The sequence below is a fragment of the Candidatus Poriferisodalis sp. genome (genome assembly GCF_965208555.1).
Taxonomy (GTDB): Bacteria; Actinomycetota; Acidimicrobiia; order Acidimicrobiales; family Poriferisodalaceae; genus Poriferisodalis.
Genome location: NZ_OZ242342.1, coordinates 515,477 through 572,550, shown reverse-complemented (window position 1 = coordinate 572,550; position 57,074 = coordinate 515,477). Strand labels below are relative to the sequence as shown.

The following is a 57,074-nucleotide window of genomic DNA, read 5'->3' as shown; positions in this document are numbered from 1 at the left end:
AGGGTGACACCCGCCGTGCTGCATCCCGCCGCCGGACGGACGCCATCCGCCAAGATGTCCCGGTGAGCACGGAAGCAAGTTCTGACGCCGTCCTGGACCATCTCGCTGCGCTGGGTGTGGCATACGAGGTGGTGGAGTGCGATCCCGACTTCGCCGACACGGCGCAGTTCTGCGAGCGCTACGGCTATTCGATGGATGCGTCGGCCAACGCCATCTGTGTCGTGGGCAAGTCGGCCGAGCGGCCCATGGCGTGCTGCGTCGTGCTGGCGTCGACGCGGCTCGACGTGAACGGCGTCGTGCGGCGACGGCTCGGCACCCGCAAGGCGTCGTTCGCCGATGCCGACGAGACCGTGGCGCGCACCGGCATGATGATCGGCGGCGTCACGCCCTTCGGGCTGCCCGCGGACATCCCCATCTGGATCGACGGCCGCGTGATGGACTGCGACGAGGTCATCGTGGGCGGCGGCTCCCGCGACTGCAAGATCCTCTGCCCGCCTGCCTCGCTGGCCGAGCTGCCCACGGCCGAGGTCGTCACCGATCTGGCCAAGACGGTCTCCGCCGCCTAGGCGGAGTCGCTGAACGCGACGGTTCAGCCGGATCGGGTCGCCGTGATGAGCTGGGCGATGCCGCCGCTCAGCGCTGCCCGGTCCACGTCGCCGAAACCCGCCGCGGCGAGCTGGGCCAGCAGCACCGGCACTTCGGGCAGGTAGGACACGGACTCGGGCAGGTACCGGTAGGCAGACCGGCTCGAGAGCAGGCTGCCGACCGCCGGCACCACCTTGCCGAAGTACAGCTTGTGGCCGGCGCGCAGCAGCGGATTGGCCGGCTCGGCGACCTCGAGCAGCGCGATACGCGCGCCGGGCCGCAGCACTCTGGCGAGTTCGGCGAAGAACGGCTCGAGGCTGGCGAAGTTCCGCAAGGCGAAACCGCACGTCGCGCCGTCGAGCGAGGCGTCGCGCACCCCGAGGCAGAGCGCATCCGAGCGCGCCAGGGGGGCGTGCGTGGTGGCGGCAGCCAGCATGCCCGCGGAGAAATCCATGCCCACGGCGCGCAGACCTGCCGCTTCGAGCTCGTTGCACAGGTCGCCGGTGCCGCAGGCCACGTCGATGACCGTCTCGCCAGGCTGCAAGCCCAGAGCGCGGACGGCCTGGCGGCGCCAGCGCGTATCGAGTCGGAACGTCAGCAGCCGGTTCAGCAGGTCGTAGCGACCTGCGATCTCGTCGAACATCTCTTCGACGGCCGCGGCCTTCTCATGCTGTCGGGGCAGCTCGGAGGTGGGCCGCCGGCGAGATCTCACGTGAACCAGACGCGTCGATAGCTGCGGCTGATCGGGTGAAACAGCAGCACCAGCAACAGCGCGTCGAACAGCAGACGCAGGATGATGTTCAGCCCGAAGCCTCTGTCGACGCCCCACCACATGGTCGCCAAGGCAGCGTAGATCGCTGCAGCAGAGCACAGCCAATGGCCCCACCTGCGCTCATTCGCCGTGCCAGCACCCCCCGCCACGTACGCGCCGCCGAGCAGCACGGTGACCGCCACCGGCACGATGGTGTTGCTCAGGTCTTGCGCAGAGCGGTCGTCGACGAACAGGGCGCCGATGCCTTCGACTACGTCATAGGCCAGTTCTGCGTCGATGCCGTAGCCGAACAGCAGCAGCAGCGCCGCCGAGAAGTAGCTCAGCAGCACAGCGCTGTAGAGCGTCTGAGGCTGGCTGCGATTGAGCCACTTGATCTGGTTCACAGCGCAAGTGTGGCACTCACCGCACACCTGCTCAGCGTTAGCCTCGCCGCGGTGAGTGACGCAGCGAGTGCTCGAGCCGGTGCCGATCCCGTCATCTCGATCGGCGCCGACCCGCACGGTGCCGTGGTGGAGGCCAATGCCGCACACTGGCCGCCCGGATCGCTCGCTGCCGCCTTGCGCCGCCAGCTCGACGATCTCTCGGGGCCGGTGTCGGTCTGGATCGATCATCCCGACCATGGCGAGCAGGACCGGGAAGGCGGCGATCGGGCACCGAACGAGACCGAGCTCGGGCGGGGAATGGCCGAGCTCGGCCTGACGTTCGAGCGCGACCTGTACCGCATGGAGCGATCGCTGCCCATGGATCAGCCCAGCGGCATCGAGACGCGCTCGTTCGTGGTCGGCCAGGACGAACCGGCGTGGGTGGAGGTCAACAACCGTGCGTTCTCGTGGCACCGCGAGCAGGGCGGGTGGACGCTCGATCAGGTCGCCGAGCGCCAAGCCGAGCCGTGGTTCGACGCCGACGGCTTTCGCGTCTACGACATCGACGGCCACATCGCCGCCTACTGCTGGACGAAGGTGCACGCCGATGAGGACCCGCCGGTCGGAGAGGTGTACGTCATCGCGGTGGACCCCACCTACCACGGCCGCGGACTGGGCCGGGCCCTCACGCTGGCCGGCTACGAGCATCTCGCCGCTGCCGGCCTGACGAGGGCGATGCTCTACGTCGACGCCGACAACACGCCGGCGGTCACGCTGTACCTCGACCTCGGCCTCGAGGTGGCCGTCGTGCGGCGACTGTTCACCGGCACCGCCCCGCCGAGCTCCTAGAGAGCTGAGCCGCCGTGACCGCGCCCGGCGCCGATCCGTCGCTCGGCGACCTGAGCCGCACCGAGCTCGGCGAGCTGCTCGACGGCGAGCCCGCATACCGGCTGGACCAGGTGTGGGACGGCCTGTACCGCCAGCGCCGCCCGCTGGCTGAGATCACCAATGTTCCCAAGAGCCTGCGCCACGCCATCGGCGAGCTGCTGCCGCCGGCACTGGCGCTCGTCCGCACGCAGTCGGCCGATCGCGGTGCCACCACGAAGCACCTGTGGTCGCTGCGCGACGGTCACCTGGTGGAGTCGGTGCTGATGCGCTACCGGAACCGGACGACGCTGTGCATCAGCAGCCAGGCCGGTTGCGCGATGGGGTGCAGCTTCTGCGCAACCGGGCAGGTGGGGTTCGACCGGAACCTGAGCGTCGGCGAGATCGTCGAGCAAGTGCTGGGAACGCTGCAACACGCCGGATCAGGCAGTGCCGCCCCTGGCAGAGCTATCAACATCGTGTTCATGGGCATGGGCGAGCCGCTCGCCAACTATGACCCGGTGTGGGCAGCGGTCGAGCGATTTCACGACGACATGGGCATCGGGGCCCGGCACATCACGGTGTCCACCGTCGGCGTGATTCCGGGCATCGGGCGCCTCGCCGCCGCTGCGCTGCCGGTCAACCTGGCGGTGTCGTTGCATGCGGCCAACGACCGCCTGCGCGACCGCATCGCGCCCATCAACCGCACGTACCCGCTGCGGGACTTGGCACGCTCGCTGACGGAGTACCGCCGTGCCAAGCGACGGCGCATCAGCTTCGAGTGGGCGATGATCGACGGCGTCAACGACAGCGACCGCGATGCGGCCGAGCTGGCTGCCTATGCACGGCCGCTGGCCGCCCATGTCAACCTCATCCCGCTGAATCCGACGCCGGGCTACGGCCTCGATCCCTCGCCGGCGCAGCGCATCGAGCACTTCGCCGCCGAGCTGTCGTCCCACGGGGTGAACGCCACCGTGCGCCAGAACCGTGGCACGTCCATCGACGCCGCATGCGGCCAACTGCGTGCCGACAAGCTGGTTTCGATTCGCCAAGGCGGCCGCGCTCCTCGCAGCGCACGCGCTCGCGCGGAGCGCTAGACACTCGCCATGGCCAGGCCCCGATCGCCCAAGGGACGCGCCCAGCGCACCCACGAACGTCTCAAGGACGAGTACGAAGCGGTCTGCGAGCTGGAGCACCGCAACCCGTTCGAGTTGCTGGTGGCGACGATCCTGTCAGCGCAGTGCACTGACGCCCGCGTCAATGCCACCGTCCCGGGGGTGTTCGCGAAGTACCCCGACGCCGAGGCGCTGGCATCGGCCGATCTCGGCGACCTCGAGGAGCTGGTGCATCCCACCGGCTTCTTCCGCAGCAAGGCGCGCAACCTGCAGGGAATGGCCCGCCGGCTGCTGGCCGACCATGGCGGCGAGGTGCCGACCGCTCTGAAGGACCTGGTGAAGCTGCCGGGCGTCGGCCGCAAGACCGCCAATGTCATTCGTTCGGTCGCGTTCGACCTGCCCGGTCTGCCCGTCGACACCCACGTCGGCCGCTTGGTGCGACGTCTCGGCATCACCGACGAGGAAGATCCGGTCAAGGTGGAGCTGGCGCTGAATCCGATGATCCCGCAGTACGAGCGGGGCGACTTCAGCCTGCGGCTGATCCTGCACGGCAGACGCGTCTGCTCGTCTCGCAAGCCGGCCTGCGACGACTGTGTGCTCAACGACTTCTGCCCGAGCGCGTTTGCGGCCTGACCGAGCACGGCAGCGGCCGCGAAGCGAGCCTGCGACCCAGGAGGACTGATCGAATGACTGAATCCGCGAGCATCGGCACCGGGACCGTGCGGAGGTCGTCGCACTTCGTGCCCGGTGCGAACGAACGCATGCTGGAGAAATCGATCGCCACCGACGCTGACAGCTTGGTGCTCGACCTTGAGGATGCGGTGACGCCTGACAACAAGGACAGCGCCCGCACAACCGTTGCGGGCTGGCTGGCCGATGTCGACTTCGGTGCCAAGGAGCGGGTGGTGCGCATCAACCCGCTCGACAGCCCGTGGTGCGCTGCTGACATCGCTGAGACGATGGTCTCGCCGCCCGATGCCTACTTGGTGCCGAAGGTGAACAACGCGGCCGAGGTGGCCCAGCTTGACAGCATGATCGCCCGCTGGGAGGCCGAGCACGGCCATCCGTCCGGCGGTGTGGTGCTGCTGGTGCTGGGCACCGAGACGCCCCAGGGACTGCTGAACATCGGCGAGCTCGCCCGTCACGACCGGGTGGATGCGCTGAGCTGGGGTGCCGAGGATCTCTCCGCGGCCATGGGCTCGAAGGCCAACCGGGATGCGACAGGGGCGTACCTGCCGGTGTTCGAGTACGCCCGGGTGATGTGCCTGGTGGGCGCCACGGCGTGGGGCAAGCAGCCGCTCGACACGGTGTTCGTGGACTTCCGCGACGATGACGGACTGGCCGCCGAGTGCGCCACATCAGCCGCCATGGGCTTCACCGGCAAGATCACCATCCACCCCGCCCAGATCGACATCGTCAACGCCGCGTTCACGCCGAGCGACGCCGAGATGGCCGATGCGCGGGAGCTGCTCGAGGCATTCGCCGAGGCTGAAGCGGCGGGCCTGATGGCGTTTGCCCACAAAGGCCAGATGGTGGATGTGCCGCACCTGACCCGCGCCCGCAAGATCGTGGCGACCGCCGAGGCGATTGCTGCGCGTTCCTGAACACTGGCGCTGCGGCGAAATGCCCGACGGCGCCGCGCTCCGTCAGCGCAGCGCGTCTGTGGCCTGCGCCAATCGGCGGCGTGCCATGCGCAGCGAGCGCTCCACCTCGTAGAGCTCCACACCGACATCCTCGTGCGGCGTTCCCATCAGCTCATCGGCAGCTTGTGACACCCGGTTGCCCAGTTCGCCCACTGCCGTCTCGATCGACGACAGCTCCGCAGCACTGATCACCCGCGGCACGCTAGCCATGCCTTACCGCACGCGGCGGAATTCCATCTGCCACTTCCACTCGCCGCCTACGCGGCCGATGTCGACCGATGTCGGGCCGGCTTCGCAGCCGCTGGACGGGTCATGCGCCGGGTTGACACGGAACGTGTCACTTAGGGCGGAGTTGTTTGCTGCGTGAGCCCAGTCCGGCCGCGTCGAATTGAAGCTGTCTTCGAAGAACATGCACCGGTCATCAATGCCCTGAAACAGCGACACCTCTGCATCGCGCCAGCTGTTGGGCACGGGGTCCCCTGCGGCGTCTCGCAGAGTAAGGCTGATCTCCCAGGTGCCCGGCGTGAGGACGACGTCCAAGCCTCGTGTCGGTCCAATTCCCGACAGGAGCAACTCCTCAGGACTGCGGTTGCGGTCGATAGTCGTGAGCTTTGCGTGCTCTCCGACCTGCAGTGCGGTCTCCCAACGTGTGCCACCGGCAAGGCGCGTCATCGAGCGGCCATCCAAGGAGCGGGTCTTGTCGCTGCCTACCGCATGCTTGCCGCCCACGACATAGCCCGGCTCGGTCGTCTGGCGGAAGCGCCTCAGCTGGGCAGCGGGTATTGCTGCATCTCTGGGCCCGACGAGCACGACGCAATCGGATCCGATGACTCCGGCGAGCGTCACGGCGCTGTAGATATCTGACTGCGCCGCTGCATCAGACGCCACCACGATGGGCACTTGGCCGGAGCAGTCCGAATCGAACCAACGCGAGGCGCCTTCGAGATAGGCGTCCGGTTCGTGTGCGCCTGCCGGCAATGTGGGCGTGAGAGCGCCGATGCCCAATATCAGTGCCATGGCCCCCAGCCAGGCGGCTTTCGAGTGACGCTTGGTTCGCAGTCTGGTCATCTTTGAGGTCTCCTCAATGCCCCGCTGTGGGGCCTCTGGTATGGACCGGGTGTGGGGCTGGAGTCATGCCGTCGGCTCGTGGCGGCGTCGTGCAGCCGACTCGGCTCGCGTCAGCATTTCAGTGGGGTGTGACGCTCTCGCCACGAAGGTGATGCCAGCGGAGGCGTCGTCACGACGTACTGTCTCGCCGGTGCTTGGCGTTAAGTCGCCCCGGGCTCGCAATGACGCTGGCATGACGACGCTGGAGTGGCTGCTGGTGACTGCGGCGATTGCAGTGCTGGTCGGGGCAGCAGTCGTCGTCGTGCAGGCGACGGTTCGCGACATCGGTATCGATGCGGGCAGGCACCAGGCGCGGTTTCGCACCGCGGAAATCGCAGCCGACGCCTTGACCCGCGAATGGCGGGCGGATGCGCCCCGGAACGAGTTTGAGGCCGAGCAGATCAACCGGCGCTATGGCGAGCGCTGTGCACGTCTGGGTATCACCTACGCAGACAGCGAAGCCCGTCCGTTTTGGACTTCCGGTGTGCTGGAGGACGGCGGCGGTTGGCGAGAAGTGCACAAGATCCCCATCTGCTTTGTGCGCGACGTGCGCGGCGAACGGGAGCGCTTCGGCACCTTCGAGCCCGACGAATGAGATTGCTGCACAACACGCGCGTAGGTGCCGACGCAATGCCGTTGGAGGCATCGAAGCCTTGACCGCCTGACATGGGCGCAGGCAGGCTGCTAGGAGACCTTTGCGCAGCTCGCTTGCGGTTTGGTAGCGGTGGCGGCCTCTGCGTTCGCCAGGTTGAGTTCCCCACTCGTCGGACTCGCGTCGTCGCCCTTGCCGATTGGTCGGTGGAACGCTGCTCTCACGTCGAGGTTGGTGTCGCTGTAGAGGATCTTGAGCCGTTCGCAGCGGGCAGTGAAGTACAGCTCCCACTTCTGCCAGGTGTTGAAGCGTGGATCGCTCGGCTGGGCAGTCTTGGCCTCCCGAATGACCGTGTCGATAGCGACGTTCGCCGCGGTCTCGCGGGCGCTGGCACCGCCGAGCTGCTCGGCGGTGTCGTCGACGACGTTCTGGACGAGTACGACGGCGAGCGCGGCCAAGCCTGCAACAGCGGCAACGATGAGCAGCCACTCGAGTGTGGTGAGACCGCTCTCGTCGTGGCGTGCTCGGCGCATGGGTCTGTTCTTGGTGAGGGCCATAGATCACTCAAAGAATAGTGACAATTCCTCCAAATCATCGAAGGCCCAATGCCTCGACCAAGTGCGCACCGCTGCGAGTGGGGTATTTCCGCCGGATGATCAGCCGAGCAACCCGACGTCGCTGACGCGCCACGCAATGACGATGGCAGTGCCGACAGAGAGCCAAGGGGCCCATCGCACCCGGCTGTCGCGACCTTGCCTGACGACGGTAACGATCGCCGCGGGCCACGCCGCAACGGCGCCTGCGAGCAGCGCCCACCAGGGCGACGCAGGTCCCCACCAAGCCACGAGCAGGCTGTTGACAATGATGAGGCGCACATCGCCGTAACCGAGCTTGTCCGGCTGCCACCGGTACACGAGCTCAAGAAGCAATGCCACCGCGCTAGCGCCCGCCAATGTCCACAGCCATCGGAGCGGTTCGTTGAGCAGAGTGGCGGCACCACCGAGCAGCGCAGCCACAACCACACCAGCTGCCCAGCACGCGCGCCGTGGGATTCTCGCTGCTCTCAGATCGGTGTAGCTGACATGCACACCGAGGCATGACCAGCTGCCTATAGCGGCCCATACCAGGACTGTCGCGGTCATGGATCCGGCGACTTCGGACAGTCATCCTCGTCGGTGATGGTGGCGATTGTCGTGAATCGCACTCCGTCTTCACCGGCCGTCGATGGCACCGTCGGGCCGCTTGCGCTCACAACGAGCACCAGTGTCTCGTCGCCCTCGCAAACGGTGTCGTCGTGAGTGCTGACGATCATCTCCGCGGTCGTTGCGCCGGTCGGCAGCGTCGCGATGAGGCTGAGTTCTTCCTCTATCGCATCGAAGTCCAGCTCGCTTGGTTCCGACGTCTCGCTCCTCGAGGTGGCCGTCCGGTCTCGTGTGAAGTACGTCAGCTCGATGTCGTCAGTGGTGGGCTCGTTGAGCGTGGCGACAAAGACGAGTTGGTCGCCCTCGACAGCGATCGCTGGTGCGACGACGAGTTGCGGCCCGTCGGCGAACACCGTGACCTCCGACGCGCGGCCGCGCATCGTGACCGTGGAGAACAGGCCCCGCAGAGGCGCCACCGCTCCGTCGGTCTCGCAATCGAAGTGCACTTCGATGACACGAGCGCCATGGGCGAAGCCTGTCGCCGTTGGTGCGCCAGCAAAATTGACCTCAGTCTCGGTGACGAACCCCCGGTCACTGTCAGGCCTTGGTCCCCACAGGCACAGGGAGTCGAGCCCTGGACGAGAAGTCAGCACTGCCTCGGCCATGTACTCGCGCCGCAGCTCTGCGACAGTGCCATCTGGGTCGGCTGCCGGGCCAGCGACGTCGCAGCACAGAGCGGCAGCCACGGCTGCCTCCTCCGCGGCGAGGTCGGCAACGAGACCGGCGCGTGCGCTGCGGCCTGCCCACAGCACGAACAGCACGAGCAGCGCCAGCAGCGGCGTCAGCGCCAAGAGTTCGAGCGAAGCCGTCGCTCCGGACTCGTCATCTGAGTTTCTGCTGCGCTGCATCGTGCCGCTCGATCAGCCCGCGAATGGGAATCGTGTCGGCACGGACTCGGCGAGTTCACGGGCAGCACGCTGATCGTCTTGGGCGGCTGGGGCGAGCCGCTGGGGCACCAAGCCGAGCTGCGAACCGCATGGTGGCAAGGTCGCGTCGGCGCCGCCGTCCCGCTCGACGAGCCCGATGGCCTCGGCACCCATAGGAACGCCGTCGGGCATGGCCTGCGCAGCGGCCCATCCCGGGCCGTTCCAGTGCGCGACCAAGCCGACGTGTGCGGCGTTGGTGACCGTGCTGCGGTTTCCGGTGCTGCACGGCAGGCCCCACCCCTCAGGCATGTCCGTGGCCGTGGAATACGAGCCGCTGTAGAAGCCTCGCAGCGTGCCGGGGTCGAAGCCGTGCCCTCCGAGATCGCGAAGCACGGTTTCACTGACAGCTTCACAGAAGCCCTGCAGCCTGCCGGCGAAGCTGTCGGGAGTCCCGGGCGGCCCATCAGACATTGACAGCTCAGCGGAGGTGCAGTCGCCGAAGAAGGCGTCGAGTGCTGTGTCATCGCGGCCTTGAGCGTCGCGCCATGCTGCTGCGAAGTCGGCCAAGGCGGCAGCCGAGTCTTCCAGTGATGATTCAGCGGCAAGGCGTTGTGGCACGGCCATCGCGACAACGGCCGCAAATGTCGATACCGGCACCATCAGAATCACGACCAAGCTGATCGCGCCGCCCGCGTGTCCGGTTGCGCGGGTCCGCCCTTGCCGGCCGCGCAAGAACCGAAGTCGGGACCTCACAGCTATGGTGCGCCTCCGTGGGCACCGCATACGTGACTTGTGTCCCGTCGCTGTGAGCATCGTGCGCGCGGGTGCGGCATGAGTGTCTGCCGGCTGGAATGCGACGACCGCGGCGAGGTGCTGCCCTTCCTGATCTTGTGGCCCGCGCTGATCGTCCTCATGCTGCTGCTGGTCGTGCAGGCATTCATTGTCACCGGGGCTCGCGCGCAGGCTGAGGCCGCCGCGTCTGCCGGGTTGCGGGCCGCATGGCACGCGGTCGGCGTCGCAGGCTTGGCGTACGCAGATGACGGCACTGAGTACGCCGGTCTCGAACCGCTGCCACGCACGCGGGAAATGGCAGCTGCGGCCCACGATGCCGTCGCACGCAGTGCTGCAGCACGCGACGGCTGGCGCTGGTGGACGCCGGGTGCGGCAACGGTGCGCAGTGACTGGTGCCACAGCGGCTCATCCGCGCACTTACGGCCCTCGCCGGGGGAGCACGGCTGGTTGCGTGTTGAGGTGACGGGGGAGGTCTTCGGGCCGTTCAGCGCGCTCTGGCCCGGGCGACTCGATCGGGTCCATGCCGCAGCGGCGGGACCCGCAGTGCTTTCGCAGGGATCCTCGTCGAGTGGTGGCGAGCCGATCCCAGTTGTGCCAGTCGAGCTTCCGGTGTGCTGATGCAACCCGTGCCGGCGCGCGTCAGCTAGGCGCCGAGAGCACGTCGGGCGCATCATGCGGGGCGCCCCGTCAGCCGGCACGTCCAAGCGGCTGTCGCATCGGCCAGAGGCACTTGCACCCACTCTGCGGTGCTGACGGCATCCCGGTAGCTCAAGGCGAGCTGCGCGCAGCGTTCGCCGATCTCCGCGAGCACGATGGCATCGGGTCCTGAGTCGCTTCCGCTGGCGACAGCAGCGGCCTGGCTCGACAGGTCTGCCGCCAGCACGTGGGCTTCCAGCAGGCGCACCGAGCGATCTGCAGTGACCTCGGTCGCATCATCCAGCAGCCGCTGCACAGCCACGACCATCATGGCTGCGAGACCGCCGACGGCAGCGATGATCAGCAGCCACTCGAGCGATGCGAGTCCGCTCTCCGGTCTGCTGAATCGCAGAGGAGCGTGCGGCCCGGAAACTTGCCGGCCGGGTTGTGGAGCGTGGCGAATCATGGCTCAAGGGGAGCCGGCGATGATGCCGCCGGTCAGGGAGACGAACGGCGGGTACACCAAGATCGCTGCGAGGGCCAAGGCGACGCCGGTGGCGGGCAGCACGATGATCTGGTTCCGCCGTTCGGCTGCTTCCCGTTCGCGTTGCAGGTTGTCCCGCCACAGCGTCTCGGCAGCCACCAACACCGCGTCGGAGATTCGGGTGCCGCGCTCGGCCGCCAATCCGAACGCCGCTACGGCCGGTGCGTGATTGTGGAGTCCATAGCGCTCGACGAGGTCGACGAGTCCTTCCCATGCGGGTCGCCGCTCGTTCTGGGCAGCCAGCAGGTGGCGGTGCAGCAAACGCCAAGTGGGTCGGGTACCGGCTTCCGCAGCCGTGAGCATGGCCGATGCCGGCTCGACTCCGGCGCTGACCTGCTGAGCTACCAGCACGATCCACAGGCGGATGACGTGATCGAGTTCGCCGCGGACTTTGCGGGCCGTATCTCGCGCTCCCTGCCGCGGAAGCTGCCAGCCAGCGAAGCCCAGCAGCGCCGTCAGCGCAAGCGTCGCCGTGAGATCGTCGACCCACACTGCAGTGATCGCTGCCCCGACGATCATTCCGGCGAGCAGCCCGATGAGTCGCTGAATCGAGTAGTGCTGCGCCACGATGCCGGCGAGCCGCAGGTCCGCAATCTCGCCTTCCTTGACGGCTGGCAGCATGATGGCGATTCGGCTTGCACGAGCGGCGCCCTGTCGGCGTCGGCGTGGCCCGACAGCAGCCGCGACCAGCAGCGCGGCCCCGCTGAAGAACAGCAACCCCGCAGCTATGGCGACGCTCACAGCGGGTCCTTCCCGCGCCGGCGCCCCGGCGGCGGTGCCAGCACGGAGGGCTGAGCGCGGACCACCGAGTGGTACACCAGGAACACCGTCGAGCCGAGCAGCACCATCGCGATCAGCGCCAGCACGAGCTGGCCGGTGGGTGTGCGGTAGGGCTCGAAGTACGCCGGGTTGTTGCGGTACATCAGCACCACCACCCCGCCAGCGAGGCCCAGCAGCGCGATCGTCTGCGTCCAGAGCTGTACTACCGCCTCGGTGCGGGCGCGGTGCAGACCGACGACATCGCCGATGCGGTTGCACAACTCCAAGAGAGGTGCGGTCAAGGGTCCGCCAGAGTTCGCGGCAATGCGCAAGCCCACGGCGACCTCGGGCTCCCACACAACGCCGGCTCTCGCCAGCTCGTCGAGCGCCGGACCGATACCGCGTAGTTCGGCCGTGGAGGCCACCCGCCTCACCGTGTGCTGCAACTGCTCGGGTGCGTGCTCGGTGCTGCTCTTGAGGGAATCCGTCAAACCGGCTCCGGATCGAGTGAGTTCGGCAAGTTGCCGGGTCCAGAGCTGCCATGCCAGCGCTTCACGCGTCTGCTGACGTCGCCGTCGCGGTGCCGCCACGAAGGGCGGCAGCAGCGCTCCCAGGCCACCCAGCAGCAGGGCAAGGCCCCACAGCCCGGTGGCAACGAAGCCCACCACGGCACCCCCGCCCGCGGCGACTGCCCGGATGAGCATCTGGGTGTCAGCGGCGAGGCTTCGTGTTATCACCGGCGGCGAAGCAGTTGGCGAACGGCGCGCACGCCGCAGCCGGCTCCCCAGCGACGCCCGCATGGAGCACGCCGCGATCAGGGCGGCACCGAGGGCGAACATCGCCGCGAACGAGACCAACCCGAGCATTGCCGCTTACGCCCCCGACGGCCAGCCGGAGACGTCCAAGCCGCCCTCGGCGAGGCGTTCGAGCACATCGGGGTTGCGAGGCCGCCCCAGCAGCGTCAATGGCTGGCCGCGCTGGCGACGGCCGAAGATGTCGTGAACCTCAAACCGGTCACCGGGCGAACCCAGCACCTCCGAGATTGTCCGCACGCCCCGGAAGCCCGTACGGGGATCGCTGTGCATGTGCACCACGAGGTGGATGACCTCTGCCGCCTCCTGGATGAGGGCGGATTGTGCGCCGGCCAGCCCCGACGCCAAGCAGTACCTCACGAGGCGGCTCAGGGCCTGGCGTGGTGACGAGGCGTGAATCGTGGCCATCGAGCCGTCCGAGCCGGTGCCGCAGGCAGACAGAAAGGTGGCGGCTTCGGACCCACGTAGCTCGCCGACGATGACGCGGTCCGCGCCCGAACGCAGCGAGCGCTTGGCCAACTCCTCCATCGTGATCTCGCCCTCGCCGTCGCTGTTGGCCTCGCGGGTCTCCACCGCGAACGTGTGCGGATGCGACTCGTCCAAGAAGAGCTCGAAGGTCTGCTCGAGCGTGCAGACAATCTCGTGCTCGCCGACTTCGGCGAGCAGCGCCCGCAGCAGCGTGGTCTTGCCAGAACCCAGTGCCCCGCACACCAGTACGTTCGCCGGAGCCGGAGGCCGCACTGCAGCGCGCAGCAAGTCACCGGCCTGCTCCGACAGCGAGCCGCTGCCGATGAGATCCTCCAGGCGGATCAAGCGGTGACGGTGACATCGCACGGTCAGGTACGGCGTGCCGCACACCGCCATCGCAGCGAAAACGCGCTCGCCGGTACGCAATCGCAGATCCAGCAACGGCGCGGAATGATCGAACCGGCGGCCGGTCTGCCCGTGCGTGGTCGCGAGATGCGACACATAGCGGATCATCTCGTCCTCGTTCGCAAACAACGGCTCGTCGATGCGCTCCTGGCGACCTCCGGACAAACCGAGCACGGCGCGATCGGGACCGAACACATAGAGGTTCTCGACGTCTGGGCGCCGCAAGTACCGCTCGATAGGGCCGGCGCCCAACAACGCGTCGAGCTGCTCGTCGATCCAGCCCAAGTCTGCGTCGGAGAGCCCCAACCCAGCCGCATCCAGCGACTCGGCCTCGCGGGTCTGGGTGATCTTGCGTGCAATCTGGCGGCACTGCTCTGCGATGACGTGGGGCTCGTCTGCGGTCTCGAGCCGGTAGTCCTGCACCTGGGGTAGCACGGCGCCCCAGATCTCGTCACGCAGCGTCATTGCCCTGCCGCCGTCGATCTTCTCATGCCGCGAACTCCTGTCCCTCGTGTACGCCCTCAGCGGCAAGGAATGCGATGCGGCCGGCCAACTCCTCGACGAGCCGGGCGCTCTTGACGCCCCGCCTCCGTCGCTGGCCCCGTAGCAGGACCTGCTCCGTCACGCCCTCAAGCTGTCCGGCCACGTGCATGCCTGATGAGGTGCGGATCTCCTCGTAGCTGCGGTGGGTTGCGCCGTCGATAACGAGGCACGGCGTGCAGCGCTTGGCTGCTCCGATCAATGAGGTCGCCAACGCCTGAAGTGTCTCGAGGTGCTCATCGGTATCGGCCGGCGCCACGAGCACCACCGCCGAAGCCGCCCCAATGAACGCCTCGTGGCTTCTCGGAATTGGGGTCGTCATTGCGACGAGGGTGTGGCGATTCGCAGCCGCGGCGAGGAGGCCGGCTGCGCAGCCGCCCAGCCATGCCGCTGCCAACGGCGCACCGGACGCGTTCGTCGGCCCGAGCAGGAGAGAAAGCTCACCTCTTCCCGGAGTGGCGAAGCGCCAGCAGTGCTCGCGCAAGAGCTCTGCGGTGATCGGTCGACGTGCAGCCATAAGCGATGGCAGACCCCGTGTTGCTGGCGAGAAGCTGGCTCGGGTCGCCTCACCGAGGCGGTGAGCGAGCGCCGACCCCGATGCATCTGCATCGACGAAGAGCACGTCACGGCCATGTAGCGCCCAGCTGCGGGCGACGGCAACGGCAACAGACCCACTGTCGTGGCCGGCATCCGGCGATGCCACAAGCACGACCAGGTGAGCCGACGGATCACGCGCATACAACTCGGCGATGGCGTCATGGTCGAGCCGAACGGCCTTCTGCGCTCGGTGATGGCGCGCCGTGCTCCGACGACGGCGTCTCGCGCGCAGCGGCACAACGGACCTATTCCGCCGAGCCGTCCGCTTGGGACTGCTGCCATTGCGACCGCCACTGTTCATTCAGCCGCTCAGCAACGTCTCTCACGTCAGTCCCCGACGCGACCCGCAGCACCATCGGCGCCGCGCCGAGGCGCACGGGCAACGCATGCCACCAGGCCCATTCCTCGGGTTCTGCCCAGATGCCCAGCACGCCCGGCTCGTAGTGTTCGAGCACCACGGACCGCAACACCGCCCGAGGCCGTCCGGCAGACCCGCCTCCGGCTGCAGCACCGGGGTCCACCAGCAGCACCAAGTCGCCCCGGGAGACTCCAGAGGGCGCCAAGCTCGTGTCGATCGGCACCAGAACCTCGAGTTCGCCCGGCGCGCCCTCGTCCAGCCAGTCCTCGCCGAAGGGGTGCAGCGCCGCGGTTGCCTCCGCGTGCTCGGCAGCCCACAGCGTGTCGAGGCGATCGGTCAGATCTGCGGCGTCGCCTCCGAGGGGCACCGGCAACGCCATCGGGGTCGCCCCCAGCGCGCTCGGCAGCGCGCGCCACCACACCCACTCCTCTGGCGGTACGAACAGGCGCACGCTCGAGCCGTCGAAGCCTCGTAGTTCCAGCGGCCGAATCACCGAACGTGGCCTGCCCGGCCCGTCGCCGGACGGCGTCACACCCGGGTCGATCAGCAGCGCGAGATCGCCCTCGAATGCACCCGAGGGCGCAAGGGCCGTATCAAGGGGGACTACTACCTCAAGCTCGTCGCCGATCGGCTCGGATGAAGCCGGCACGAGCATGTGCGGCCCGACGAGCCCGCCGGCCGGAATGTGGTCCGACACTGCGAAGCCCGAGAGGGCCGCGGCCGCGTCAGCAGTCCACTCGATATAGGGAATGTCGCCTAGGTGGGCTTCGGCAGCGGTGAGATCTCCGGGCGACAGCACCTGGCCTTGAGAGAGAGGCGCAGCAGCAACGACGACGCGTATGCGTTCGTCGAACGCGTCGGCGGTCAGGTAGAAGCCGGCGACAGAGCCAGCCAGCAGCAGCACGCCGAGGACTGCGAGGAGCACCCGTCGCACCGAGGAGGAGAGTCGGCGGCGATGACGCTTCGGCTCTGCGGCGAGTGCTCCTTCCGCCGGCGCTGTCTCGTCGGTCGCGTCCACTTGGCGGGGCTCCCTCGTGGTTCGGCACGTCGACTTATGGCCGCACAGCCGCAGCTCGGTTCGACGGCGTGCCTGAGGTTCGGTGGCCAACCAGGCCGAATCGGATGCGTAACCATATAGAAGAAGAACGACTACTCTTCGCACGCTGTGCAGCGCCGCACGCGTTTGGCGGTCTTGTTGTTGGGGAGTCGGTGGGGGTCGATGGTGGCTGGTCGGGTGGTTGTGTCCCGTTGCGCGGTGATCGCACTAGTGGTTGTCGGCGCCGTCGCCGGTGTGCTCGGGTTGCCTCAGCCCGCCGGCGCGAACGTGACGGGCATCTCGATCACGGTGTCGTCGGGTGGATCGTGCTCCGACGTCAGGACGCCGTCAGGCTTCGACGACGCGTTCGAATGCGACATGACCGAGGGCACGTCGCTGGTGATAGTGGGCAGGGCGAACAGCAACCGGAACTCGTTGACGTTGTCGTGGTCGAGCACAGGCGGTGTCTCGGATTCCGAGTCGCAGGGCCGGCTGATGACTGAGACGCTGTTCGGTGTCACCACCTACTGGCGCGAGAACACCGGCACGCTGAGCTGCACGCGGGACGGGACGGCGACGCTGACGGCCAAGGATGGGTCTGACACCGACAAGATCAAGCTGACGATCTCGTGCGAAGACCAGCCGGCAGTCTCCATCTCGGACTGGAACGGTGATTCGCGTACCGGAGCCGGCGCGATGTCGGACGACTTTGAGGTGTCGCCGTCGAACGCTTCGTGCTCGGCGCGCCGATCAGGAATCTCGGCGTCGGTGTCGATCACCGACAACAGGGGCACGGATCGCTCGGTGTCGGTGACGACGGCGGGCACGGGAACGGTGACGGTGACGCTGACGTGTTCGCGCAGCGGCTACCGGTCGGCGTCGGCATCGGCTGACTTCGTGGCCCGTAAGCCGCGGGTGTCGATCTCGGGGTTCGGCGGCGCGTCGCGTGACAATGCGGGGGCGATGACCGACTCGTTCACGGTGTCGCCGTCGTCGGCGGCGTGCACGGCTGAGCGAGATTCGGGCATTGACGCGACGGTGTCGATTTCGGGTGCGGGTACCTCGACGCGCACGGTGACGGTAACGACCACCGGTACGGGCACCGTCACCGTGGAGGTGAACTGCACTCGCAGCGGCCACACGGCGGACTCCGATACGGCCGATTTCACGGCGAACGCCGTGGTGGTGATTACCGGGTTCAGGGGCGACCGGCGCGATGGTCCCGGGGAAGTGTCTGACTCATTCACGGTGTCCCCCGACGACGCGACCTGCACCGCGGCGCGCAAGTCGGGAATCGCCGCGGATGTGGAGATCTCGGGTACCGGCAGCACGCGCACGGTGACGGTGGATACCGAGGGCAGAACGGGGTCGGTGACGGTCGAGGCACGCTGCACCAAGTCGGGCTTTCGGACCGCCACCGACACCGGCACGTTCACTGCTCGCCCCGAAGTGGTGATCTCGGGCTTGTCGGGTCGCACCCGCACTGGCGCGGGCACCATGACCGACGCGTTCACGGTGTCGCCGTCGAATGCGTCGTGCACTGCGTCGCGCTCGTCGGGCATCTCAGCGACCGTGAGTCTGACCGACAACTCGGGCTCCAGTCGCACCGTGTCGGTGACCACGACGGGCACCGGGTCGGTGGACGTGCGAGTGCGCTGCACCCGCAGCGGCCATGCCTCTGACAGTCAGACGGTGACGTTCACGGCGAATCGGCCGCGAGTATCCATCTCGGGGTTCGGCGGCGCGTCGCGCAACGGCCCGGGCGAGATGACGGACCACTTCACCGTGTCGCCCACGAGCGCCTCGTGCTCGGCACAGCATGAATCGGGCATCTCAGTGGCGCTGGAGTTCACCGACGACACGTCTGGTTCGCGAGCGCTCAAGGTCACCACGACGGGAACCGGCGAGGCCTCGGTGAAGGTCACATGCACAGCGACGGGGCACACCTCGGCGTCGGACACAGCGACGTTCACGGCGCGACCGCTGGTGACCATCAGCGGTTTCGATGGGGCGACCCGCACAGGTGCGGGAGCGATGACCGACGACTTCACGGTGTCGCCGTCGAATGCGTCATGCACTGCGTCGCGTTCGTCGGGGATCTCGGCGACCGTGACGCTGTCGGACAACTCGGGTTCGAGCCGCACGGTGTCGGTGACCACCACCGGTACCGGGACTGTGCGGGTGCGTGTCAGTTGCACCCGCACCGGCCATGTGGCAGCGGCTGACACCGAGAACTTCACCGCCGAGGAGATCACCGTGGACTCGGTGGGACTCGTGGTGACCTCGGGCGGCGAGTGCGACACCGATACCACGCCGCCGAACGGTTTCGACGGGGCATGGGACTGCGACATGGGCAAGGGCCGCGAGCTGGTTGCCGAAGTGACCGCGTCGGGCCCCGACAGCGGCCTGAGCCTGGCGTGGCCCGCGGCGACGGGCGGGGTGTCGGTGTCGGCGACCCAGGGGACGGTGCAGGTGAGCGTGCTGGGCACCGTCACCACCTACAGCCGCACCTCGACGGCGACGTTCGAGTGCTCTGCTGACGGGTCGGCCACCGTGAAGACCTCGGTGGATGGCACCGTCGCGCACACCGGCCGCGTCGGTATCGACTGCCAGCCGCCGGTGCCCCCCTTTGTGCTCGACGGCGGCGAAGGAGTCGTAGGCGACACGTTGCTCGACGATTTCACGGTGTCGCCCGCCTCGGCGACGTGCACCACCGCGGTGTCGGGCATCGCGGCAACAGCGACGTTCAGCGACAGCTCCGGCACCAGCCGCGAGCTGTCGGTGACTGCGTCGGTGCCAGGCACGGCAATGGTCGCGTTGACATGCGATGCGACCGGCTGGGCGCCCACCACGGTGACGGTCTCGTACAAGTTCAGGGCAGTCGTGGAGTCCGTCGAAGTGAAGGCAACAGCGGGCGGGGAGTGCAAGGCGGCGTCGTCGACGCCGACGGGTGTCGACGACGCGTGGGACTGCTGGATGGGCAAGGGCCGGAGCCTGAAGGTGGTGGCGACTGCGACTGATTCTTCCGGTGGGCTGTCGTTGTCGTGGCCGGCTGATGCTCGCACGAGCGGCGTGTCGCTCACTGAGGATGAGGGCGACGAGTCGTTCAACGAGATCACTGGCAAGTACCAGCGCAGCAACACGGCCACGTTCGCCTGCACTGAAGGCGGCAGCGCTCGTGTGGTGACCACTTTGGATGGCGCGCAGGCGCATGTCGGGTTGGTGACCATCGACTGCCGCGACGTGGTGACGATCAGCGGGCTGGTCGATGCGTCTGAGACCCGGTCGCGTGGCGAGTCGGGAGCGGTGGTGGTCAGCGACGAGTTCACGGTGTCGCCGTCGTGGGCGTCATGCTCGGTCGCGAAGGATTCTGGCGTGGATGCGGTGCTGTCGTTCCCCGACGACTCGGGGACGTCGCGCACCGTGGCGGCGAGCATTTCGGCTGATTCGGGCACCGTAGAGGTCAAGGTGACGTGCTCGGCGCTGAGCGCTGCGAAGAACTATGCGCCCACGACGGTGGAGGTGGACCTGACGCTGGACCCGGTGGTGAGCGTGGAGGACGTTTCGGTGCGGGCGACATCGGGAGGGAACTGCGAGACGGCTGCGGCGGCGCTGCCGGACGGTGTGGACGAAGGCTGGGACTGCTGGATGGGCATCGGCCGGAGCCTGAAGGTGGTGGCGACCGCTACCGACCCCTCAGATGGCCTGTCGCTGTCGTGGCCGGTGGACGCTCGCACCAGCGGCGTGTCGCTCACCGAGGACGAGGGCGACGAGTCGTTCAGCGACATCACCTTCAAGCACCAGCGCAGCAACACGGCCACGTTCGCGTGCACCGAAGACGGCAGCGCCCGCGTGGTGACGACGCTTGACGGCAAAGAGGCCCACGTAGGGCTGGTGAACATCGACTGCCGTCCGCTGGTGGAGATCACCGGTCTCGGCGGCGGCGCTGGGATTGTGCGGGACACGCTGGCCGACGATTTCGAGGTGACGCCCGCTTCGGCGTCGTGCACCGCCTCGCCGTCGACGGCGACGTTCAGCGACGACTCGGGCACCGAGCGCGAGCTGTCGGTTACCTCCTCGACAACGGGCGCGGTGACCGTGTCGGTGGCGTGCGAGGCGGACGACTATGCGCCGACCACGGTGGTGGCGTCGTACGCGTTCAGTGCAGACGTGAGCTCGGTGGGCGTGTCAGTGATGTCGGGTGGGGAGTGCCCGGACGCTTCTTCGGCGCCGGCTGGGTTCGATGATGCGTGGGCGTGCTGGATGGGCATCGGCCGTCAGCTGAAGGTGAAGGCGACGGCGTCGAGCAGCGACGCGGATCTGAGCTTGGCGTGGCCGACGGTGACGGGCGGCGTGACGGTGCCCAGCAGCTCCCAGGGGACGGTGCAGACCAGCTCGGAGTTCGGCATCACGACCTACATGCTCGCCTCGACAGCGACGATCGAGTGTTCTGATCACGGGTCGGCCACGGTGGAGTCCTCGGTGGACAGCATCGTGGCGCACACCGGCCGGCTCGGTGTCGACTGCCGTCCGCTGGTGGAGATCACCGGTCTCGGCGGCGGCGCCGGCATCGTCGGTGACACGCTGACCGATGACTTCGAGGTCACGCCCGCTTCGGTGTCGTGCACCAGCTCGCCGTCCACGGCGACGTTCAGCGACGACTCGGGCACCGAGCGCGAGCTGTCGGTGTCGGCATCGGCGGCGGGCACGGTGACGGTGTCGGTGACGTGCGAAGCGGACGACTATGCGCCCACCACTGTGGAGGCGTCGTACGCGTTCAGCGCGGACGTCGACTCTGTCGGTGTGACGGTGACTTCTGGCGGGGCGTGCCCGAAGGCTTCTTCGACGCCGGCTGGATTCGATGATGCGTGGGCGTGCTGGATGGGCATCGGCCGCCAACTGAAGGTCAAGGCGACGGCGACGAGCCTGGACGCGGATCTGGGCATCGAGTGGCCTGACGACGACACGACAGGCGGCGTGACGGTGCCCGACGACGACGAGGGGACAGTGCAGGCCGACGTCGTGGGCGAGACCGTGGTGTACAACCTCTCCTCGACGGCGACGATCGAGTGCTCGTCTGACGGGTCGGCGACGGTGGAGTCCTCAGTGGACAGCATCGTGGCGCACACCGGTCGCCTCGGCGTGGTCTGCCGCCCGCTGGTCGAGATCACCGACTTGGACGATGCGTCCAAGACCCGGCCGCGTGGCGAGACGGGGAAGATCGCGGTGAGCGAGGAGTTCACCGTGACGCCATCGTGGGCATCGTGCTCGGTCACGACCGATTCCGATTCGGACGCGATGCTGTCGTTCCCCGACGACTCGGGGCCGACTCGCACCGTCGCTGCGAGCTTCACGGCTCTGTCGGGCATGGTGACCGTGGAGGTGACCTGCTCGGCGGAAAGCGCGACGCGCGACTACGCGCCCACGACGGTGGAAGCGGATCTGACGCTGAATGCGGCCGTGAGCGTCGAGGACGTGTCAGCGGACGCGACCTCAGGCGGCGACTGCGCCATCGTTGACAAGTCAGACGAGTCGGTGATGCTGCCGGAGGGCGTGGACGACCGGTGGGACTGCTGGATGGGCAAGGGCCGCAGCCTCACGGTGGTGGTGACTGCCACCGACGCCTCCGACGGCATGTCGCTGTCGTGGCCGGCAGACGGCCGCACGAGCGGGTTGACGCTCACGGAGGCAACCGAGGGCGAGGAGACGTTCACCGAGAGAGACGGCAAGCACCGGCGCAGCACGACGGCGAAGTTCACTTGTACTGCGGACGGTGCCGCACGTGTGGTGACAACCCTGGATGACGAAGAGGCTCACGTCGGCCTCGTGAACATCGACTGCCGGCCGCTGGTCACCATCGCCGGGCTCCACGGCAACGCAGCCTCGACGCAGACCGTCACCGACGACTTCACGGTGTCACCAGCGTCGGCGACGTGCACGCCGGTCACTTCAGGGCTCGCAGCGAGAGCGATCGTGACGCCGTCGCCGGTGCGGGGCTCGACACATCGGGTGTGGGTGACGGTGACGGGCACTGCCACGGGCACCGTCACCGTCGAGATGGAGTGCTCTGCGACCGTCGGCACACAGAAATATGTGCCTGCGACGGCCACAGCGGAGTTTGTGCGATTCGATGACTGCACCGCGGATCTGGGCGTGTTGGGTCACGGCAGCGTCACTCGTTCGGGCACGATCGCCGTCGACGCGGACTGCCTGTCGTGGAAGCGCGGCACGTCCTCTGCCCCCAACTACGCGCGGCGTTACACCTTCCGGGTGCCCGCTGCATCGCGGGTCAGCGTGGACTCCACGTCCGCCGATGTCGACACCTATCTCTACGTGCTGCACGGCAACGGGTCGGCCGCCGAGGTGCTGGGCAGCGACAACGACAGCCATACCGCGGGCCGCACCGACTCGCGGGTCGCCGACGTGCGGGTGCTGCCGGGACTGACCTATGTGGTCGAGGTCACCTCCAAGCCGCCGCGCCAGACCGGGCCGTTCACGCTGACAGTGACCACAACGCCAGATCTGCCGGCCGTCAAGATCATCGGGCTCGACCCAGTGACCCAAGTCCGCAACGGCAGCCGAGTCCTAGCGGACTCGTTCACCGTCGAGCCCGCCACGGCACGGTGCGCTGCTACGGCGCCAGCAGCGGTCTTCGCGCAGACAGGCGGCAACCGCAGGGTGTCTCAGCGGATGACCGGACCCGAACAGGCGACCGTCGTGGTGACCTGCTCCAACGACGGCAACAGCGACGGCACAGCCCGAGCGCAGTTCTCGCTCTGGCAAGCAGTCAGCCGCGTCACTGCCACAGCGCTCAGCGGGGGGTCGTGCGCGGCATCGACCGAGTCGCTGCCGACCGGCGTCGACGCCCGCTACGCCTGCGAGGTCAGCGAGAGCGTCACCCTCCGTGTGTCGGCCGAAACCCGCGGAGCGCACGCGACACCGCTGATTGGCTGGTCCGCCACCTCGGATGTGACTGTCACCGAGGCGTCAGCGGGCACACCCACTGCGGTTGACTTCGCAACCACCCCGATCGTCTACACCCGCACCGGCACCGCCCGCGTCACCTGCACCGACGACGGCACGGTCACAGTCACGGTGACCGCTGGCGTCGACATCTACAAGGTGCAACTCGACATCACCTGCGGCCCCCATCCCGCCGCACACTGCGTGGACGACATCGGCGAGCTCGGCGAGGGCGTCACCACCCGCAGCGGCACCATCGCCGCAGATGCGGCGTGTAAGTCGCTGCGGCGCAAGCCCGGAGATCGGCGCACCTGGTACGCGCGGCGTCACACCTTCAGTCTCGATGCCCCGGCCACGGTCACGTTCGTGCTCGAGGGCGTGCCTGCGGCCCGCCCAGGTGTGAACGTCGCTCTGTTGCTGCTCTCGGGCGACGAGCCCGATGGCACCGGCACCCGGCTGCATTTCAACAACAACGACAACAGCAACTTGGCTGCGAATCGCCTCAACAGCCGGCTCGCCGACGTCGCGCTCCCCAAGGGCACCTACACCGTCGAGGCAACCACCTGGCACCCCTGGCACACCGGCAGCTACACCCTCACCATCAACGCTCCCGCAGTGCGCGACACCGTTGCGGTCACGACGCTGTCGGGCGGCAGCTGCGAGGCCTCCGAGGAGAGCCCGCCAAGTGGCATCGACGACCTGTGGGACTGCACCGTGCAGCCGGAGGGCCGCCTGCGGGTACTGGCCACCGCCCGTTCGGGAGCCACGTCGTTCAGCCATGCCTGGACCGTGGCCGACGGCGTCACGATCCCCGACGAGCCCGACAATCCCAAGATCTTGGCCCGCCAAGGACCTGACGAGCTCGACACCGGCTGGCGGCAGTCCAGCCGCATAGCCCTTGAGTGCACCACCGACGGCACCGCAGACCTCACCGCTGGATTCGGCACCGGCAGCGGGGCGCGCACCCGCAAGGTGCGCCTCGACCTCGACTGCAACACCCCGGTGCAGATCAAGGACCTCGTCGACGTCACCGAGAACGGCGTCACGGGCGAGACGTTGACGCTGTCTGCGTCGTTCACCGTCGAGCCCGTGGCTGCGGAATGCACGCCTACCTCCACAGTGGGCACCGCCACCGTGACCAAGCCCACCGGCGGCGACCCCGACGAGCGCGTCGTGTCGATGAGCCTCACGGTCGAATCCTCGGCGACCGTGACGGTCACCTGTGCCGCTACCGGTCGCCCTGATGGAGTGGCCAAAGCGACGCTGCGAGCACACCAGCCGTTCACGCTCACGGTTTGGGGCGACGCATGCGAGACGGTGCCCGCCAGCTCACCGCGCAGCTACCGCTGTGTCCTGTCCGACGAGCACCAAGTCACCCTGCAGGCATTCGCTGACGCCAAGGTCAGCGACATCAAAATGAACTGGTCGGCGTCGGGTGTGACCATCGGCTCCGAGCGTGTCGGCGCACTGACCGTCGTGCAAGGCCCGGACGGCGCCGCAGCCGGATGGCGCCGTACCGGCAGCGTGGTCGCCCGTTGCACGGCCGACGGCACGGTCACGCTGAGTGCCACCGCGGGCACGGGCGCCAACCGGATCACCCGCACTACCCCGGTGAGCATCGACTGTCAGGACCAAGGCCGCATCACCGGCCTCGACAACACCGCGGCCGCTGGCGTCGGCACTGTCCGCGTCGCCGACACGTTTACCGTGACCCCCGCTAGCGCGCCCTGCACTGTCGTCTCGACAGCGGGCGTTGCTGCAGTCGAGACGCTCCGCGGCGGCGCTGCCGGGGATCGTACGGTGAGTGTTGCGCTCGCGGTCGCGCAGGGCGCGGACGCGTCCGCCAGGGTCAAGGTCGATTGCACGCCGCCTGGCCACGCGCCGGTGACTGCTCGGGCGACGTTCATGGCTGCGCTCGGTGACCCCTGCGACAATCCCTTGGGCGTGCTCTCTCACGGCACGATTACTCGCACTGGCGTCATCACTGAGGACGCCCGATGCATATCCGCTCAGCGCGGCGGCTACTCCGGCGGCTGGAACCAGTACGCGCGGCGGCACACGTTCACTCTGGACCGTCCCGCGGACGTGCAGATTTGGATGAACTCCTCGGCATCCAACTCGAGCACCTTGGACACTTATGTGCTGCTGCTGTACGGGCACGGGACCAATGGCCGGGTGCATTCCCGTAACGACGACGACAGTTCCAGGCCCCGTACAAGCAACAGTCGCCTGTCCCGCGAAACCTTCGGCCCGGGTAAGTACACCATCGAGGCCACCACCAGCTTGGCGGGGCATACCGGCTACTACGACCTGCGCGTCGAAACGCGCCTCGGCGTGCTCGTTTCGGGCCTGGAGGACACCGCCGCCTACGGCACTGGCATCATCCGTGTCGCCGACACGTTCACCGTCGATCCGCCGCACGCGCCGTGCACGACAACAGCGGGTGCCATCACACCTAGCACTGGCGCCGAGCGCACCCTCACGGTCAGCCTCGAGGCTGGTGCCAGCAGCAATGTCACGGTTCGCTGCGATGTGTACTTCCGCCCCGAGGGCGTCGCCACTGCACGCTTCACAGCCCGAGAGGCCATCGACTCGCTCACCGTGCGGGCGGTGGAGGGGGGCCGCTGCGAACGGGCGTCGACGACGCCGTCAGATGTGGACGCGGCCTATGAGTGCACGATGGCGCCCGGCCGGTCGTTCGTCGTCGCCGCCGACGCATCGTCGCCGCAGAACGGCCTGACGGTCGCGTGGTCGGCCGGCGGCGGCGTGACGGTCGCGAGCCAGGACCCCGGCGTGGCCTCGCCGAGCTTCGGGTTCGACTTCTCGACGACGTGGCATCGCACGGCGACCGCGACGCTGAGCTGCACCGCGGCGGGCACTGTGACCGCCACGGCGTCGTTGCCCGGTGCCGGCTCCCGCACGGCGCGGCTGGCGGTGTCATGCCGCAATGCGGTCAGGATCACAGGCCTGGCGGATCAGTCCCGCACCGGCACCGGCGCCGGGCGGGTCACCGACACCTTCACCGTGAGGCCCGCCAGAGCAGTGTGCACCTCCACCTCAGGCACCGTGACAGCCGGCGCCGGGAGAGCCAGAACGCTGAGCGTGCCGCTGACCGCGCCCGCGACACGACAGGTGACCGTCACCTGCACTGCCACCAACCGAGCACCCACGACACAGACCGTGACGTTCTCCATCGTCGAGCCATGCGCGGATCACCTCGGAACGCTCCGGCCCGGCGCCGTCACCCGCTCAGGCACCATCACCACCGACAGCTCATGCACCTCGACCCGGCGCAAGGACAACCCCGGCGACGACGTGTTCTACGCGCGGCGGCACACCTTCCGGCTCGCCCAGCCGGCTCGGGTGACCATTGAGCTGGAGTCAGCGGCGTCCAACGGAACCCCGCTCAACACCTACCTGGTGCTGCTCGACGGCCACAGCCCCAACGGAACAGCCGCAGCACTGCACCACAACGACGACGTCGGGGCCGACCGCGGCACCCTGCGCACGAACTCGCGCCTCACAGGCATCGACCTCGCTGCCGGCGCATACACCATCGAAGCCACCACACACACCGCCAGCGACACCGGCGGCTACGACCTCGCCGTGTCAGCAGTCACCGTCAGCGGCATCAGCACAACGATGCACGTCGTACAAGGCGAGAGAACGGAGTTCCGCTTCAACTACGCCCCCACCAATGCCGTACTCACCGCGCCCGATAGGGCCCAGATCGGCGCACTGGTGACCCTCACATTTGGTGGCGGGTCGGGAACTCTCACCGTCAGCGACGCAGTCGTCGGCACCTACGCTGCCCAACTCGACATCGCCGTGCCCCGAACAGAAACCGCGTCAGGCTCCGCCAGCAGAGGCACACGCGGCGCCAACACAGCGAGGAGAAGCACCGCCACTCACGCTGCGACCAGCTATCGCCCGGGCGGCACGGTTTGCCCGCCAGGCAACGCCGTCGTCATTGCCGGTGACAGCGTGTGCACGGCCGACAGCGGCTATCGCGTCACCATCCGCACCCCCGCGACAACTGGCCATCCGGCGCGATTGGTACCTGCAGCATGCATCTCACGGCTGCGGCTGGGACGCTGGTACCTCGAAACCAGCCTCTGGCCCGCGAGCGCGACATGCAACGCCGCTGTCAACAACGTCGCCAACAGCATCCGACGGCGTACCCAATTCTATGTATTCGAGATCACAGCTTCCTCGGCCGATGTCACCATCCGACTCTCATCGGACGACCGAGACACGCACCTCGCCCTGTGGCGCGGCAGCACCGACCCCATCGACACCGGGCTCCTGCACGTCGACCTGAGCACCACTCCTGTTGTCGTCAATGACGACGCCTGGGACACCGCCAGCGAGGCCGGATTCCTGTACCTCGACGGCCGTGAGAGCGATTCGAGAATCCAGACGACGCTCGCCCAGGGCGTCTACGTCATCTCCGCCGCCACCCTTACACCGCCCGACAGCCAAATCGGGCACACGATCAACATCAAGGCGATTCAGACGTCGTCTTGAAGCCTGAGGAATCGAGCCTTTGCGTATGCCTCCGATAACGACAGTTGGGAGCGATGATGACCCAGGACCGTGACGCGGATACCTCAGAATCTGCTTCTGCCAACCCCCGTCGGATGAGCCGCCGCCGATTTCTCATGATCGCTAGCAGTACTGCTGGAGCCGTGGGGGCGTCGGGGCTTATTGGGTGGGGCCTACTAGGTCGCGCTTCAGAAGGAAATTCCGATACGGCAGCTCGATTGCAGACCACCACGCTGTTGCCCGATGTGGGCGCGACTAGCGTACAGGTCGTCGAAGTTGAACCCGGCTTCGTGGACGCAGCCGTCTGGGGAGACGAACTGTTGACCTTGCGTGCTGCCGCTGATGGGTCAGGCATAGTGCTGCGTTCAGAAACTGCGGGTGCAGAATACCCGGTTGATGCACCAGCTGGCTTCGCGAGTCGTTGCGTGGGTGTCGTTGATGATACGCTCGTCATTGGCGGACACGCATTTGTTGACGGAGATCCGATTGATTACCAAGCCGGTCCTGACATCGTTGAACTGTTGCGTCATGCAGGTTCGGAAGCGGTGGCCCTAGCCTCCCAGCCCGGTATTCCGGAGTTTGAAGCGCACTTTTACACTCCGATTGAGTTGGTGGCCTCCGTAATCGCCACACAGGATCTCAGACGGTGGACAGCTGCCGACGTATCGTTCACAGATGGTACCGGTGGCTCGATAGCTGGTGTCTTGGAGCGCACGGGTTCACTTGCCTTAGACCATTTTGAGTCGTCTGACACAGCTGACTCAAATTATGAAGCGCGGCTCTTGGATGCGCGGTCCGCCTTAGGAGGCAACGCCGTCTACAGAAGCTGGACTTTGCCTATTGACCACGGTCTCATTTGGGGCGTAGCAAGCGCGAGATGGGGCGACATAGTCATAGTTTCGGATAGACACGGAACGCGAGCTATGGACGACCGAGGACGCCTTGCTTTTGAGCTTGACGACGCAGCGATATACGCTGTGCAACCTATCGACAGTGAAGTTGGTGAGGTAGTGGCGGTCGGCGTGCTGCAGGAAAGCGGTATTGCTGAAACAAGACTATTTCAGCACGGCGATGAGTTCATGTCCATAGCCGATGCACTACTCGTCTCTCATCAAGTAGCCCAAGATATTGCGATGGCGGCTCCGGTGGGCAAACTAGGTGGTGTGATTGTCTCGCCCGGATAGGTGATGCTAATGAACCGACTGCGTAGCAAATGACTGTGGACTGCAGCCAGCTGTTGATTGGAGAACGAGCATATGGCTGATGACAAATGTGAACACGTCTGTGGGGTGACAGCACCCGACACGATCATTCCGGTACCTTTTGCAGAGGGCCGGTATGAATTTAGCCATCCAGATACAAATCTGAATGTTGATCTACGCGGATTTTCGGGTACAGCCTGTAGCGCCGATTTCGATGACAATAACAACTCAGAAGACTTCAGGGACTATACCGTATCACCGCCTGCGGCGGTCGTTCTAGATCCGTGCACGCAAGGGGTCCTGAACAACTGTCTCGCCAATCTCGACTGGTTCTCGTCGCGCTACGGCACGGGCTACGGCAGATTAGAGGTCATCGGCCACATCGGTGTTTCGCGCTTCGACTTCCGATTCAGTCGTGTCGTTGCTGGGAAGACTGTCACATTGTATGAGAGCGACGTCAGGCAAAGACTGCGTGATTCGGTGTCGCAAGCTCAGAATAATGCGAACGGTGACACATCGACTACGATTGTCTATCCTGACACCGACTTCATCGATGATACGGCAGTCCCAGTGCCAGGACGCTCGCGGGGGAATAGTACAGCCGTCTATCCCAAGCGAGTTACAGCGAGGCAATTGGAGTGGTTGAGGCAAGTGGATCTATACGGCTCCACCTTTCGGGTCAATAGGAGCTGGCACTACCACGATCGCGCGATAGATATTGCCTGGATTGGCTGGAATGATGCTACCCTTGAACGTCCGATTCAACGACGTGCAGCGCGGCCTTGTCGCGGCCGAAGCGATGTGCAATCCGGTACTGCCGCATATCGTCGCATGGTCGCGGTAGAGGCGTGTTTGCGAAAGTACTTTGGCACCGTGCTCAATCGCAATCACGATAGTGCTCATTGGAATCATTTTCATGTGGATGATGGGCCATGTGTTGGTCTCAACCTCGGGAAGTCATCCCATGTGAAGTTCATAAAGGACTGTGTAGAGGCGTTCACTGATGTTCGGCTGAGTGGGGACGAGGACCAACTTGGCGTTCACGACGGGGGTTACGACGACAAGGCCAGAGATGGTTACATGACGCTCATGTCTGACCTAGGAATGGAGCGCCTGGCGCCGGAAACGTACAGCTCTCACTACTGGCTCTTCTTGAACTACATCATGATGCACGGCTTTGCGAACGAAAGAGCGGGCCATTACAGGTACGGAGACTTCGCGGCTGCTCCAGTCGCATGAGGGCAGCTTCGGCAGGTCGATGGTCATGAGACGTCTTGGTCTTGGTGTGGCGTTTGCTTGCATTGTCCTGGCCGTGGTGTCGGCCGGGTTGCCTGCGGCTTCGGCCGGCTCCGATGGTCGGGCCGGGGGTGCGACGATCTCCCCCGCCGCTCCAGCCTGGCCATTCGCAGGAATCGTGGACGATTCTGGAACATTCCTTGGGCTGCCTGATGGAGATGTGTTCAGACTGGGGCTGCGCACGGCGAATTGCCTGGTGCCGTACGGGGGCAGCCACCTCGGCTACAGCGATGAGTACGTTTTCTTTGGCAGGCTGCGACACGATCACCAGACCGCGCCGTGGATAGCGGGCTCGTTCGTGGCGCCTTGGGGCGATGCTGCCTACCCGCTGTTGACAAGCCCGAATCAGTCGTGGCGCTTGTTGCGCGGATCCGATTATCCGCTGACGATGGACAGATTCAGCACGGAGGATCATTCCTCGCTGGACGGGAAGCTGTCAGATCGGGCGCAATCTCTGGGTGAGGATGTGCAGCCGCTGGTTTCGTTGGGATTCGTCGCTGCCGGTTTCGACGCCGGCAGCGAGGTAGTCAGATTCAAGAACGATGCAGGCGAACAGCACTATCTCCTGAGTCAGGGACTCGACCCCTTGCTGGAGATTGACGGAACTGAGGCCGAGCTGCTGTTGCGAGAGTCCGAGGATGTCCCGTCGGCGGAAGAAGACAGCGAAGAGGGATCCGGAGCAGGTCCGACTCACTCGCTGAGACTCGATCGTGTCAGCGATGACTACGCGGTGTGGTCGGTGGGGACGCTGCTTTGGACAGGCTTCTGCACACTGCCTTGGACCGCCGTGCAAGACGTGCAGACCGGGTCAGCGGTGAGCTGCACGTCGAGCGTGCTGCTGCCAGTCGCGATTGACTCGACCTCGGAACTCAGGAGCGTGCCTCCGCTCCGAGGTCTCGGCGACTGCACCTCGACGCCTTGGGAACCGGTGCTCGGGACGCCGTCGGCGGAGCACGACGCACCTAGTCCCAAGACACGAGAAGAAGAGCGGTAGTGATGCGCGTTCTGGCACCGCTGCTGTGCCTTGCGTTCGCCGCGGTGAGCTGCTCTGCGCCGGGTCAGCCGGCGCTCGAGACTGGTCGACCCGAGGCTGACGCGGGCATAAACGGCGAGCAAGATTCCGCAACGACGCATGGCGCTGCGGCCGACATGACTGTTCCAGCAGCCGGAGCACATGCCGAGCCGTCAGAGACGTCGCCATCGGGCGCGGATCCGCTCGGCAGCGAGCCGACGGATTCCGTGGACTCATCGGTGCAGTCACCTGAGTCGACACCCGGCAATAGCGATGAGGAGCAGCAGCGCCCGAGAACGCCGCCTTGCGGGTATCGCATGGTTCCCGACGAGCTGTACGCGCTGGACGGCATCGTGCAATGGGCGAGCTCCGACGAACTCGAATCGCCGACGAGCGGCATCGCATTCGCCGTGCTTGTGCAACTCATGCCCCTCATCAACCCCGATAACCCTCATCGGGATGCGCATCCGGATCAGCCAGTCAGATGGGCACTGATCTACACGGGGCTCGCGCTTGACGACGACCGCTGTATCAGCGGCACGCCGCTCGATACCATCGCATTGCCAGAAGAGTTCTCGGCCGAATGCGTCGGCATGACGACGGCACTTGTGCATGACGACGGGACGCTAGAAGTCGGCGACATCTCGAATGCAGTGCGGGTAACGGCCGACGATGGCGCCGTGTGGACAGAGAACCCCTCGCCGGCTCTCGCGGCTGCGATCGGGGATCGACGCCTGGATGTCCCGGTCACCTTGTCGGGCGACACAGTGAGCATCGCTGAAGCCGGTTCGTTGCAGGTGCGTTCGCCGCCGTGGCCAAACAGCCCAGGATGGGAAGTCCAGACCGTACGCGCGGGTTCGCTATTGCTGGTGACGGCACAGCCAGCACACTTGGCGTGCTTCTCCGGAGTGACGTGGGCATTTGACGTCTCGACGGGCGAACTGATTGCCTGCGGCGCCAACACCATGGCCACCACAATTGCTCGGGCAGACACCAGCACCGACGGGTTCGGCTCCACCGCAGGCTGGCCGGAAATGCAGCTGCCTAGTTCTGCGGATGTGCCGGATTATCTGGAATGCGGGGCCCGGCTCGACCTGAGTGCCGTCTATCGCTCTCCATAAGAGGCCGTGGGCCTGTCAGACGCGCCCGACTCAAGTGGCGCATGCGCAGCGAGTCGATGATCCTGCGGGCCTTGTTGTCGGCCCACTGAGTCTCCTCGGCTCTGGCTGCGTCCAGTTGCTCGTAGATCTGGCCTGGACCCGTGTTCTTGGACTCGGGTCGTGGGAGTCGGACGACTGCTCGGTGTTGTAGTCGGCGTTCACTGCCGATGCGCGACATGTTCCCCATGCAGCGTCAGCGTGGCTGTCAGGGGCCGAGGCCAGGCTCGGCGGCGATCAAGTAATCGACGGTACCGCGAGGTCGCTGCATGCGCCGTCGGCGCCTCACGGGCTGCCGGCACCCGTCACGAATATCCGGCTGTACCGGTTGCCCATCTCGAAGGTGTTGAACAGGATCAACTGCCCGTCGGCCGACCAGTCAGGGTTGATCTCATCGCCGTCGAGCTCGGTGATCTCCCTCAGTTTCTTGGTGCCGAAGTCGTACACGGCGATGTTCGACTCGCCCAAGACCGGTCGGCCGCCCTGGTATTCGAAGACGCTGAACGCCAGTTGGGTGCCGTCGGGCGCTACGGGTGGTTGAGCAGGGTCCTCACGATCTCGTGGACGTGCCAGCTCGTTTCTATGTCGATGATTCCGAGCCGGTGCGAAAGGCGCGCAGCGTTGACGGAGCGCAGCAGTTCGCATTGCACGTAGCTCGTCTCCCGCAGGCCCGTGTGCTGGTTGGCCGGCACCTCGACGTGGAGGTCCAGGCCTCGACGCGACGTAGTGAGCGGCGCAACGATCACGATCGGGAAATCGGAGCCGAAGAAGTCCGGTGGCCCGAGCACGACCGCCGGCCGGCGCGAGGCGGGTTCGCTCGGATATGGGTCGCCGAAGTCGGTGAGCCAGATCTCGTCAACTGACGCCATCGTCGACGTGGGTCGTCTCGGCGTCTGACAGGTAGTCGGCCCAAGCTGCGGGGTCGCTGCGCAGTTCGGCGTATTGCTCTTGGATGCGCAGCCCGAATCGCAGGCGACGCAGCGCGTCTGCGGCCTGGCGGACCGTCTCGGTGATGCTGTCGCCGCTGGAACGGCTCATCTCGACAAGGCGGGCGTGAGTGTCACGGTCAACACGGATCGTGGTCGAGTCCATGCAGCCACGCTACCTCGCGAGTGGACAGGTATGTCTACAAATAATCTACATGGGCGGCACGGCACAGAAAATCGCAGCAGTGGCGTGAAGGGGCGCAGGTACCCTCAGCGCGGTGCTGAAGCGGCTGGACCTGCGGGGTCACGGCAATGATTCGGGTGATGACCTGGCCGACCTGCTGCCGCGCCCGCAGATGGGTGACGCAGTGCCTGTTGAGACGGTTCGCGAGCTGATCGCCGAGGTCCGCGACGGCGGCGACGCTGCTGTTCGGGAGCTCACGGCTCGCTTCGACGGCGTCGAGCTGGCCTCGTCCCTGGTTCCGCCGCAAGAACTCGCTGCAGCGTGGGAGGGCCTGCCATCCGGCTTGCGGTCGGCAATGGAGACTGCCCACCGGCGGATCCTGGAATTCCACCGAGCCGAGGCTGCCGCTGGGCACACCTATGAGAGCGACGGGGTGACGGTGCGCTCGATCAACCAGCCGGTCGACCGGGCAGGCGTGTACGTGCCGGGCGGTCTCGCCGCCTACCCGTCCACGGTGCTCATGACGGTGCTGTTGGCCCGTGCCGCCGGAGTAGACGACATCGTGCTGTGCTCGCCGCCAGGACCCGAGGGCAGCCTGCCTGCGACCGTGCTCGCGGCGGCGCACCTGTGCGGCGTCACCGAAGTACACCGGGTAGGCGGCGTGCAAGCTATCGCTGCGCTCGCCTATGGGACCGAGACGATCCGGCCCGCCGACGTCGTGGCCGGTCCGGGCAACGCCTGGGTCGCGACGGCCAAGCAGCTCGTCGCCGGCGACGTGGGCGTTGCAGCCGCATTCGCCGGACCGTCGGAGATCGTCGTGATCGCCGATGCGAGCTGCCCGCCGGCAGCCGCCGCTACCGACGTTGTCTTGCAGGCCGAGCACGGCCCCGGCGGGCGCGCCTGGCTGGTCACCTGGGACGCCGGCTGTGCCGATGCCGTCTGCGATGCAATCAGCGAGATCGTCCAGCTCTCGCCTCGCCGAGACGAAACGCTGGCCACGCTGAATGCCGACGGGTTCGTGTGCCTCGTGAACGGACCCGCACACGCTGCCGAGGTCGCCAACTTCGTCGCACCGGAACACCTCCAGCTCATGTGCGAGGACGCAGCCGAGCTCGTGGGCAGCATCCGCCACGCCGGCGCGGTGTTCGTCGGCCCCTGGGCACCGGCGTCAGTCGGCGACTACGTCGCGGGACCGTCGCATGTGCTGCCCACTGCGGGCACCGCCCGCTTCGCCGGGGCGCTGAGCACCGGCGACTTTGCCAAGCGAATGCACGTCGTCGACGTCACCGAAGCGGGCTTCGACCGGCTGGCGCCGGCGGTGGCCGAGCTCGCCGAAGCCGAGGGGCTGTGGGCGCACGCCGCCTCGGTGTCTCGCCGCAAGGAGTGGGCCGCATCGGGAGTGCGGCCATGAAGCCCGCAGTACGGGATGACCTGCGCCTGCTGGACGGCTATCACTCGCCGCAGATCGACGTCGAAGTGCGGCTCAACACCAACGAGGCGCCCGTCGGGCCGCCGCCCGAGTTCGCCGAGGCGCTCGCCGCCGAGCTGCGCAGCGTCGAGTGGCACCGCTACCCCGACCGCACGGCCAGCGTGCTGCGGGCCGACCTGGCGGCGCTGCACGGCGCCGACCCTGAGCGGATCTTCGTGGCCAACGGCTCGAATGAAGTGCTGCAGACGCTGTGTTTGACCTACGGGGGAACAGGCCGCAGCGTCGCCACCTTCGAGCCCACCTATGCGATGTACGGCCAGATTGCGCGCAGCACCCAATGCGCCGTCGTCGAGGGCGAGCGCCATGCCGACGGCAGCGTCAGCGTGTACGAACTGGAGCGGGTCATCGAGCGGCACCAGCCGTCGATCGTGTTCCTGTGCTCGCCCAACAACCCCACCGGCACGCCCGAGCGCCTCGAGGTGCTCGAACGGGCACTGGAGCTCGCGCTGGGCCTCGTCGTGGTCGACGAGGCCTACGGGCAGTTCGCCGACTGGAGCGCTGTCGACCTGTGCGACGACGCCGGCGGCCCGGCGAACCTCGTCGTGACGCGCACCTACTCCAAGACGTGGGCTATGGCCGGGGCACGCCTGGGTTACGCCGTCGTGCCCACGGGCATGGCCGCGGAGTTCGAGAAGGTGGTGCTGCCGTACCACGTCGACACGTTCAAGCAGATCGCCGGGCGGGTGGCGTTACGGTTCGCCGACCAGATGGAACAGCGGGTTGCAGCCATCGTGGCCGAACGAGATCGGATCGAAGCCGCGCTGGCTGGCCTGGGTCTCGACGTCTGGCCCTCGCAGTCCAACTTCATCCTGTTCCGCACGACCCCCAGCGGGCACAGCGGCGACGATGTGTGGCAAGCACTCGTGGATCGCTCTGTGCTGGTGAGAAACTGCTCGGGCTGGCCCCGGCTGGCCGACTGCCTGCGGGTCACGGTGGGAACACCGCCCGAGAATGACCGCTTTCTTGAGGCGCTGTCGGAAGTTGTCTCGCGATAATGAGGTTCCCATGACTGCTCGTCCAGTACTCGAACGCGTCAGCGCTGTGCAGCGCAACACCAAAGAGACCCAGATCGACCTGACGCTGGACCTGGACGGAAGCGGTCAGACCGACGTCTCCACCGGGCTGCCGTTCTTCGACCACATGCTCGCCCAGCTCGCCAAGCACGCCCGCTTCGACCTGCAGCTGCGCACCGTCGGCGACCTCGAGATCGACGCCCACCACACCGTGGAGGACACCGGCATCGCGCTCGGCGAGGCGATGCGGCAGGCCTGGGGCGACAAGGCCGGGGTGCGCCGCTTCGCCTCCTACGTCGTGCCGCTGGACGAGGCCGCGGTGGAGGTGGTGCTGGACCTGTCCGGCCGGCCGTTCCTGCACTACGACATCGAGCCGCCCGGCGAGAAGATTTTGGGCGACCCGCCCTTCGACCCGCAGCTCTGCGAGGAGTTCTGGCGCGGCCTGGTGATGTCGGCCGGCATCACCCTGCATTTGGTGATGCTGCGGGGCCGCAACACCCACCACATCATCGAGGCCAGCTTCAAGGGCGCAGCGCGGGCCTTCTACGACGCCATCCGTGTCGCCGACGACGTGCTGCCCTCCACCAAAGGCGTCCTGTGACCGACGCACTGATGGGCCGTCGGTGACCGGCGACAGCGCCCCGCCGCTGATCGCGGTACTCGACTACGGCATCGGCAACCTGCGTTCGGCTCAGAAGGCGCTCGAACGGGTCGGCGCCGATGCTCGCCTGACTGCCGATGTCGGTCTCATCGGCGACGCCGACGGGGTGGTGCTGCCCGGCGTCGGCCACTTCGGCACCTGCATGACGCAGCTGCGCGCCACGGGCCTGGAGCAGCCCGCGTTGGCGGCCATCGAGAGCGGGCGCCCGTTCCTCGGCATCTGCGTCGGCATGCAGATGCTGTTCGATGCCTCCGAGGAGGCACCGGGCGTGCAGGGCCTCGGCGTGATGCCCGGCACCGTGCGGCTCCTGCCCGACGGCATGGTGCGACCGCAAATGCAGTGGAACCGCCTCGATGTGCGCCGACCCGACTGCCCGCTGCTGGCCGGGCTGACCGGCGGCGCCTGGATGTACTTCGTCCACAGCTACGCGCCCGACACCGACGACGGCTTCGTGGCAGCGACATGCGACTACCCCACGCCGATCACCGCCGTCACCGAGCGCGGCCAGGTGTGGGCCACCCAGTTCCACCCCGAGAAGTCCGGCGATGCCGGCAAGCGGCTGGCACAGAACTTTCTTGCTGCGGTGACGGCGGACCGGTGCCACCGGTGAGCTTCGACCTGTATCCCGCCATCGATCTGCGCGGCGGGCGCTGCGTGCGCCTGCTGCAGGGCGACTACGACCGCGAGGTGCGCTACGACGCCAACCCGGTGGAGGTCGCGCACGAGTTCGCGGAAGCCGGCGCTCGCTGGATTCACATGGTCGACCTGGACGCGGCACGCTCCGGCGTTGCCGACGACAGCAACCGCAGAGTGATCCAGTCCGTCTGTGCTGCCGTCGGGGACGCCGGCGTGCGCGTGCAATGCGGGGGCGGGGTGCGTTCCCGCGACAGCGCCGAGGCACTCTTCGACGCAGGGATCAGCCGCGCCGTCGTGGGCACTGCCGCAGTCGAGAACCCCGACCTTGTCGACGAGCTGGCATCGGTCGGCCGCAGCGTCGCGGTCGGTCTCGACGTGCGGGGCACCGAGGTGGCCACCCGCGGCTGGGAGCATCACAGCGGGGTGAGCCTGGGCGATGCCCTCGCCCGGCTGGCCGGCAGCGGCGCCGAGGCTGTGATCGTGACCCAGATCGCCCATGACGGGATGGGCGGCGGCAGCGACCTGGCCGGGTTGCGGGACGTGCTGGACGCGCCCCAGCGGCCCCCGGCGATGTCGGTGATCGCCAGCGGCGGGGTGGGCTGCCTGGCCGACATCGCCGACCTGCGCGACCTGCGCTCGCCGCATGGGCACACGCTCGCCGGCGCCATCGTGGGCAAGGCACTCCACGACGGCGCGATCTCGCCCGTCGCCGCCGTGGTGGTGGCCCGGGGCAGTGCCTCATGAAGACCGTGCGGGTCATCCCGTGCCTGGACGTGGACGACGGCCGGGTCGTCAAGGGGGTCAACTTCCTCGGGCTGCGCGATGCCGGCGATCCTGTCGAACTGGCCGCTGCCTACGATCGCCAGGGTGCCGACGAGATCGTCTTCCTGGACATCACGGCGTCCGCGCACGGACGCGACACCATCATCGAGCTTGCCCGGCACACCGCCGAAGAGGTCTTCATCCCGTTCACGATCGGCGGGGGAATCCGCTCGGTCGACGACGCCCGGGCACTGCTGCGCGCAGGGGCCGACAAAGTGTCGGTGAACTCGGCGGCAGTCGTGCGGCCCGAGCTGGTGCGTGAGATCGCCGACGAGTTCGGCAGCCAGTGCGTGGTTGTGTCGGTGGACGCGAAATCCAACGGGACCGGCGCCGACGGCACTGCGAGCTGGAACGTCTACGTCAAAGGCGGCCGGGAAGACACCGGCATCGACGCACTCGGCTGGGTGCGAAAGGTGGCCGAGCTGGGTGCCGGCGAGATCCTGCTGACGTCCATGGACGCCGACGGCACCAAGGCAGGCTTCGACCTCGAGCTCACCCGGACGGTCACCGATGCCGTGGGCATACCGGTGGTGGCCAGCGGCGGGGTTGGCACGCTGCAGCACCTGGTGGACGGCGCCCTCGTCGCCAACGCCGACGCCGTGCTCGCAGCCTCGATCTTCCACTTCGGCGAGCACACGATTGCCGACGCCAAGCGCGCACTGATGGACGCTGGCGTGGCTGTCCGCCCTCCCGCCGCCTGACCGACTGACCGGGTGCCACCGCGCTCGACGGATTCAGTCCTGCCCGAAGTCGCCCGCTAGCTTCCCCGCCATGAGCTACCCCGGCACCCACTCGGCGACCGACCCAGACCGTCCAGCGGTGATCATGGCCCGCGACGGCCAGACCCGCACGTTCGGGGAGCTCGAAGCCCGCAGCTGCCAGTTCGCCCAGCTCATGTGGGCCGCCGGCCTGCGCCCCGGCGATCACGTGGCGATCTTCGCCGACAACAACATCGGCTACTTCGACGCCTACTGGGCCGCGATGCGCAGCGGCCTGTACTTCACGACCGTCAACCGGTACCTGACTGCCGAAGAAGGCGCCTACATCGTCAACGACTGCGAGGCCCGGGTGCTGGTGGCATCGCCCGCCGTCATCGATGCCGCGACGGAGATGCTGCCGCTCATCGGCGACTGCGACGTGCGGCTGATGCTCGACGAGGCCGCCGCTGGGTTCGACTCGTTCGAAGACGCCATCGCAGCCCATCCCGCAGAACCGCTCGCCGAACAGCCGCGAGGGTCGGCGATGCTGTACAGCTCCGGCACCACGGGCCGCCCCAAGGGCATCAAGCGGCCGCTGGACGGAACCTCGATCACCGACCCGGACCTGCTCGGCGCCGGGCTGCTGGGCGGCGTCTTCGGATTCGGCGAAGGCACCCGCTATCTCTCCCCGGCCCCGCTGTACCACTCTGCGCCCCTGTCGTTCACGACCGGCACGCAGTCGGTCGGCGGCACGGCGGTGGTCATGGACCGCTTCGACGCCGCTGAGGCGCTGTCGTACATCGAGCGCTACCGCATCACCCACAGCCAGTGGGTGCCCACGATGTTCAGCCGGATGCTGAAGCTGCCCGAAAGCGAGCGCACCCGCCACGACCTGTCCAGCCACCAGGTCGCCGTGCACGCAGCGGCGCCGTGCCCCGTCAAGGTGAAGCACCAGATGATCGACTGGTGGGGCCCGATCCTGCACGAGTACTACGCCGGCACCGAGCTCAACGGCTTCTGCTACGTGAACTCGGACGAATGGCTCGAACGGCCCGGCACGGTGGGCAAACCGCTCATCGGGGTGATCCACATCTGCGACGACGAGGGCAGCGAGCTGCCGGTCGGCGAGGCGGGCACCATCTACTTCGAGCGCGAGATCCCGGCCTTCGAGTACCACAACGACCCCGCCAAGACCGCCGAGTCGCGCCACGACGATCACGAGCTGTGGTCGACGCTCGGCGACGTCGGGCGCGTCGACGGCGACGGCTACCTCTACCTGACCGACCGCAAGGCGTTCATGATCATCTCGGGCGGCGTGAACATCTACCCCCAGGAGATCGAGGACTGCCTGGTGCTGCACCCCAAGGTTGCCGACGCCGCGGTGTTCGGGGTGCCCAACGACGACTTCGGCGAAGAGGTCAAGGCCGTCGTGCAGCCGGTTGCCGGCGTGGAGTCCGACGATGCACTGGCGACGGAGCTGCTGGGGTACTGCCGGGAGCATCTCGCGGGATACAAGGTGCCGCGCTCGGTCGACTTCCGCGACGAGCTGCCCCGCCATCCCACCGGCAAGCTCTACAAGCGAATCCTGCGAGACGAGTACTGGGGAGACCGGTCGTCCCGGATCGTGTAGGCCGCTCGGCCCCTACCGCAAGCCGTTGACGAACGCAGCAATCTTCTCGCCGACGACTCGTGCGTGGCCCATCAAGAAGTGATCGCCGCCTGAGATCACGTCGAGCTGGGTGTTGGCCCAGCCCTCGGTGATCTCGGCCGCTTCGGCGGGGGAGCAGAACTGGTCGTGCTCGGGCACCAGGAGCAGCTTGGGCCGGGGATCGGCTGCGGCGCCCATCGATGCCGGGTCGACGATCCGCAATGGTGCGGCAATCCCGATCCATGCCGACAGGCCGTCGTGCGTGGCCGCCAGCGAGACATCGCCGCCGAATGACCAGCCTGCAGAGACGACCGGCGGCGCACCAGCGGCGGGCGACCGGTCCGCTGCGAGACGCACGGCCGCGTCGAACGCCGCCGCAGCGTCGAGCTGCTCGGCCTTCCCGTCGTCATGGCGGCCGCCGGAACCGCCGACGCCCCGGAAGTTGTAGCGAAACGTCGCGATGCCGCTCGCAGGCAGGGCCCTGAAGAGGTGATCAACGAGCGGATTCCACATGTCCCCGCCGTAGAGCGGATGCGGGTGGGACAGCACCGCCACCGCTGCGGCAGTGCCGGCGGAACTGCCGCCATCGACGCTTGCCCCATCAGGTCCAGTCGCGCTGGGCCAGGCAGCCTCGGCTTCGAGCTCGATGCCGTCGGAGGACTCCGCCTCCACCGCGAACGCCTCCACCTCAAATGGCGGGCCAGAAGCGGGTGGCCGCTGCGAATTCACTGCGTCAATCACGCCGGTGAACGGTACCGTGCGGGCGGTGAGCGCTCCGGAGACGAACAACGAGCACGGCGTCGCTTCGGCGACGAAGCCCGCTCGTCCCTCGAAGAGCACCAAGACCAGCGGCCGGCCGAAGCCCGCTGCCAGCAGGCCGAAGCCGTCTGCCCCACCCGACGCCGACGGCGAGCGTCGACCCATCAAGATGCTGCATGACCGCCTGCTCGTGCGGCTCCCCAACGACGGCTCCGAGCGGCGCACCAGCGGCGGCATCCTGATCCCGGCGACGGCCCAGCAGAACAAGCGGCTGGTGTGGGGTGAGGTCGTGGGTGCAGGCCCCAACGTTCGCACCGCCCAGGAGGGCGACCGGGTGCTGTTCAGCCCCGAGGATCGCCACGAGGTCGAGGTGCACGGCGACGACTTCCTGATACTGCGCGAGCGCGACGTTCACGCTATTGCCGCTCCCCGCATCGAGCCCGGCAGCACCGGCCTCTACCTGTGATCGTGCGGCCCTGAGCCTGCACTGCGACCTTGGTCCCAGGAGTCCCGTCCCATGAGCCCTGATCACACGGATACGGGCGGGACGCAGTTCCAGACCGGCGGGGGCATCACCGTCTCGCTCGCTGCGTCGACGGTCGACGGCAACGCCGAGATCGAAGACCTCGTCGACCGGCTGGACGAGGCCCGCGGCGTGCTGCTGTCGTCGAGCTACGAATACCCGGGCCGCTACACCCGCTGGGACATGGGCTTCGCCGACCCGCCGCTGGCCGTCACCAGCCGGGCGCAGGACATCTGGGTGAGCGCTTTGAACGAGCGGGGCACGGTGCTGCTGGAGCCGGTTCACGAGGCGCTGGCAGCGCTGGGAAGCACCGCCGGCATCGTGGATCTTCGCCACGAGCCCGGCGATGGCTCGGGCGCCGTGGTCTGCCGTGTGGAGCGGGCCGACCGGCGTTTCGAGGAGGAAGAGCGCAGCCGTCAGCCGTCCACGTTCACCGTCGTGCGTGCGCTCGTGAACCTGTTCTCCTGCGACGACCCGCACCTGGGCCTGTACGGGGCGTTCGGCTATGACCTTGCGTTCCAGTTCGAGCCCATAGCGCTGACGCTGCCCCGCCCCCCCCAGCAGCGCGACCTGGTGCTGTACCTGCCCGACGACCTGCTGATCGTGGACCACGAGGGCGGCGTCGCGCAGCGCTTCCGGTACGAGTTCGCCGTGAACGGCCGCAGCACTGCTGGACTGGCCGGCGGCGGCGCACGCGTGCCGTATGAGCCCGATTTCGAGCTGGAGGCGAGCTGCGACCATGAGCCCGGCGGCTATGCGGCGGGGGTGCGGGCCGCTCACGAGTACTTCGCCCGGGGCGACCTCTTCGAAGTGGTCACGAGCCAGATGTTCTCTGAGCCCTGCATCGAGTCCCCGGCGGAGCTGTTCCGCCGGCTCAAGGAGCAGAACCCTGCGCCGTACGGGTTCCTGATCAATCTCGGCCCGGCGTCAGCCGGGCGTAGTGAGCACGGCGCGGCTGGTGAGAGCGGGGAGTGGCTGGTCGGCGCGTCGCCTGAGATGTATGTGCGGGTCGAGGGCGAGCGGGTCGAGACGTGCCCGATCTCGGGAACCATCGCCCGGGGCCAGGACCCCATCGACGACGCATCGCAGATCTTGGCGCTGCTCAACTCGGCCAAGGACGAGTCCGAGCTGACGATGTGCACCGATGTCGACCGCAACGACAAGAGCCGCATCTGCGTCCCCGGGTCGGTCAAGGTGATCGGGCGCCGCCAGATCGAGATGTACTCGCGGCTCATCCACACCGTCGATCACGTCGAAGGACGCCTTCGGCCCGGATTCGATGCGCTCGACGCCTTCCTGTCGCACACCTGGGCAGTGACGGTGACCGGTGCGCCGAAGACAGCGGCGATGATGTTCCTGGAACAGCACGAACGCACTGCCCGGGCCTGGTACGGAGGCGCAGTGGGCAAGGTGGGCTTCGACGGCAGCCTGAACACCGGCCTGACGCTGCGCACGATCCGCGTCGCCGATGGGCACGCGGAGGTTCGGGTCGGCGCGACGCTGCTGTGGGACTCCGACCCCGACGAGGAGGAATCGGAGACCGAGCTCAAGGCATCGGCATTCCTCGATGCGATTCGCCGGCCGCGTTCGGCGCCTTCGACGGGCGCCACGGCATCGCTGCCCAGCGAGCGGCGGGTGCTGCTGATCGACCACTTGGACTCATTCGTGCACACGCTGGCGAACTACCTGCGCCAGACCGGTGCCACGGTGGTGACCCGCCGAGCGGGGTTCCCCACCGACGAGATCAGCACTGACGACTTCGACCTCATCGTGCTGTCGCCGGGCCCGGGCCGGCCCGACGACTTCAGCATCGGCCCGGTGGTGCGCGCCACGCTCGATGCCGGGCTGCCGTTGTTCGGGGTGTGCCTGGGGCTGCAGGGCATCGTGGAGTACTTCGGCGGCGAGCTAGGGCAGCTCGCGACGCCGATGCACGGCAAGCCCTCGGCTATCCGCATCGTCGGCGGGCAGCTGCTCGACGGACTGCCCAAAGAGTTCCGAGCTGGTCGCTACCACTCGCTGTTCGCCCGCCGCTCCGAAGTGCCTGACGAGTTGGAAGTCACCGCCGTCAGCCTCGACGACGACATCGTGATGGCCGTCGAGCACCGTGAGCTGCCCGTCGCAGCAGTTCAGTTCCACCCCGAGTCGATCATGTCGCTCGACGACGGCGTCGGGCTGGCGCTCATTCGCAATGCCGTGGATCGGCTGGTGCCGGGATGGAGGGGCGGGTGAACGCCCTGGCTTCGCTCGATCGGCTGGTTGTCGCGGCGGTTCCTCGCGATGTGCTCGTGGTGACGGGACCTGAAGCCGAGACATATCTGCAAGGCCAGATCTCCGCGGACGTGGAGGCCATGGAGATCGGCCAAAGCACGCTGTCGTTCCTGCTGGAGCCGCGGGGCCGCGTCGAGGCCTTGTTCGTCATCAGCCGCGTCGGCCCCGAGACGTTCGTCGCCGACACGGACGCAGGATTCGGCGACGCCATGACCACCTCGCTGGAACGCTTCAAGCTGCGAACCAAGGCGGAGTTCTCGCTGCAGCAGTGGACGATGCATGCCGTGCGCGGCCCGGCATCGGCCGCGGAGCCGACCATCGCAGCCGCAGCGACCGGACCTGCCGATGCGCCCGAACACGTCGTGCGCCCGACGCACTGGCCCCTCGCCGGAGGTCACGACCTGCTGGCGAGCCCCGGCAGCACTGTGGACGGCTTCGGCGACGGTGCCGAGCACGTCTCTGCCGGCGAGTTCGAGGCGCTGCGCATGGCCTATGGCCTGCCCGCCATGGGCACCGAGATCCAGCCCGGCGACATTCCGAACGAAACCGGCCTGGTCGAGCAGGCAGCGTCGTTCACCAAGGGCTGCTACCGCGGCCAGGAACTGGTGGAACGGATCGACTCGCGTGCCGGGGGGCGCCGCGGCATCCGCCGATTCCGGGCCGGCGGCAGTGTGACCGCCGGCGAGGAGCTGCGCGACGCTGACGGTGCCGGCATCGGCGCTGTGCTCAGTGCGGCATTGCTAGATGGTGCCACCGTCGGATTCGCATCGGTGCGCCGGGACACCGCCGGCGATGTGAGCAGTGACGGCGGCCAGTCCGTCGTGCTTGCCGAACTGTTCTGAAGTCGTCGCAGGGTCCGCTACAGGTACCCTCGCAAGCTGTCGCTGAGTCAAACGGATCGCAGGGAGCAACGACATGGCAAAGACGGCACTCTTGGCCAAGCTGACCGCAAAGGAAGGCATGCGCGACGAGCTGCTCGCGGTGATTGCCGACATCGGCATGAGCAATGTCGCGGGCGAGCCGGGCACCGAGGTGTACGCCGCCCACAAGGATCAGAACGATGCCGACGTGGTGTGGTTCTACGAGCTGTACAGCGACCAGGATGCGCTCGCGGCCCATGGCGGCTCCGAGCAGATGAAGGTCTTCGGACAGGCAACGCGCGAATTCATGGCGGCGCGTCCCGAGCTCATCTTCCTGGACCCGGCTGTGGCCAAGGGCCTCGATTTCTGACCCTGGCGCCTCCCAAGGCCCGCCGCGGCGCAAGGGGTCGGCTGGCATGCCGGTGATGACATGTTCGTAAAGATCTGTGGCGTCACGAATGAAGAGGACGCGCTCGTCGCTGTCGGCATGGGCGCCGACGCCGTTGGCTTCAATTTCGTGCCCGGATCGCCGCGGCAGATCTCCCCGCGGCTGGCGCGCGACATCGTTCGCCGGCTGCCGGGCGGGGTTGTCACCGTCGGTGTGTTCCGCAACGAGCTGCCCGAGCGAGTCGTGCAGATCATGGACGGCGCGGGCTTGCGGCTGGCCCAGCTGCACGGCAACGAGACCACGGCCGACAGCCGCTGGATCGCCGAGCGGGTGCCCGGGCTCATCAAGGCGTTCGTCGCCGGCGATCCCAATGTGGAACGCGTGCGCGACTACGGCGCCTCGGTGCTCATGCTGGACGGTTCCGAACCCGGCAGCGGCCGTGTGTTCGACTGGCGCCAGCTCGAAGGCAGGGATCGCGGCATGAGGCTGCTGCTCGCAGGCGGGTTGCGCGCTTCGAACGTGGCGCAGGCCATCGAGGTGGTGCGGCCGTGGGGCGTGGACGTGGCGTCGGGTGTCGAATCCGAACCAGGCCGCAAGGACGTGCTCGCCATGCGTGAGTTCGTCGCTGCAGCCAAGGAGGCCGGTGCCCTCTACGAGGACACCGGCGAGCCGACCGAGCCGGGACCTGAGGCGCCGTACGACTGGCGCGACGACTGAGCGAAGGACGACATGGCAGCAGAGATGGACGGGCCCGCGTCGAGCACCCGATCGGCTAAGGGCGAGCCCACGACGATTTCCCGGTCGGTCATGGGCGAGCCCACGACCGATGGCCGTTTCGGCGACTTCGGCGGCCAATTCGTTCCCGAAACGCTGGTGGCGGCGTGCGAGGAGCTCGAGGCAGCCTTCCGGGAGGCGTGGGCCGATCCGGCGTTCGTGGCGGAATTCGAGACCACGCTGCGTGACTACGGGGGACGGCCGTCGCCCTTGACCGAGTGCCGCAACCTGTCGCGCCAGCTCGGCCTGCGCCTGCTGGTCAAGCGGGAGGACCTCAACCACACCGGATCGCACAAGATCAACAACGTCATCGGGCAGGCGCTGCTGGCCCAGCGCATGGGCAAGACGCGGCTCGTGGCCGAGACGGGCGCCGGCCAGCACGGCGTCGCCACGGCCACCGCCGCGGCGCTGCTGGGGATGGAGTGCAAGGTCTACATGGGCGCCGTCGACGTCGATCGGCAAGCTCTCAATGTGTTCCGCATGCGACTGCTGGGATCCGAGGTGGAATCGGTGCAGTCCGGCAGCCGCACGCTGAAGGACGCCGTCAACGAGGCGCTGCGGGACTGGGTGGCCACCGTCGAGAACACGCATTACTGCCTCGGCTCGGTGATGGGCCCCCATCCCTACCCGTGGATGGTGCGCACCTTCCACCACATCCTCGGCGACGAGGCCGCTGCGCAGTGCAAGGACCTGACCGGCGGCGCCCCTGACGTGGTGGTGGCGTGCGTCGGCGGGGGCAGCAACGCCGCTGGGATCTTCTCGGGATTCGCCGACGGCGACGCACGGCTCGTGGGCGTCGAGCCTGCGGGCGGCGCCGCGGTCGGGCGCGGCGTGCCCGGCGTGGTGCACGGCATGACCAGCTACCTCATGCAGGACGAAGTGGGCCAGGTGATGGAAGCCGAGTCGATCTCGGCCGGGCTGGATTACCCCGGCGTCGGGCCCGAGCACGCCTATCTCGCGGCGATCGGCCGTGCCGAATACCCGAGCGTGACCGACGACGAGGTGGTGGAGGCGTTCACGCTCATGAGCAGGGCCGAGGGCATCATCCCGGCGCTGGAGTGCGCTCATGCGCTCGCATGGATCGTGCGCGCAGCCCCGGAGATCCAGGGCCAGACGGTGCTGATGAACCTCTCGGGACGGGGCGACAAGGACGTCGACCAGATGATGGACGTGCTCGGCATGCATGGGTTGAGCGAGTGAGGTCGCACTCGTGACCGACGTATCCGGACCCGCCGGGGCCGAAGGGTTCGGTGCGCTCGAGACGCATTTGCGAGCTCGGCGTCAGGCTGGCGCGAAGCTGCTCATCCCCTACGTCACGGGTGGCTACCAGGGTTGGCAACGCGCCGTGGAAGCAGCCGCGGCGGCAGGCGCGGATGCCATCGAGATCGGTATCCCCTTCTCCGACCCGGTGATCGACGGGCCGGTCATCCAGCAGGCGTCAACCGCTGCCCTGGCCGAAGGGGCGACCCCGGCTTCGGTGCTGGAAGAGGCGCGTGCCCTCGACACCGGCATTCCCCACGCAGTCATGACCTACTACAACCTCTGTCACCACCAGGGTCACGAGCGATTCGCCTCTGCGCTCGTCGAAGCGGGTGTGTCGGGGGCGATTCTTCCTGACCTTCCTTACGTCGAGGCAGGATCGTGGCTCGCAGATGCCGCTGCGATCGGCATCGAGGCGATCCTGCTGGCGGCCCCCACGACGCCCGACCACCGTCTTGCGGACTTGTGCGGAGCGTCTCGCGGTTTCGTCTATGCCGTCGGGCTGCTCGGCGTTACCGGGGAACGTTCCGCGCTGGCGAGCACTGCCACCCAGATCGCGGCGCGGTGCCAGGCCGTCACTGATCGGCCGGTCCTCACCGGCGTCGGCATCGGCTCGCCCGCCCAGGCCGTGGAGGCCTGCCAGGTGTCCGATGGGGCGGTCATCGGCTCGGCCGTCGTCCGCACGCTGATGTCCGACGGACCCGAGGCAGTCGGCGAACTGGTGGCGACCTACCGGGCAGCACTCGATCGCGGGTAGTGATCGCGGTGAGACGGTGAGTCACGCCAATCCGGATCCCGCCGAGTCGTCCCCGACAGATCCCGCGGCGCACGACCCCGATTGCGAGTTGTGCGAGGCCGCCCGGTTCACGCACTGGTACTTCGAGGACGAGCTGTGCTGGGTGGCGGACTGCGAAGTGTGCGCGACCCCGATGGTGGTTTGGAAGCATCACGGCACCGAGCCGCCCCCCGAGGAGTTGGCCGCGATGTTGGCTCGACTGGTCGAAGCGGGTGAACAGAGATTCGGGCCCGAAGGTGGGAGGGTGGATCAGGTGATGCGCCAGATTCCCGACCACTTTCACGCTCACTACCGCGATGCCGGCTGGATGACCCGCCGCTGGAACGAGCCGCCGAGCCGTTACACCGGCGTCGGCACGCCACGGGTGACCCGATGAGCGGTCGTACTGATCCTGTCCGAGGCGGCATGAGGTTCGGCTGGCCTGCGGTGCCGCTCCCGGCGAGCGGTCATGCTGCATCTGGCGCTGCTCGTGCCCGGTGGCTCATCCGGACGTGGGCGCTGGCGTTCATGTTGGTCATGGGCCTTGCGGCTTGCGGGTCAAGCGATGCGACAGAGGCCGACCTGCAACGGCTCGAGTTGGCGTTCGAGAGCGCCGATGTGTCGCTCGGCAGCGAGGTCTTCGACGACAGCTGCTCGGTGTGTCACGGCAGCGACGGCAGCGGCGGCGTCGGCGCAGCGCTCGGCGGTGTCGACGAACGCCTCAGCGTGCGCAACCACCTGTCGGTGGTGTGGACCGGTCGAGGCTCGATGCCCCCGTTCGGCGGCATTCTCACCGACGCCGAGATCGCCGCAGTAGTCGCCTACCAGCGCAGCACCTTCGGCACCGAGTAGACGTCGCGCTGGTCGTCATCCGCCGCCGAATAGCTCGCCCCTGGCACGCTCGGCCCTTCGACGCACGTGAGCGGTAGCTTCGCACCGGTGAGCGACACCCCACCCGAGAGCCAGTTCCCGCGACCCGACGAGCTGCTGCCGCACCGGGCGCCGTTCCTGCTCGTCGACGAGATCGTCGAACTCCAGCCCGGCGAGCGCTGCGTCGCGCTGTGGCACCTGACCGGCGACGAGGAGTTCTTCGCCGGTCATTTTCCGGGCCGCCCGACGCTGCCCGGGGTGCTGATGGTCGAGGCCCTCGCGCAGACCGCCGGCCTCGCTGCGGCCTCGGCAACATCGCTCGAGGGCAAGCTGGCGCTCTTCGGCGGCATCGACAAGGCCCGCTTCCGCCGCCAGGTCACGCCAGGCGACACGCTGCGCCTGGAAGCCACGATCAATCGCCTGTCGGCCCGCGCCGGCAAGGCCTCAGGAACCGCCAGCGTCGACGGTCGAGCAGCCTGCGAAGCCTCGATGATGTTCCTCATCGCCAACGCCGCCGACTGACCGGCGAGCCCGTCGCTGGCTAGCGGAGGTGGGCGGGGCGGGGGTCGGCGAGGCGGCCTAGGGGCGATTGGGCTCGCAGGCCGCCGTCCACGACGATGGCTTCGCCGGTGACGAATGACGACTCGTCGCTGGCCAGCCACGTGGCAACGCTGGCGATCTCGTCGGGATGGCCGAGGCGGCGCAGCGCATGGGCTGCCAGATTCCGTTCGAGGGCAGCAGGATCTTCCATCATCCGCTGCACGGGCGGCGTCTGGATGGTGCCGGGGCAGATGGCGTTGACGCGGACTCCGTTAGGGGCGTGATCGGTGGACAGCGCCCGCGTCAGGTTGATGACAGCGGCCTTGGAAGCGGCGTACACCACCGAGCCGCCGTCGCCGTGCAGCCCGCTGATCGAAGCCGTGTTGACGATGGAGCCGCCGCCGCGGGCCTCCATCGCCGGCACCGCGTACTTGGCGCCGAGATACACCGACCGGACGTTCACGTTCATCACCAGGTCCCAGTCGCGGGGTTCCAATTCCACCGCGGTGCCGGGCCGGATCGTGCCGGCGTTGCTGTACAGCACGTCGAGACCTCCCCAGCGATCCACCGCTGCGGCCACCATTGCCTCCACGTCGTCCGGCTCGGCCACATTGGCACCAAAGCCATGGGCTTCGCCTCCGGACTGCACGATGGACTCGGCGACGCTGTCAGCGCGCTCCCGGCGGATATCCACGACGAGTACCGATGCGCCCTCGGCAGCGAAGCGTTTCGCGCTGGCCTCGCCGATGCCCGATGCCCCGCCGGTGACGATCGCGATCTTGTTCTCGAGCAGCATGGGTGGCCTCCCTCGTCGGATTCCGGCCGTGCCGGCACCCCTCACCGACGCGGCGCATCGACACTACGACTCCACGTCGGGCCTCGTCTAGCCAACGTGGCTACGTTGTGGCGGCCGATCAGATCGTCCCGATGCGGGCCGACACAGGGGAGGGCTCGATGGCGAGCGAAGCGTTCTACAGGATCCGCGAGATCATCGCGTCGCAGGACATGCCGGCCGACATCGATGCCATGCGCACGGGCATCGAGCTCACCGCTCGCCCCCTGCCGGCGGGCGTCACCGGCGAGATGGTGGACGCCAACGGTGTTCCCTGCGAGCTGCAAACGCCTGACAAGACCACTGGCGACGCCATCGTGCAATACGTGCACGGCGGCGGCTACGTCGCCGGCTCCATCGGATCGCATCGCAACCTGACCGGCAACTTGGCCCTCAAGCTGGGCTGCCCGGTGCTCTCGGTGGACTACCGGCTCGCACCCGAGCATCCCCATCCGGCGCCAGTGGAGGATTCCGTCGCGGTGTATCGCTGGCTGCTCGACCGTGGCCACTCCGCCGACAAGATCGCCATCGCAGGGGACTCGGCTGGCGGCGGGCTCACGATGTCGACGCTCATGAAGCTGCGAGATGTGGGGTTGCCGTTGCCGGCCGCGGCCGTGCCCATCTCGCCCTGGGTCGACATGTCCGGCACGGGGGAGAGCGCCGTCACTCGCTCTGACCGCGACCCGATGGTGACTGCCGACGATCTCACGCGGATCGCCGGGGTGTTCCTCGGCCCCGACGGCGACGCCGCCGATCCGTACGCGTCACCGCTCGAGGGCGACCTCGCAGGTCTGCCGCCGCTGCTGATCCACTGCGGCGATGACGAGGTGCTGTTGAGCGACAGCGAGCGGCTTGCTCACAAGGCCCGCACCTCCGGCGTCGACGTCACGCTGGAGGTCTGGCCCGAGATGATCCACGCGTGGCACTCGATGGCCGGCCTGTTCCCCGAAGCCGACGACGGCATCGCGCGGGTAGCCGAGTATCTGAACGAGCGCCTCGCCATCTGACCCAGGCCGTCTGGGCCCGTAGGCCACGTGACAGCGGCCCTGCGACGGCGGCAGGCCTAGGACTTGGCTACGTCGTCGAGGAACCAGTCCACCAAGTCGAAGCAGTTGCGGCGGTTGGCGGCCTCGTTACGCGCCACCTCGGCCACGATCTCCTCGCGCACGATGCCCACCGACGCCAAGTAGTCGTCGCTGGCCGCATAGAGCCACTCGCTGGCCAGCTCCACGCTGATCTCGGGATGGAACTGGGTGCCCACGCTGCGGCCCATCCGGAACAGCTGCGGGCAGATCTCGGTGCTGGCGAGCAGCTCGGCGCCGGGGGGCAGGTGGAAGCGATCGTGATGCCACTCCATCCACGGGCCAGCCGATATGGGCAGGTCGACACCATTCGGCGCTGAGATCCGGTACCAGCCGATCTCGGTCTCGGGGGAGCGGTCCACTGACCCGCCCAGCGCCGCCGCCAGCGCCTGACCGCCGAAGCAGATGCCCAGCACCGGGGTGCCGCTGTCATGCGCACGCCGGATGAGATCCAGCTCGGCACCGATCCACGGCTTGATCGCGTCCTCATACACCGAGAAGTACGAGCCCGTGACGACGAGCACATCGAAGTCATCACCAGGCAGCGAACGGAATTCGGCTGGCTGCGAGGTGTCGGGCACCATCACGTGGACGTGCAGATCGATACCCCGCTCGATCAGACGATCACCGACGAAACCGGGCCGCGACGTTTCCTCGTGTGTGACGACCAGCGCCTTCATGCAGCCAGCTCGACCACGCGTACGGGCAGTTGCTTGATGCCGGAGATGAAGTTGGACCGCAGCCGCTCGACGGGTCCGTCCTGTTCGATGCGCACCACCCGCCGCAGCAGCTCCTCGAACACCACCTTGATCTCCATGCGGGCCAGCCACGCTCCCAGGCACAGGTGCGGACCGTTGCGGCCGAACGCCATGTGCTCATTGTCGGCACGCGCCAGATCAAACCTGTACGGGTGCGGGAAGCGATCCTCGTCGTGGTCCGCGCTGATGTAGTACAGCACCACCTTGTCGCCCGCCCGCACCTTGGTGCCGCGGATCTCGGTGTCGCACGTCGCCGTGCGGCGGAAGTGCGTCGTGACCGAGCTGGCGCGCAGCACCTCTTCGACCGCAGCAGCGGTCAGGGCTTCGTCACCGGCCAGCACCGCGGCCCTCCACGTGTCGAACAGGTGCGGGTGCGCCATCAGCACCCACAGCCCGTGGGTCATCGTGTAGCGGGTGGTGTCGTTGCCCGCGGCGATGATGAGCGTGAAGAAGTTCTTGAACTCCTGATCGGTGAGCGGTGCGCCGTCGGTGGTCGGCGCCAGGAGCTGGCTGATGACGTCGTCTGTCGGGTGCGCCCGGCGCTTGGCCGCCTGCTCCGCTGCGTAGTTGAAGATGTCGACGGTGACCGGGCTGCGGAACGGCATCAGCCGGAACTCGTCGGTGTCCACCAATCCCACGGGATAGTCGGTGAAGTCGGGATCGGTGTTGCCGAGCAGCGCATCGCCCCATTCCACGAGCTGGTGGCCATCGGCATCGCTGGTTCCCAGCATGCGCCCCAGCATCCGCATGGGCAGCTCGGTGGCGACCTCGGTCACGAAGTCGAAGCGCTCGTCGCGCAGGGCCCGGTCCAGCACCTCGCAGGCCAGGGCACGGATCGCAGCCTCGTAGGTGTTCACGACGCGCGGCGTGAATCCCCGGCTCACCAACCGCCGGTAGCGGGTGTGCTCGGGCGGGTCCTGTTCCATCATCGTCTTGCGGGCTTCGAGCTCGTCGGGCGCCATGTCCTCCAGGCGGATGCCCTTCGACGAGGTGAATGTCTGCACGTCGCGGCTGATGCGGAAGGCGTCGTCGTACTTGGTGATCGCCCAATAACCGCGGCCGTCGACCTCGTCGATCCACGCCACCGGTTCTTCCCGGCGCAGCCGGGCGAACGTGGCATGAGGCACGCCGTGGGTCCACACGTCGTGATCGGAGATGTTGGCGTCGTCAGGTCCCAGGTCGTCCAGGTAGGGCTCGGCCCAGGTGCTCACGGCGTCAGACTCTCACAGCGGGTGCCGAAACGTCGACGGTGACATCCACAGAAGCGACGCCGTGCACGAAGTTGGACGGGATCCGCACCAGGTTCTCGGCGCTTGCCGGGCGGATGCCGCGGTCCAGCATCGCTTCGAGCAGCACGGTCAGCTCCATGCGGGCCAGATAGGCGCCGAGACAGAAATGCGGCCCGCCGCCGCCGAAGGCGATCTGCGCGTTGTCGGCCCGGCCGATGTCGAACTCGTTGGGCCGCTCGAACACTGCCTCGTCGCGGTTGGCTGACGGGTACCACATCACCACCTTGTCGCCCGCTGAGATGTGGGTGCCGGACAGCTCGGTGTCCACCGCGGCGGTGCGGCGCATGTGCAGGATCGGCGACGCCCAGCGGATGACCTCCTCGACGGCGCTGGGCAGCAGGTCACGGTCTGCCACCAGCCGGTCCCACTGCTCTGGATGATCGGCGAACGCCATTGTCCCGTGGGTGATCGCCGTGCGCGTCGTCTCGTTGCCGCCGAACACCAGCACCTGGAAGAAGTTCCGGAACTCGGTGGTCGTCAGGCGGTCGCCGCCCACCTCGGCGTGCACCAGGTGGCTCACGACATCGTCAGTGGGGTGCTCCAGACGCTGGTCGCCCAGCTTCGCTCCGTACTCATACAGCCCCCACGCGGCCGGGCTGCCGAAAGGAAGCAGGCGCAGCGGCGTGGTGTTCCCGTAAGCGTCAGGCGGCAGCGACTGGCTCTCGGTGGTTCCCTCCACCAAGTGGTTCGACAGCTCCACCATGTAGTCGGCGTCCTGGGGAGGCACGCCGAGGATCGCGATGATCACCCGGATCGGCAGCGGCGCAGCGACGAGATCCACCCAGTCGCCGCCGCCCTGCCGAACGACGGCGTCGAGCAGCTCGTCGGCGATCTCACGGGTGCGCTCGTTGTACCGGCGCATCTGGCGCGGCGTGAACGCCTTGGACACCACCCGACGCAGCCGGGTGTGCGCCGGCGGGTCGTGCTCGAGGATCGATCGGCGTGCCTCGAGCGCGTCGGCCTCGAGGTCCCACAGGTTGACGTGCCCGATCGCCGACGAGAAGCGTTCGGGATGTCGCGACACCTCGCAGACATCGGCATGCCGGGTCACCGCCCAGAAGCCCCCGTCCGCATTCGGCTCAGCCTCGTAGCGATTCCAGTGCAGCCCCGGACGCCGACGCAGCGTCCCGAAGTCGTCCCAGGGAATGCCGTGGGCATACCTGCGGGCATCGGCGATATCGATGCCGGCCGTCTCATCGGTCAACGCCGAATCGTCTGTCAGGGTGTCGGTCGCGGCCGGAGAGGTTTCGGGAGGCACAGCCGAATGGTAAGTCTGTGCCCGCCCGAAAGCCGACCAGCCGCGTTCAGCGCACCCAGACACCACCCAGGAGTGAACCCATGACCGACCTTGCCGAGATCGAGAGCGCCCTGCGTGCGGCTGCCACACACACCGTGGAGGTCGCCATCGTCGACACCTACGGACACCTGCGCGGCAAGCGGTTTCCCGTCGATCACTTCCTGCGGTCTGTTGCCGAGGGCGGCTGCCACATCGCAGACGCCATCTACATCTTCGACCTGCACAACGACCTCGTGGACAGCCCCTACATCAACATGGGGCTGGGCTTCTTGGACACGCACCTGGTTCCCGATCTCGGCACGCTGCGCACCCTCGGTCACCGGCCCGGCTATGCGCTGGTGTTCTCAGACAGTCTGGATCCTTCCCACCGACTCCACCCGATTGCACCGCGCACCGTTCTGGCCCGCCAGATCGCGCGCTGCGAGGGCCTGGGCTACAGCCCGATAGTCGCCACAGAGATGGAGTTCTACCTGTGCGAGGCCGACTGGTCGCATGTGCAGAGCCACATCCAGTACTCCTCGCTGACCGACCGGGGCGACCTCGAGGATGTGCTGTGGGAGATGCGCACCGCCATGGTCGAGGCCGGCATCCCGGTGGAGTCCTCCAATCCCGAGTACGGACCGGGGCAGATCGAGATCAACGTGGCCTACAGCGACGCTATGACTGCTGCGGACAACACCGCCCTCTACAAGAGCATCGTCAAGGAGATCGCCGCTGCATCCGGGCTGCGGGCCACGTTCATGCCCAAGCCGTGGACCGAGCCGTCGGGCAGCGGCATGCACGTGCACACCAGCCTGTCCGCTGGTGGCGAGAACGTGTTCGCGTCCTCGCAGGACGGGCCGAACGAGGTCATGTCGCAGTGGCTCGGCGGCCAGCTCGACAATGCCGGCGCGCTCTCGCTGCTGGGCAGTCCGGTGCCGAATGGCTACAAGCGCGTGCGCCCGTACACGTTCGCGCCCACCCATGTGCACTGGGGGCTCGACAACCGATCGGTGATGTGCCGCTTGACCGTGGGCGCCGGCAGCGCGAACCGGGTGGAGTACCGGGCGCCTGGTTCCGATGCGAACCCGTACCTGATGATCGCCGGCCTCCTGGCAGCAGGCGCCGACGGCCTCGAGCGGGGCGCCGACCCGGGCCCGATGAGCGTCGGCGACAAGTACGACGACCCCGGCGATGCCGCGCCGCTGCCCGCCAACGCCCACGATGGCATCGCGGCCTACGAGGGCAGCGCGCTCGCCGCTGCGCTGGGCGAGGAGTTCTCGACCAATTTCGTGCTGATGGCCAAGGCCGAGCTGGAGAAGTTCGCCGACGCCGGGTGCGATCCGGTGGGTGACGACGTCAGCGACTGGGAGCGCGATCGCTACATCGAGTTCACCTGAGCCGCCTGGCCGTGCCCGTCAGTGGTAGGGCAGGTATTCGCTGATCTCCCACTCGCTGATCTCGTCGGAGGGTTCGCCGACAGCGGCGACGTAGCGCTCCCACTCGGCGTCCTTGATGGCGAGGAAGTTGTCGACGAGGTCGCTGCTCACGGCTTCGGCGAGCGCAGTGTCGGCACGCAGATGATCCAAAGCGTCGGTCAGGTTGAGTGCCGACGTCACTTCGGTGTTCCAGGCTTCCATGCCGTCGTTGGTCTCGGGCTCAGGGCAGGGCAGCTCGTCGACCACGCCCAGGCGTGCCGCCTGCAGCACGGCGGCGATAGCTGCGTGGACGTTGCAGGTGCCGTCGGCAAGACGTGATTCGATGCGTGTGCGTGCGCCGCGCTCGGGCGGCACCCGGGTGCCCACCACCCGGTGGTCGTAGCCCCAGTTCGCTCGCCGGCCGCTGAAGGTGAATGGCCGCAGGCGCCGGTAGGCGTTGACGGTGGGGCAACACAGGGGGGTGAGGCCTTGGTGATGGGCGCACAGCCCTGCCAGGCAGCTCTTCGCCAGCGCCGACAGGCCGTCACCGGCGCTGGGATCGGCGAGCGCATTGTTGCCCTCGGCATCGAGCAGCGAGAAGTTCACATGGACACCGTTTCCTTCGAACTGCTCGTATGGCTTGCCGAGGAACGTGAGCCGGCGGCCACGATCCATGGCGCATTCACGGGCCAGCATCTTGAACAGGAAAGCGTCGTCGGCAGCGCGCAGCGCATCGGCGTAGCGGAGCGTCAGCTCGAACTGGCCGGAGTCGAACTCGGCGTTGACCGACTCCAGCACGATTTCGCTGCCGGCCGCGAGATCGGTGATGTCATCGATCAAGCCGATCGGGTCCACGAAACGCCCGGTGCCGTAGACGTATGACTCAGGCGTGTCCCACCGCTGCCAGCCGTGCTCTTCGGTGAGCTCCAGCACGTAGGCCTCGAACTCGATGCCCACCATCGGGCGGTAGCCCAAGGCCTCCCAGTCGGCGATGGCCTTGCGCAGGGCGTATCTGGCCGAATAGCGGAATGGCTCACCGTTCTGGGACAGGTCGCACACGGCCACTTGAGTGCGGTCGTCATCCCAGCCGGGACG

General features: G+C 67.5%; 56 protein-coding genes (2 of these 56 running past the window's edge). 32 read left to right on the top strand and 24 right to left on the bottom strand.

Features of this window, described 5'->3' with window-relative positions; genetic code table 11:
* Nucleotides 1-7, top strand: the final stretch of a protein-coding gene (locus tag ACOGXE_RS02700) for a 1,4-dihydroxy-2-naphthoate polyprenyltransferase (protein ID WP_419932413.1). Its footprint begins 872 nt before the window's first position; the window shows 7 of its 879 coding nt (coding positions 873-879); its start codon lies off the left edge, out of view; the stop codon is at nt 5-7.
* Nucleotides 8-62: 55 nt separating this feature from the next.
* Complete coding sequence (locus tag ACOGXE_RS02695) at nt 63-566, top strand: YbaK/EbsC family protein (protein WP_419932412.1); 504 nt, start codon at nt 63-65, stop codon at nt 564-566.
* 23 nt (nt 567-589) lie between these two features.
* Here the strand turns inward: ACOGXE_RS02695 and ACOGXE_RS02690 are convergent, their stop codons facing one another.
* Both ACOGXE_RS02690 and ACOGXE_RS02685 read right to left on the bottom strand, forming a co-directional pair.
* Nucleotides 590-1,297, bottom strand: coding sequence for a ubiquinone/menaquinone biosynthesis methyltransferase (locus tag ACOGXE_RS02690; protein WP_419932411.1), 708 nt, complete (start codon nt 1,295-1,297; stop codon nt 590-592).
* Entirely contained in the window at nt 1,294-1,740 is a 447-nt protein-coding gene (locus tag ACOGXE_RS02685) for a hypothetical protein (protein WP_419932410.1), read from the bottom strand. The genes ACOGXE_RS02690 and ACOGXE_RS02685 overlap by 4 nt, the downstream gene beginning before the upstream one ends.
* A 51-nt stretch (nt 1,741-1,791) precedes the next feature.
* On the opposite strand from ACOGXE_RS02685, the gene mshD reads away from it, so the two are divergent.
* The 4 genes from mshD to ACOGXE_RS02665 are packed head-to-tail and all read left to right on the top strand — an operon-like array spanning nt 1,792 to nt 5,302.
* Nucleotides 1,792-2,568 carry a mycothiol synthase gene (mshD, locus tag ACOGXE_RS02680; RefSeq protein WP_419932409.1) on the top strand — a complete coding sequence of 259 codons (777 nt, stop codon included), beginning with the start codon at nt 1,792-1,794 and terminating at the stop codon, nt 2,566-2,568.
* A 14-nt stretch (nt 2,569-2,582) separates the two neighbouring features.
* Nucleotides 2,583-3,680, top strand: coding sequence for a 23S rRNA (adenine(2503)-C(2))-methyltransferase RlmN (rlmN, locus tag ACOGXE_RS02675; RefSeq protein WP_419932408.1), 1,098 nt, complete (start codon nt 2,583-2,585; stop codon nt 3,678-3,680).
* 9 nt (nt 3,681-3,689) lie between these two features.
* A complete protein-coding gene (gene nth, locus ACOGXE_RS02670; RefSeq protein ID WP_419932407.1) occupies nt 3,690-4,331 on the top strand; it encodes an endonuclease III in 642 nt (213 codons plus the stop codon).
* Between the two features lie 53 nt (nt 4,332-4,384).
* Complete coding sequence (locus ACOGXE_RS02665) at nt 4,385-5,302, top strand: HpcH/HpaI aldolase/citrate lyase family protein (RefSeq protein ID WP_419932406.1); 918 nt, start codon at nt 4,385-4,387, stop codon at nt 5,300-5,302.
* 42 nt (nt 5,303-5,344) lie between these two features.
* Here the strand turns inward: ACOGXE_RS02665 and ACOGXE_RS02660 are convergent, their stop codons facing one another.
* Nucleotides 5,345-5,533 carry a hypothetical protein gene (locus ACOGXE_RS02660; protein ID WP_419932405.1) on the bottom strand — a complete coding sequence of 63 codons (189 nt, stop codon included), beginning with the start codon at nt 5,531-5,533 and terminating at the stop codon, nt 5,345-5,347.
* Nucleotides 5,534-5,554: 21 nt separating this feature from the next.
* Nucleotides 5,555-6,409, bottom strand: a complete 855-nt coding sequence (locus ACOGXE_RS02655) for a hypothetical protein (RefSeq protein ID WP_419932404.1) — start codon at nt 6,407-6,409, stop codon at nt 5,555-5,557.
* A gap of 232 nt (nt 6,410-6,641) precedes the next feature.
* Here ACOGXE_RS02655 and ACOGXE_RS02650 point away from each other — a divergent pair, with 232 nt between their 5' ends.
* The gene (locus ACOGXE_RS02650) at nt 6,642-7,043 is read left to right on the top strand and encodes a hypothetical protein (protein WP_419932403.1); all 402 of its coding nucleotides are present in this window, start codon (nt 6,642-6,644) and stop codon (nt 7,041-7,043) included.
* A gap of 89 nt (nt 7,044-7,132) precedes the next feature.
* Here ACOGXE_RS02650 and ACOGXE_RS02645 read toward each other — a convergent pair whose 3' ends face one another.
* The 4 genes from ACOGXE_RS02645 to ACOGXE_RS02630 form a co-directional block, all read right to left on the bottom strand.
* A complete protein-coding gene (locus ACOGXE_RS02645) occupies nt 7,133-7,573 on the bottom strand; it encodes a hypothetical protein (protein ID WP_419932402.1) in 441 nt (146 codons plus the stop codon).
* 123 nt (nt 7,574-7,696) lie between these two features.
* Nucleotides 7,697-8,182, bottom strand: a complete 486-nt coding sequence (locus tag ACOGXE_RS02640; protein WP_419932401.1) for a prepilin peptidase — start codon at nt 8,180-8,182, stop codon at nt 7,697-7,699.
* Entirely contained in the window at nt 8,179-9,090 is a 912-nt protein-coding gene (locus ACOGXE_RS02635; protein WP_419932400.1) for a hypothetical protein, read from the bottom strand. The genes ACOGXE_RS02640 and ACOGXE_RS02635 overlap by 4 nt, the downstream gene beginning before the upstream one ends.
* A 12-nt stretch (nt 9,091-9,102) precedes the next feature.
* Nucleotides 9,103-9,777 (bottom strand): hypothetical protein, encoded by a 675-nt coding sequence (locus ACOGXE_RS02630; RefSeq protein ID WP_419932399.1) that lies wholly within the window; start codon nt 9,775-9,777, stop codon nt 9,103-9,105.
* A 162-nt stretch (nt 9,778-9,939) separates the two neighbouring features.
* Between ACOGXE_RS02630 and ACOGXE_RS02625 the strand changes: the two genes are divergently transcribed.
* Nucleotides 9,940-10,518 carry a hypothetical protein gene (locus ACOGXE_RS02625; RefSeq protein ID WP_419932398.1) on the top strand — a complete coding sequence of 193 codons (579 nt, stop codon included), beginning with the start codon at nt 9,940-9,942 and terminating at the stop codon, nt 10,516-10,518.
* 52 nt (nt 10,519-10,570) lie between these two features.
* On the opposite strand, the gene ACOGXE_RS02620 is transcribed toward ACOGXE_RS02625, so the two are convergent.
* The 7 genes from ACOGXE_RS02620 to ACOGXE_RS02590 form a co-directional block, all read right to left on the bottom strand.
* Nucleotides 10,571-10,867: a hypothetical protein gene (locus ACOGXE_RS02620; RefSeq protein WP_419932397.1), complete on the bottom strand. Its 297-nt coding sequence runs from the start codon at nt 10,865-10,867 to the stop codon at nt 10,571-10,573.
* Between the two features lie 138 nt (nt 10,868-11,005).
* Nucleotides 11,006-11,821 (bottom strand): hypothetical protein, encoded by an 816-nt coding sequence (locus ACOGXE_RS02615; protein WP_419932396.1) that lies wholly within the window; start codon nt 11,819-11,821, stop codon nt 11,006-11,008.
* Entirely contained in the window at nt 11,818-12,705 is an 888-nt protein-coding gene (locus ACOGXE_RS02610) for a type II secretion system F family protein (protein ID WP_419932395.1), read from the bottom strand. The genes ACOGXE_RS02615 and ACOGXE_RS02610 overlap by 4 nt, the downstream gene beginning before the upstream one ends.
* A gap of 6 nt (nt 12,706-12,711) precedes the next feature.
* Nucleotides 12,712-13,989: a CpaF family protein gene (locus tag ACOGXE_RS02605; protein WP_419932394.1), complete on the bottom strand. Its 1,278-nt coding sequence runs from the start codon at nt 13,987-13,989 to the stop codon at nt 12,712-12,714.
* A gap of 22 nt (nt 13,990-14,011) precedes the next feature.
* Nucleotides 14,012-14,386, bottom strand: a complete 375-nt coding sequence (locus ACOGXE_RS02600) for a hypothetical protein (RefSeq protein ID WP_419932393.1) — start codon at nt 14,384-14,386, stop codon at nt 14,012-14,014.
* Between the two features lie 520 nt (nt 14,387-14,906).
* Nucleotides 14,907-16,037: an SAF domain-containing protein gene (locus ACOGXE_RS02595; RefSeq protein WP_419932392.1), complete on the bottom strand. Its 1,131-nt coding sequence runs from the start codon at nt 16,035-16,037 to the stop codon at nt 14,907-14,909.
* Nucleotides 16,038-16,324: 287 nt separating this feature from the next.
* Entirely contained in the window at nt 16,325-16,513 is a 189-nt protein-coding gene (locus ACOGXE_RS02590; protein WP_419932391.1) for a hypothetical protein, read from the bottom strand.
* Nucleotides 16,514-16,550: 37 nt separating this feature from the next.
* Here ACOGXE_RS02590 and ACOGXE_RS02585 point away from each other — a divergent pair, with 37 nt between their 5' ends.
* From ACOGXE_RS02585 to ACOGXE_RS02565, 5 genes are all read left to right on the top strand, one after another.
* A complete protein-coding gene (locus ACOGXE_RS02585; protein ID WP_419932390.1) occupies nt 16,551-27,545 on the top strand; it encodes a hypothetical protein in 10,995 nt (3,664 codons plus the stop codon).
* A 236-nt stretch (nt 27,546-27,781) separates the two neighbouring features.
* Complete coding sequence (locus ACOGXE_RS02580; RefSeq protein ID WP_419932389.1) at nt 27,782-28,747, top strand: hypothetical protein; 966 nt, start codon at nt 27,782-27,784, stop codon at nt 28,745-28,747.
* A gap of 72 nt (nt 28,748-28,819) precedes the next feature.
* Nucleotides 28,820-30,004 (top strand): extensin family protein, encoded by a 1,185-nt coding sequence (locus ACOGXE_RS02575; protein ID WP_419932388.1) that lies wholly within the window; start codon nt 28,820-28,822, stop codon nt 30,002-30,004.
* Nucleotides 30,005-30,179: 175 nt separating this feature from the next.
* Nucleotides 30,180-31,055, top strand: coding sequence for a hypothetical protein (locus ACOGXE_RS02570; RefSeq protein WP_419932387.1), 876 nt, complete (start codon nt 30,180-30,182; stop codon nt 31,053-31,055).
* Nucleotides 31,056-31,390: 335 nt separating this feature from the next.
* On the top strand, nt 31,391-32,194 hold the full coding sequence (locus ACOGXE_RS02565; RefSeq protein WP_419932386.1) for a hypothetical protein: 804 nt from the start codon (nt 31,391-31,393) through the stop codon (nt 32,192-32,194).
* A 321-nt stretch (nt 32,195-32,515) separates the two neighbouring features.
* Here the strand turns inward: ACOGXE_RS02565 and ACOGXE_RS02560 are convergent, their stop codons facing one another.
* Genes ACOGXE_RS02560 through ACOGXE_RS02550 form a run of 3 tightly spaced genes read right to left on the bottom strand, consistent with a single transcriptional unit; the run spans nt 32,516 to nt 33,322 of the window.
* Nucleotides 32,516-32,698: a hypothetical protein gene (locus tag ACOGXE_RS02560; protein WP_419932385.1), complete on the bottom strand. Its 183-nt coding sequence runs from the start codon at nt 32,696-32,698 to the stop codon at nt 32,516-32,518.
* Between the two features lie 59 nt (nt 32,699-32,757).
* A complete protein-coding gene (locus ACOGXE_RS02555; RefSeq protein ID WP_419932384.1) occupies nt 32,758-33,099 on the bottom strand; it encodes a type II toxin-antitoxin system PemK/MazF family toxin in 342 nt (113 codons plus the stop codon).
* Entirely contained in the window at nt 33,086-33,322 is a 237-nt protein-coding gene (locus ACOGXE_RS02550) for a hypothetical protein (RefSeq protein ID WP_419932383.1), read from the bottom strand. Before ACOGXE_RS02550 ends, ACOGXE_RS02555 begins: the two co-directional genes overlap by 14 nt.
* A 112-nt stretch (nt 33,323-33,434) precedes the next feature.
* Between ACOGXE_RS02550 and hisD the strand changes: the two genes are divergently transcribed.
* The 7 genes from hisD (at nt 33,435) to ACOGXE_RS02515 (ending at nt 40,289) form a co-directional block, all read left to right on the top strand.
* Nucleotides 33,435-34,751 (top strand): histidinol dehydrogenase, encoded by a 1,317-nt coding sequence (hisD, locus tag ACOGXE_RS02545; protein ID WP_419932381.1) that lies wholly within the window; start codon nt 33,435-33,437, stop codon nt 34,749-34,751.
* Nucleotides 34,748-35,824 carry a histidinol-phosphate transaminase gene (hisC, locus tag ACOGXE_RS02540; protein ID WP_419932380.1) on the top strand — a complete coding sequence of 359 codons (1,077 nt, stop codon included), beginning with the start codon at nt 34,748-34,750 and terminating at the stop codon, nt 35,822-35,824. Before hisD ends, hisC begins: the two co-directional genes overlap by 4 nt.
* Nucleotides 35,825-35,834: 10 nt before the next feature.
* Nucleotides 35,835-36,443 carry an imidazoleglycerol-phosphate dehydratase HisB gene (hisB, locus tag ACOGXE_RS02535; RefSeq protein WP_419932379.1) on the top strand — a complete coding sequence of 203 codons (609 nt, stop codon included), beginning with the start codon at nt 35,835-35,837 and terminating at the stop codon, nt 36,441-36,443.
* A 22-nt stretch (nt 36,444-36,465) separates the two neighbouring features.
* Complete coding sequence (gene hisH / locus ACOGXE_RS02530) at nt 36,466-37,113, top strand: imidazole glycerol phosphate synthase subunit HisH (RefSeq protein ID WP_419932378.1); 648 nt, start codon at nt 36,466-36,468, stop codon at nt 37,111-37,113.
* On the top strand, nt 37,110-37,883 hold the full coding sequence (locus ACOGXE_RS02525; protein ID WP_419932377.1) for a HisA/HisF-related TIM barrel protein: 774 nt from the start codon (nt 37,110-37,112) through the stop codon (nt 37,881-37,883). Before hisH ends, ACOGXE_RS02525 begins: the two co-directional genes overlap by 4 nt.
* Nucleotides 37,880-38,662, top strand: a complete 783-nt coding sequence (hisF, locus tag ACOGXE_RS02520; protein ID WP_419932376.1) for an imidazole glycerol phosphate synthase subunit HisF — start codon at nt 37,880-37,882, stop codon at nt 38,660-38,662. The genes ACOGXE_RS02525 and hisF overlap by 4 nt, the downstream gene beginning before the upstream one ends.
* A gap of 70 nt (nt 38,663-38,732) precedes the next feature.
* Complete coding sequence (locus ACOGXE_RS02515; RefSeq protein ID WP_419932375.1) at nt 38,733-40,289, top strand: acyl-CoA synthetase; 1,557 nt, start codon at nt 38,733-38,735, stop codon at nt 40,287-40,289.
* A 12-nt stretch (nt 40,290-40,301) separates the two neighbouring features.
* Here the strand turns inward: ACOGXE_RS02515 and ACOGXE_RS02510 are convergent, their stop codons facing one another.
* Nucleotides 40,302-41,231, bottom strand: coding sequence for an alpha/beta hydrolase (locus ACOGXE_RS02510; protein WP_419932374.1), 930 nt, complete (start codon nt 41,229-41,231; stop codon nt 40,302-40,304).
* Between the two features lie 4 nt (nt 41,232-41,235).
* On the opposite strand from ACOGXE_RS02510, the gene ACOGXE_RS02505 reads away from it, so the two are divergent.
* The 10 genes from ACOGXE_RS02505 (at nt 41,236) to fabZ (ending at nt 49,306) form a co-directional block, all read left to right on the top strand.
* Entirely contained in the window at nt 41,236-41,532 is a 297-nt protein-coding gene (locus ACOGXE_RS02505; RefSeq protein ID WP_419932373.1) for a GroES family chaperonin, read from the top strand.
* Between the two features lie 51 nt (nt 41,533-41,583).
* Entirely contained in the window at nt 41,584-43,818 is a 2,235-nt protein-coding gene (locus ACOGXE_RS02500; protein ID WP_419932372.1) for an anthranilate synthase component I, read from the top strand.
* Complete coding sequence (locus tag ACOGXE_RS02495; RefSeq protein ID WP_419932371.1) at nt 43,815-44,699, top strand: YgfZ/GcvT domain-containing protein; 885 nt, start codon at nt 43,815-43,817, stop codon at nt 44,697-44,699. Before ACOGXE_RS02500 ends, ACOGXE_RS02495 begins: the two co-directional genes overlap by 4 nt.
* A 73-nt stretch (nt 44,700-44,772) precedes the next feature.
* On the top strand, nt 44,773-45,087 hold the full coding sequence (locus ACOGXE_RS02490) for a putative quinol monooxygenase (RefSeq protein WP_323673075.1): 315 nt from the start codon (nt 44,773-44,775) through the stop codon (nt 45,085-45,087).
* A gap of 60 nt (nt 45,088-45,147) precedes the next feature.
* Nucleotides 45,148-45,822: a phosphoribosylanthranilate isomerase gene (locus ACOGXE_RS02485; RefSeq protein ID WP_419865156.1), complete on the top strand. Its 675-nt coding sequence runs from the start codon at nt 45,148-45,150 to the stop codon at nt 45,820-45,822.
* Between the two features lie 90 nt (nt 45,823-45,912).
* Nucleotides 45,913-47,079 (top strand): tryptophan synthase subunit beta, encoded by a 1,167-nt coding sequence (gene trpB, locus ACOGXE_RS02480; protein WP_419933471.1) that lies wholly within the window; start codon nt 45,913-45,915, stop codon nt 47,077-47,079.
* A gap of 10 nt (nt 47,080-47,089) precedes the next feature.
* On the top strand, nt 47,090-47,896 hold the full coding sequence (gene trpA, locus ACOGXE_RS02475) for a tryptophan synthase subunit alpha (protein ID WP_419932370.1): 807 nt from the start codon (nt 47,090-47,092) through the stop codon (nt 47,894-47,896).
* 16 nt (nt 47,897-47,912) lie between these two features.
* A complete protein-coding gene (locus ACOGXE_RS02470) occupies nt 47,913-48,311 on the top strand; it encodes a hypothetical protein (RefSeq protein ID WP_419932369.1) in 399 nt (132 codons plus the stop codon).
* Entirely contained in the window at nt 48,308-48,766 is a 459-nt protein-coding gene (locus tag ACOGXE_RS02465; protein WP_419932368.1) for a c-type cytochrome, read from the top strand. Before ACOGXE_RS02470 ends, ACOGXE_RS02465 begins: the two co-directional genes overlap by 4 nt.
* Before the next feature lie 87 nt (nt 48,767-48,853).
* A complete protein-coding gene (gene fabZ / locus ACOGXE_RS02460) occupies nt 48,854-49,306 on the top strand; it encodes a 3-hydroxyacyl-ACP dehydratase FabZ (protein WP_419932367.1) in 453 nt (150 codons plus the stop codon).
* A 19-nt stretch (nt 49,307-49,325) separates the two neighbouring features.
* Here the strand turns inward: fabZ and ACOGXE_RS02455 are convergent, their stop codons facing one another.
* A complete protein-coding gene (locus ACOGXE_RS02455; protein ID WP_419932366.1) occupies nt 49,326-50,120 on the bottom strand; it encodes an SDR family NAD(P)-dependent oxidoreductase in 795 nt (264 codons plus the stop codon).
* Between the two features lie 158 nt (nt 50,121-50,278).
* Between ACOGXE_RS02455 and ACOGXE_RS02450 the strand changes: the two genes are divergently transcribed.
* Nucleotides 50,279-51,163 carry an alpha/beta hydrolase gene (locus ACOGXE_RS02450; RefSeq protein WP_419932365.1) on the top strand — a complete coding sequence of 295 codons (885 nt, stop codon included), beginning with the start codon at nt 50,279-50,281 and terminating at the stop codon, nt 51,161-51,163.
* 56 nt (nt 51,164-51,219) lie between these two features.
* On the opposite strand, the gene ACOGXE_RS02445 is transcribed toward ACOGXE_RS02450, so the two are convergent.
* From ACOGXE_RS02445 to ACOGXE_RS02435, 3 genes are read right to left on the bottom strand one after another with little or no spacing between them, the layout of a single operon-like run.
* Entirely contained in the window at nt 51,220-51,918 is a 699-nt protein-coding gene (locus ACOGXE_RS02445) for a type 1 glutamine amidotransferase (RefSeq protein WP_419932364.1), read from the bottom strand.
* Complete coding sequence (locus ACOGXE_RS02440; protein ID WP_419932363.1) at nt 51,915-53,207, bottom strand: cytochrome P450; 1,293 nt, start codon at nt 53,205-53,207, stop codon at nt 51,915-51,917. The genes ACOGXE_RS02445 and ACOGXE_RS02440 overlap by 4 nt, the downstream gene beginning before the upstream one ends.
* A 4-nt stretch (nt 53,208-53,211) precedes the next feature.
* Entirely contained in the window at nt 53,212-54,543 is a 1,332-nt protein-coding gene (locus tag ACOGXE_RS02435; protein ID WP_419932362.1) for a cytochrome P450, read from the bottom strand.
* A gap of 80 nt (nt 54,544-54,623) precedes the next feature.
* Here ACOGXE_RS02435 and ACOGXE_RS02430 point away from each other — a divergent pair, with 80 nt between their 5' ends.
* Nucleotides 54,624-55,961, top strand: coding sequence for a glutamine synthetase family protein (locus tag ACOGXE_RS02430; RefSeq protein ID WP_419932361.1), 1,338 nt, complete (start codon nt 54,624-54,626; stop codon nt 55,959-55,961).
* Nucleotides 55,962-55,979: 18 nt separating this feature from the next.
* Here ACOGXE_RS02430 and ACOGXE_RS02425 read toward each other — a convergent pair whose 3' ends face one another.
* Nucleotides 55,980-57,074, bottom strand: partial view of a glutamine synthetase gene (locus ACOGXE_RS02425; protein WP_419932360.1) — the 3' portion only. The gene runs 210 nt beyond the window's last position; the window shows 1,095 of its 1,305 coding nt (coding positions 211-1,305); its start codon lies off the right edge, out of view; its stop codon occupies nt 55,980-55,982.

Excerpts from the sequence above, each read along its gene's own strand:
- ACOGXE_RS02450 (WP_419932365.1), top strand. The coding sequence starts at position 50,279 with ATGGCGAGCGAAGCGTTCTACAGGATCCGCGAGATCATCGCGTCGCAG.
- ACOGXE_RS02515 (WP_419932375.1), top strand. The coding sequence starts at position 38,733 with ATGAGCTACCCCGGCACCCACTCGGCGACCGACCCAGACCGTCCAGCG.
- ACOGXE_RS02490 (WP_323673075.1), top strand. The coding sequence starts at position 44,773 with ATGGCAAAGACGGCACTCTTGGCCAAGCTGACCGCAAAGGAAGGCATG.
- ACOGXE_RS02565 (WP_419932386.1), top strand. The coding sequence starts at position 31,391 with ATGGTTCCCGACGAGCTGTACGCGCTGGACGGCATCGTGCAATGGGCG.
- ACOGXE_RS02640 (WP_419932401.1), bottom strand. The coding sequence starts at position 8,182 with ATGACCGCGACAGTCCTGGTATGGGCCGCTATAGGCAGCTGGTCATGC.
- ACOGXE_RS02645 (WP_419932402.1), bottom strand. The coding sequence starts at position 7,573 with ATGCGCCGAGCACGCCACGACGAGAGCGGTCTCACCACACTCGAGTGG.
- ACOGXE_RS02505 (WP_419932373.1), top strand. The coding sequence starts at position 41,236 with ATGCTGCATGACCGCCTGCTCGTGCGGCTCCCCAACGACGGCTCCGAG.
- ACOGXE_RS02430 (WP_419932361.1), top strand. The coding sequence starts at position 54,624 with ATGACCGACCTTGCCGAGATCGAGAGCGCCCTGCGTGCGGCTGCCACA.
- ACOGXE_RS02650 (WP_419932403.1), top strand. The coding sequence starts at position 6,642 with ATGACGACGCTGGAGTGGCTGCTGGTGACTGCGGCGATTGCAGTGCTG.
- ACOGXE_RS02605 (WP_419932394.1), bottom strand. The coding sequence starts at position 13,989 with ATGACGCTGCGTGACGAGATCTGGGGCGCCGTGCTACCCCAGGTGCAG.
- ACOGXE_RS02575 (WP_419932388.1), top strand. The coding sequence starts at position 28,820 with ATGGCTGATGACAAATGTGAACACGTCTGTGGGGTGACAGCACCCGAC.
- hisF (WP_419932376.1), top strand. The coding sequence starts at position 37,880 with ATGAAGACCGTGCGGGTCATCCCGTGCCTGGACGTGGACGACGGCCGG.
- ACOGXE_RS02510 (WP_419932374.1), bottom strand. The coding sequence starts at position 41,231 with ATGGGTCGACGCTCGCCGTCGGCGTCGGGTGGGGCAGACGGCTTCGGC.
- ACOGXE_RS02600 (WP_419932393.1), bottom strand. The coding sequence starts at position 14,386 with ATGACGACCCCAATTCCGAGAAGCCACGAGGCGTTCATTGGGGCGGCT.
- ACOGXE_RS02610 (WP_419932395.1), bottom strand. The coding sequence starts at position 12,705 with ATGCTCGGGTTGGTCTCGTTCGCGGCGATGTTCGCCCTCGGTGCCGCC.
- ACOGXE_RS02620 (WP_419932397.1), bottom strand. The coding sequence starts at position 10,867 with ATGATGGTCGTGGCTGTGCAGCGGCTGCTGGATGATGCGACCGAGGTC.
- ACOGXE_RS02585 (WP_419932390.1), top strand. The coding sequence starts at position 16,551 with ATGACTGAGACGCTGTTCGGTGTCACCACCTACTGGCGCGAGAACACC.
- ACOGXE_RS02625 (WP_419932398.1), top strand. The coding sequence starts at position 9,940 with ATGAGTGTCTGCCGGCTGGAATGCGACGACCGCGGCGAGGTGCTGCCC.
- ACOGXE_RS02445 (WP_419932364.1), bottom strand. The coding sequence starts at position 51,918 with ATGAAGGCGCTGGTCGTCACACACGAGGAAACGTCGCGGCCCGGTTTC.
- ACOGXE_RS02500 (WP_419932372.1), top strand. The coding sequence starts at position 41,584 with ATGAGCCCTGATCACACGGATACGGGCGGGACGCAGTTCCAGACCGGC.
- ACOGXE_RS02465 (WP_419932368.1), top strand. The coding sequence starts at position 48,308 with ATGAGCGGTCGTACTGATCCTGTCCGAGGCGGCATGAGGTTCGGCTGG.
- nth (WP_419932407.1), top strand. The coding sequence starts at position 3,690 with ATGGCCAGGCCCCGATCGCCCAAGGGACGCGCCCAGCGCACCCACGAA.
- ACOGXE_RS02655 (WP_419932404.1), bottom strand. The coding sequence starts at position 6,409 with ATGACCAGACTGCGAACCAAGCGTCACTCGAAAGCCGCCTGGCTGGGG.
- ACOGXE_RS02665 (WP_419932406.1), top strand. The coding sequence starts at position 4,385 with ATGACTGAATCCGCGAGCATCGGCACCGGGACCGTGCGGAGGTCGTCG.
- hisC (WP_419932380.1), top strand. The coding sequence starts at position 34,748 with ATGAAGCCCGCAGTACGGGATGACCTGCGCCTGCTGGACGGCTATCAC.
- ACOGXE_RS02555 (WP_419932384.1), bottom strand. The coding sequence starts at position 33,099 with ATGGCGTCAGTTGACGAGATCTGGCTCACCGACTTCGGCGACCCATAT.
- ACOGXE_RS02635 (WP_419932400.1), bottom strand. The coding sequence starts at position 9,090 with ATGCAGCGCAGCAGAAACTCAGATGACGAGTCCGGAGCGACGGCTTCG.
- hisB (WP_419932379.1), top strand. The coding sequence starts at position 35,835 with ATGACTGCTCGTCCAGTACTCGAACGCGTCAGCGCTGTGCAGCGCAAC.
- ACOGXE_RS02485 (WP_419865156.1), top strand. The coding sequence starts at position 45,148 with ATGTTCGTAAAGATCTGTGGCGTCACGAATGAAGAGGACGCGCTCGTC.
- ACOGXE_RS02455 (WP_419932366.1), bottom strand. The coding sequence starts at position 50,120 with ATGCTGCTCGAGAACAAGATCGCGATCGTCACCGGCGGGGCATCGGGC.
- trpB (WP_419933471.1), top strand. The coding sequence starts at position 45,913 with ATGGGCGAGCCCACGACCGATGGCCGTTTCGGCGACTTCGGCGGCCAA.
- ACOGXE_RS02550 (WP_419932383.1), bottom strand. The coding sequence starts at position 33,322 with ATGGACTCGACCACGATCCGTGTTGACCGTGACACTCACGCCCGCCTT.